Raw genomic sequence first — 55,962 nt, 5'->3', positions numbered from 1 at the left:
TCGGGAGGGGTCGATCCGGAACCGACTGTCCAGCAATTCTGCGAGTGACTTGTGGCGCGAAAAGTCGTCGATACGAACTTTTAGCGAATCGTCTGGTGTATGAATATTCAAGCAAGTCAGTGCTTTTCTGGATACGGCCAAGTAGGTCGGCTGCAGCTCACTGTATTTCTTGACACCTTTTACGAGACGTTTCGCAATTTCAAATGGCAAGAAGCAATCTCGCGCAAAGAAGAGGACTTTTTTGCAGTCTTGCTTCAGCGCGTTGTCAAGAATCCACTTGGTGAACTCGTAAAGAACTGGGCCAATCGCTAAAAATCCGAACTCTCCAGGCGTGGAGAAAACGTCTCGGCGTTCCTTGGCGCTATCAAGTGGCTTGTCTCCGGGCGCGAGCAGTGCGTCAAAATATTCTTCTGCGTACAGATTGGCGGCTGTCCGTAAGTAAAAGCTATCATCAAAGACTGCCGCGTCTAGTCCGCGATTGCGGAAGGACTGGTTGACGCGTTCACGGGTGGAAAAAATTTTAGTTGGATAGATGCTTGAGTCTAGCGCTCGTAGGAAGTCGCCAGTCGAGTTGTCGCCGATGTGAATGATGGTTGAAGGGTCGAGATTAAGGTCATTCAAAACGTAACGGAAAAGACTGCCGGAGTGTTTCTTTAGGCCGATCTCCGAAGAAACATACAGTTTTTCATGTGCGGTATATCCAGCATTAATCAACGCATTGCTGACGAAGCTTTCGGTATGGGTGAAATCAGATATCAGAATGACCCGTTTGCCTTTGGAAATGGCGTGATCATAAAGGGCCCGGCCAAGCGAGCGAGCTTCCAGTAGCGCAAGCTCTACGGTCTGCTCGATTAGCAACAGTTGATCAGCGAGCTTGGCGTCTTGGCCAAATGCCAGCAGCATGCGCTCGTAAATTGCTTTGGTATAAAATTCTTCGTGAGGTGCTAGCTCAGTATTTTCGACATGATGCAGCGCGTCGTGCTCTTTCCTTAATTGCCGCTCAAAGCCGATCCGGAGTTCTGGGAAGCGTTTAAGCAACGGGGCAGGCAAAAGCGGGGGCTGCTGAGCTTCCAATTTTTTCTGGATTAACAGGAACGCATCTTCCGGTTTAAAGACGGTTCTGCGGAGCAAGGTGTCGAAGATATCAAACGACACAACGTCGAATTTTTCAATGCGATCGAGCAAACCTCGCAGCGAGTTTTTTTTGCTCGTTACCACGCCACCCATCTTCTTTACTTGGTTGTCAGCCGCGTTGAATGGAGATCGGGTGAGATATTCTTTGAAAAGTGCATGGGGTTTTGGGAATGCAGACAGCACGTCAAGCGCGGAGTCGCTTTTTCGTGTGTCTAACCCATTCAAGATTGCAGTAAAGTATTTTGTATCGCTCAGGAAACTGTCAACCAGGACATTTTGGCGCGTGAGCAACGATGCCACGAATGCTTCGCTATGATTTGTACTGATCGGAGTTTTTATGGAGTCAACGTAGGACAAGTGGGATGTTGATGGCGATGCCAGTTTCTTTCCGTGTAGCAGTGCCTGGAACCCCAGCGTGCTGGAAACGGTCACCACGGTGTCTACCCAAGGCACGATGTATTGTGAAATATTATCGAGCTTTTCGAGTTCAGTGCTGTAGAGGAAATTTGGGTAAAGATTTCTGAGGTAACCCAGGTTTCGATTGTTTAGTGTCTTTTCGGATATCAGGCTGCCGATATATTGAGTGGCGATTACGCCAACGTTTTCCGGCGCGTTCGCCAAGACGTCCGTCAAAAATTCGAACTGATCTTTGTATTTGCAGTTTTCATAAAAGCCGAAATACCCCGAAATCTGCATTGGCACAAGCCAATAAGTATCGAACTTACGGCTTGGGTCAACGAGATCCAGGATGATGTTTTTCACATCGGTATCATTGTTAAAGTAAGTCGAGTATAAATCTCTGATTTTCAAAAAATCACTGGTGTCGTCCAATGCTTCGAAGCGCTGGCTATCATCAAGATTTTTGAGGAACGAGTTTTCGTACAAGCCAACAGGGTCAATGCTGATTGTCTTTGGGTACGGCGGCCGCATGTAAGCACCGGGCATAATGTCCAGTACCAGGGCGTTGGGGAATATGTTTCTGAAAAGTGTGGTTGGGAACTCCCAACAGAATATTACGTCCGGTTCCCAGTCCCCGAAAAGACTTCTGAAGTAGTCCATATACGCGCTTTCGTTTTCATTGAAGGCGTTGTTGTAGCTGTCAAGAATAAACTTGTCGCCAAGCCCGAAAACTTTTGCATATTCAGAGTTTTGTACAACGAAGCTGTTTTCTTCGTTTATTTCCGTGATCTTGTGTTTGCGAGACAACAGGTCAAGTGTGTGTGAGCCAAGCAAGAATTTGCTTTCGCCGCCTGTCGCAGCCTCGAACGTTTTGCTGAAAGGGAGCAGGTAGGTTGCGTAAGAGCCTACGCGGAATTCCGGAAGGCCCATGTCGACCCCGAAATTTGACATGAATAGAGCTTTTTGGAAGCGCATGTTTCGTCCTGAAGACTTGTCCGAGACCTTGATTCTCGGTTCAGCCACGAATGCGGCGCTCTCAAGGTCTGGATTGAATATTTTAAAAAATTCGAGGCGCCGTCAGGCGCCTCGAAAGCAGTCCCGAAGTCTAACTGCACTCCGGTCTAAGTTACTTTATTTATAGGCGCCGACAGTGCGGCCCAGCACCATGGTTTGGACGACCGGTGTAATAACCTTTTGCCACTCGTAAACCGCAGCATTGGTCACGTAAATGGTGTCATCCGGTTTAATAATGATTTGGCGCGCGTAGAAGATCGCCGCCGGATCACGCATGTCCAAACGAAGTACGGTTGGCTTGGCGCGGGCATCGTCACTCATGCGGAAGATGAATACGCCTTCAGGGTTGGCACTGGCTTCACGCAGGCCGCCTACCGAGCCAAGCGCGTCCAGCAGGCTGGTGTTCTGTGCAGGGAGGTCTTTCAGCCCTGGCTCCGACACTGCGCCCATGGCGACGAAGCGCTGGCGGGCGCGATCGACGATAACTTCGGAGCTTGGGCGCAGCACGGCGTTTTTGCCGCCCAGCACATCTTCGTAGCTAAGCTGTTGGACCTGGCTGCCGTTGCGCACGGTAATGTTCACCAGGTGCGGTTCCAGAACCGGGCCACCGGCCTGGTTGATAGCGTCCAGCAGCGTCAGGGGGCCGGCCAAGGTAGAGAATCGTCCTGGTGTCTTCACCGCACCGGCTACCAGCACGGAGCCCGACAGGTCACCCACCAGCTCGACGTGCGTCTGCACGTCGGTGGTGATGCCTTTCAGCTGCTTGCGAATCATGTTCTCAACGTCGTTGATGGTCATGCCCGCAACAAACTGGCGGCCAACGTACGGCAGGGAAATCATGCCTTGGTCGTCGATGCGCGCCTTGAGTTGCGTGCCACCGGTGGCGAGCGAGGCGAACAGTGCCGAACCTTCCGGTGCAGTGTCTGCAATCAGAATGCTCAGGGTGTCACCGGACATCAGGCGGGCAGACGGCCCCACCGGTTTGGTAACACTGGCAACCAACGGGCGCTCGGCGCCTTTCATGTATGGCGCGATGGTGTTGGCGTTGATTTCGACCAGGTTGTAAAGGTCGGTCTTGGCTTCGATGTTGCCCTTGTAGGGGCCAGCACCCGACAGAGTGCCGCCGCAACCGGCCAGGCTCAGGACGGCCACAGCCACGGCAGCGAGGTTCAGGGTGCGCTTGTTGGAAACAACTAGGGATTTAATCACGATGATCCTCGATCGAAGCAAGAATGAAGCGGGTGATGCCGTACAGCATGAGCAGGCCCAGCAGGACGGTCGCCAAGTTGTACAAACGCTCTGGGTAGAGGGCGAGTTGCGGTGTGTTCGGGCTGACTACGGTTACCAGGGTGCGAATCTTTTTGCTGGCTTCAATGCGCGCGGTGTCCAAGGCGGCTACGGCAGTCTTGTAGCTGTCTTCGGCGATGCCGGCGTCCAGGGTCAGTTGCTGGTAGCGCGAAGCGACAACGTTCAGCTGATCGCCATCAGGTGCGGACACCAGCAGGCGTTTTTCCTTGGCCAGTTGCTGGGCAATGGCGGTGACCTTCTGCTTCTGCTGCAACACCTGAGGTGCGTTGGGGCGCAGTTTGAAGCTCATCTCGGTAGCGGTTGCCTGTTCCTTGGTGTACTGGCTCTCCAGGTCGGCGATGATGGTGGCGCGGTTCTGTGCCGAGCTGCCGCCGTCCAGTACGTTGTTCTTGTTCTGGAAGGACATAAGCGCAGTTTTGCGCTCGGCATAGTTTTCACGGGCCTTGACCAGTTCGCCTTGGGCGAAGCCCATTTGTTCACGCGCAATGCTGTGGCTCACTTCGTTGACGAAGTGCTCGCTGGCTTCAAGGATGGTGCGCAGCATCAGCTCGGACATTTGTGGGGTGAAGGCCTGGACCTCTACGCGCAGCAAGCCCGTAGTCTCGTCATACGAGGCGCCGACCATGCGCTGGTAATACTTGAGCAGGTCTTCGCGCTGGGCATCCTTGGGCAGAGAGAAGAAGATGTCGCTGCGCTGTTCGGAGTATTTCTCCACCCAGTGCAGGCGGTCTTCCAGCAGCAGCATCATGTCGGTGGACATGATGTATTCGCGCAGGTACAGGGTTTCTTCCCGGGACGCGGGGTTGTTGCCGGTCAGCAGGGTAGCCAGGCCAGGCAGTTGGGCGCCCTGGTTGCTACCTTCCTGGCGCACGACCACTTGGGCCGAGCTGACGAAACGGTCCACGGCGAATATGCCGAAATACAGTGCCGCCACGGTCAGCGGTAGTACCACCAGCCCGATTGCCAGGCGCCAGCCCTTGAATTTACCCGTACTGCTCATAAGTGATGCATCCTTGAAAATGGAACGGTGTTGCAATGAAAGGGGGAGGAATCAGCTGTTGTAGGCCTTGATGCCTTCGGCGACGTCTTCGTACACCTGGATGCCGCCGTCGCGGACCAGCAGCACGATGTCGCAGAGTTTTTCGATTTCCGGCATGGAGTGGGAAACCAGCACGACCTTCGAGCGTTGCAGCTTCTGCTCGAAGACTTCGGCGCACTTGCGCTTGAACTGGGCGTCACCCACCGACATCACTTCGTCAATCAGGTAGTAGTCGAAATCGAACGCCATGCTCAGGCCAAAGGCCAGGCGTGAGCGCATGCCCGATGAGTAGGTCTTGATGGGTTCGTCGATCCAGTCGCCGATTTCGGCGAACTCCTGCACGTAGCGAATCTTTTCGCGCATGGCTTCGCCTTGGGCACCGTAGATGCGGCAGACGAACTTGATGTTCTCGCGGCCGGTCATGCTGCCCTGGAAGCCGCCTGACAGGCCCACCGGCCAGGAGATGCTCTGGTCGGTGGCAATGGTGCCGGAGTCGGGGATGTCGGCACCGCCCAGCAGGCGCATGAGAGTCGACTTGCCGGCGCCGTTGCGGCCGATCAGGCCGATGTTCTTGCCCGGGGGAATGGCCAGGGACAGGTCGCGGAACACATAGCGGCGGCCCTTGGGGGTCAGGTACGACTTGGTAACGTTTCTAAGCTCGAACACGTGGGGCCTGTAATCAACCGTTTTTCGTGGAAATGAGATGCAGTCGGCGGGCCCGGTACGTGCCCAGGGCAACGAACAGCAACACCAGGGTGACGGCGATCACGTAATTCGCGGACACACCGGCCACCGGCGCGTAGTGCGGCAGGGCTTCGGCGCGGATCAGCTCGACGATGTGCAGGAAAGGGTTGAGCAACAACATCGGCAGCATTGCCTGCGGCAGATAGGACGCAGGCATCAGCACGCCGGAGATGAAGTACAGGGGGAAGAACGCCATGCGGAAGACGATCTTGGCACCTGGAATGGCATGGGTAATCAGGGCAATTACCATGCCCAGGCTGAACGCGAACAGCAGGCCCAGTGCCAGTGTGGCAACCCACTGAAGCGGGTGCCCCACGGCCATGTCAAAGCCGAACCAGGCGAAACCGAATACCAGGATCACGTACACCGTGGCGCTGATGCAGGCTTCTACCAGCACCCGGGCGAGGTAGGTATCCAGCGGCTTGATTTGCTTGTAGGCGAATAGCGAACGGTTTTCCCGCAGGCTGTCCATCAACCGCATGGCGGTGTTGCGGTACAGCAGGAAGGGTGCCATGCCGACAAGCACGAACACTGGGTATTCGATGCCGGTGAGGGTGCGGCCACGCAGCAGCGCGAATAACAGGCTGAAGATCAGCAGGTGACAGATCGGTTCGATCAGGGTCCAGGCGGCCCCCATCCGGCGGGTACCGAAGCGCGAGCGAGCCTCGCGAAGAATCAGGGCGAAAATGACGGATTTCTGAATCTGGAACGAGGAGCGAGGCTTCAAGAGTGATTACCGCACAGCGTTGCCGCCTGATCGTTATCGGGCGGCTGGAATTCATTTTCAGATAACGAATCTGCCGATATGGGGGTGGCAGACTGCTTCCATGTGGCGCGGGAGGTTAAACGCGGGCCTGACAAGCGTCAAGTAAGATGGTTCCTAAAACGCAAATGACGTTTTTGATAGGAAGGGGGCATTTCCTGAAGCGGCTAGCCGCGTCCGTTAAGGGTTTCAGCCCTTTTTCATTGGGCATTCGCCGTTCATTTACCGATGAAATGTAAAAGCAATTACAGGTGAAAACCGACCAGTGGTATTGGGCTCGGGCGGATGGTTTTTGCCTCGGGATTCGGTCGAACGCCAGCCACAAAAAAGCCGCTCGAAAGCGGCTTTTTCTGACAACAACCCAATCAGTGCTTGCTGCTGTCCTGCAACGACATCGCCAGCAGTTGCTTCTCCTGGTTCCAGTCGAACGGCTCTTCGTTTTCTTCCGCTTCAAAGCGGCGCTCTTCCAGTGCCTGGTACAGGTCGATTTCTTCGTCGGGCATGTAGTGCAGGCAATCGCCGCCGAAGAACCACAGCAGGTCGCGGGGGATCAGGTGGGCGATTTGCGGGTAGCGCTGGATGATCTGGCACATCAGGTCCTGGCCCAGGTAGGCGCTGGCGACCGGGTCGATGGGCAGTTCCATGCGCAGTTCGTCGTAGCGCTCCAGGAACAGGGCGTGGCTCTCGTCGGGTACCTGTTCGGCTTCACCCAGGGCGACCAGGATGCCGCGCAGGTGATCGAGCAGCACAAGCTGGTGGTCAATGTATGGGGTGGCCATGTTGAAGGTCCTCTTGAGCAAAACGGGCGCGGGAGTATACGCGCCCGGGAGGAAGTGTGTCATCGGACGCGGCCTTCGCTGGGCGTGAGTTCGGCTTTGTCGAAGTCGTCCACGTCAATTACCTTGCGCCGGGCGGCTTCGGCCTGGCGCAGGGTTTCTGCTTCGCCGGCCTGCAGCACGCCGGCTTCCAGGGCAGCGTCTATCAGGGTTGCTTCTGCGGCCGGGGTGAACTGGCCGGCCTTGTAAGCGGTGTGCAGTTTTTTCTGCAACGGGTGGCTGGCCGCCAGCAGGTCGCAGGCGGTTTGCAGGGCGGCCACCGGGTCGCCTTCGGCGGTGGGGCGGTAGCAGCCGGCCAGCAGTTCTTCCAGGGCCGGGTCGCCCTTGGCGCGGCCGATGACGGCGGCCACTTCGGCGTCCAGGCGGTCGGACGGGCCGGTGTGGCGGCGGCCGAACGGGAACACCACCACGCGCAGCAGGCAGCCGAGGACGCGGCTTGGGAAGTTTTTCAACAGTTCGTCCAGCGCGCGCTCGGCCTGGCCCAGGCTTTCTTCCATGGCCCAGTGCAGCAGCGGTTGCAGGTACTCGGGTGAGCCCTGGTCGTGGTAGCGCTTGAGCGCGGCCGAGCCCAGGTAAAGGTTGCTGAGCACGTCACCCAGGCGCGCCGACAGGCGTTCGCGGCGTTTGAGTTCGCCGCCCAGCAGCATCATGCTCAGGTCGGCCAGCAGCGCGAAGGCGGCCGCCTGGCGGTTCAGGGCGCGGAAGTAGCCCTGGCTGATGGCGTCGCCGGGGGCGTGTTCGAAATGCCCCAGGCCCAGGTTGAGGACGAAGGTGCTGGCGGCGTTGCCGATGGCGAAGCCGATGTGCTTGAGCAGCAGGGCGTCGAACTCCACCAGCGCCTGGGCCTTGTCTTCGCGGGCGGCCAGGGCCATTTCCTTGAGGACGAAGGGGTGGCAGCGAATGGCGCCCTGGCCGAAGATCATCAGGTTGCGCGAAAGGATGTTGGCGCCTTCCACGGTGATGAAGATGGGCGCCCCTTGCCAGTTGCGGCCCAGGTAGTTGTTGGGCCCCATGATGATGCCCTTGCCGCCGTGCACGTCCATGGCGTGGCTGATGCATTCGCGGCCACGCTCGGTGAGGTGGTACTTGAGGATCGCCGACAATACCGAGGGTTTTTCCCCAAGATCCACGGCGTTCGCCGTGAGCATGCGTGCCGCGTCCATCAGCCAGGCGTTGCCGCCGATGCGCGCCATGGCAGCCTGGATACCCTCGAAAGCAGCCAGCGGCACGTTGAACTGTTCGCGCACCTGGGTGTACTGGCCGGTGACCAGGCTGGTGTACTTGGCCGCACCGGTGCCCACCGCCGGCAGCGAAATGGAACGGCCCACGGACAGGCAGTTCATCAGCATCATCCAGCCCTTGCCGAGCATGGCCTGGCCGCCGATCAGGTAGTCCAGCGGCACGAACACGTCCTTGCCGGCGTTGGGGCCGTTCATGAAGGCGGCGCCCAGCGGCAGGTGGCGGCGGCCGATGGTGACGCCGGGCGTGTCGGTGGGAATCAACGCCAGGGTGATGCCCAGGTCCGTCTCTTCACCCAGCAGGTGGTCGGGGTCGTGGGCCTTGAAGGCCAGGCCCAGCAGGGTCGCGACCGGCCCCAAGGTGATGTAGCGCTTCTCCCAGTTCAGGCGCAGGCCGATGACTTCCTCGCCCTGCCATTGCCCTTTGCAGATGACCCCGGTGTCAGGCATGGCGCCGGCGTCGGAGCCGGCCAGCGGGCCGGTGAGGGCGAAGCAGGGGATGTCGTCACCGCGGGCCAGGCGCGGCAGGTAATGGTTGCGTTGTTCGTCGGTGCCGTAGTGCAGCAGCAGTTCGGCCGGGCCCAGGGAGTTGGGGACCATGACCGTGGACGCCAGGTCGCCGCTGCGGGTGGCCAGTTTCATCGCCACCTGGGAGTGGGCGTAGGCGGAGAAGCCCTTGCCGCCGTACTCCTTGGGAATGATCAGGGCGAAGAAGCCGTGTTCCTTTATATGCGCCCAGGCTTCGGGCGGCAGGTCGAGGTCCTGGCCGATCTGCCAGTCGCTGACCATGGCACACAGCGCTTCGGTAGGGCCGTCGATGAACGCCTGTTCCTCGGCGGTCAGTTGCGCCTTGGGGTAGCCCAGCAGGGTATGCCAGTCGGGGCGTCCGCTGAACAGCTGGCCGTCCCACCACACGGTGCCGGCGTCGATGGCTTCGCGCTCGGTCTGCGACATGGGCGGCAGCGTGCGCTGGAACCAGTTGAACAGCGGGGCGGTGAACAGCTTGCGGCGCAGGTCGGGCAACAGCAGGGGCAGGGCACTGGCAATCAGCAACACCCAGAATATCGCCAGCAGCCAGCCCGGCGCGTGGCTGAACATGCCCATGGCCAGCAGGTACACGGCAATGATGCCCAAGGCGGGCAGGGGCGCCACGCGCCGATGGAACAGCCAGGCCTTGCCGACGACCAGTACCACGATCCACAACAACAGCATATTCAGTCCTCCATGATGACGGGGCGGCGCACTGAGGAAGCGTAGACCGCTTGCCAGACTAGTGACCCCCGCATTGCCGGGGAGTTCGTTGCCAGCTGTTGCCGCCACGGGGTGGAAAAAATCATGGGGGGCGTTCGCCGACCGGTAGTAGACTCCTCGGACTATTCAGCCGGGAGACACAGAATGCTCAAGGTGTGGGGACGCAAGAACTCGTCCAACGTGCGCAAGGTGCTGTGGTGCGCAGAAGAATTGCAGCTGCCGTACCAGGCCATCGATGCCGGCGGTGCGTTCGGCCTGGTCAACGAGGCGCAGTACCGCAGCAAGAACCCCAACGGCCGGGTGCCGATGATCGAGGACGGCGAGCTGGTGCTGTGGGAGTCCAACGCCATCGTTCGCTACCTGTGCGCGCAATATGGCGGTGAATCACCGTGGTTCAACGCCGATGCCGCCGCGCGCGCCAGCGCCGACAAATGGATGGACTGGACCACCTCGACCCTGGCCGACCCCTTCAAGCCGCTGTTCTGGGGCGTGCTGCGCACCCCTGCCGAGCAGCAGGACTGGGTGCAGATCAACGCCGCGTTCAAGGCCGTGGTCGAGGTGCTGGCCGTGGCGAACGAGGCGCTGGCGCAGCAGCCCTACCTGTCGGGCAACGAAGTGGGCATGGGCGACATTCCCCTGGGCTGCTTCATCTATGCCTGGTTCGAGATGCCCATCGAACGGCCGCCCATGCCGCACCTGGAAGCCTGGTACGAGCGCCTGAAACAGCGCCCGGCCTATCGCAAGGCGGTCATGACCGCGTTGACCTGATAAGTATTATCGATGTTGATCACTGTACATGTGCGCCGCGTGCTAGCACCATTGGTCATGCCCGCCGCACCTTGTGAAGGTGATCGGCGTCTTTATTAAGGTTTATCGACCCTTCCTTTCTTTTTTCGGTGCATGGTTCAACTATGAGTTCTGCTCTGTCCATCCGGCAGCTGACCAAGACCTACGGCAACGGTTTCCAGGCCCTCAAGGGCATTGACCTGGACGTTGCCGAAGGCGACTTCTTCGCCTTGCTGGGGCCCAACGGCGCTGGCAAGTCCACCACCATCGGCATTCTCTCCACCCTGGTGAACAAGACCAGTGGCACGGTGAATATCTTCGGCCACGACCTGGATCGCGACCCGGCGGCGCTCAAGCGCAGCATCGGCGTGGTGCCCCAGGAGTTCAACTTCAACCAGTTCGAGAAGACCTTCGACATCGTCGTGACCCAGGCGGGCTACTACGGCATCCCGCCGCGCATCGCCAAGGAACGCTCGGAGCAATACCTGACCCAGCTGGGCCTGTGGGACAAGCGCGACGTGCCCTCGCGGTCGCTGTCGGGCGGCATGAAGCGGCGGCTGATGATCGCCCGCGCACTCATCCACAACCCGCGCCTGCTGATTCTCGACGAGCCCACCGCGGGCGTGGACATCGAGCTGCGCCGGTCGATGTGGAGCTTCCTCACCGAGCTGAACCAGCAGGGCACCACCATCATCCTCACCACGCATTACCTGGAAGAGGCCGAGCAGCTGTGCCGCAACATCGGCATCATCGACCACGGCACCATCGTCGAGAACACCAGCATGCGCAACCTGCTGGGCAAGCTGCACGTGGAGACCTTCCTGCTGGACCTCAAGGCCGACCTGGCCGAGGCGCCCGTGCTCGAGGGTTACCCTTGCCGGTTGATTGACCCGCACACCCTGGAGGTGCAGGTGGACAAGGAAGTGGGCATTACCGCGCTGTTCGGCCAGCTGGCCTTGAAACACATCGAGGTGCTGAGCCTGCGCAACAAAACCAACCGGCTGGAGGAGCTGTTCGTGTCCCTGGTGGAGAAAAACCTGGCGAAGGTGGCCGTATGAGTTTCGAAGTCAAAGCCAACTGGGTCGCGCTGAACACCATCGTCTACCGCGAGGTGCGCCGTTTCATGCGCATCTGGCCGCAGACCCTGCTGCCCCCGGCCATCACCATGGTCCTGTATTTCGTGATCTTCGGTAACCTGATCGGCCGACAGATCGGCGGCATGGGTGGCTTCACCTACATGGAGTACATCGTGCCGGGGCTGATCATGATGTCGGTGATCACCAACTCCTATGGCAACGTGGTGTCGAGCTTCTTCGGCAGCAAGTTCCAGCGCTCCATCGAGGAACTGATGGTGTCGCCGGTGTCGCCGCACATCATTCTGACCGGCTACGTGATCGGTGGCGTGCTGCGCGGCTTGATGGTGGGCATCATCGTCACGCTGCTGTCGCTGTTCTTCACCCACCTGCAGGTGCACCACCTGGGTATCACCCTGCTGGTGGTGATCCTGACGGCGACGATTTTCTCGCTGCTGGGCTTCATCAACGCGGTGTTTGCGCGCAACTTCGATGATATCTCCATCATCCCGACCTTCGTGCTGACGCCGCTGACCTACCTGGGCGGGGTGTTCTACTCCATTACCCTGCTGCCGCCGTTCTGGCAGACCGTGTCGCTGGTGAACCCGGTGTTGCACATGGTCAACGCCTTCCGCTACGGCATTCTGGGCGTGTCGGACATCCGCATCAGCATCGCGGTGGCGTTCATGCTGGTGGCCACGGTGGTGCTGTACATCGGCTGTGCGCGCCTGCTGGTCAGCGGCCGCGGCATGCGCAGTTAAGCACCGCTCCCCCGTAGCAGCGGCCAAAGGCCGCGTCCCCCGGCGCCGCGCATCATCTGGCGCCGCGCCGACCCCGGACGCCGCCTGCGGCAGCTGCTACGGGGTGGTGTGGCGGCGGCGCCATTGGCGGGCCACCCACCAGCGCCAGTAGCCCTGGGTGGCCACGTATCCCAGGGCGCCCATCACCAGCCCCGTCACCACCGACCCCAGCACGAACGGCTGCCACAAGGTGGCCAGCTGGCTGCTCACCCATTCCCAGCTCAGGTCGTCCGGCAGGCTGCGCGGCGGCGTGCCCATCAGCCATGCCCCCACCTGGTAGGTGACGAAGAACACCGGCGCCATGGTCAGCGGGTTGGTCAGCCATACCAGGCTCACCGCAATGGCCAGGTTGCCACGCACCAGCGCCGCCAGCGCGGCCGCCACCAGCATCTGCAAGGGGATGGGCAGGAAGGCGGCGAACAGCCCCACCGCCATGGCCCGGGACACCCCCCGGCGGTTCAGGTGCCACAGGTTCGGGTCATGCAACAGGCGCCCGAGAAAGCGTAGCGACTTGTTGCCGCGCAAGCGCTCGGGGTCGGGCATGTAGCGTTTGAACAGGCGGCGTGGCATCCAGGTTCTCGCGGCGCGGGCAGGGAGGGTGGCCCTCAGTATGCCCGGCTTTGCTGACAGCTCCGTTCAGACTTTGTGACAAATATTGAGCAGCGCTTCCCCGGGTTTGCGCGGATGCTGGTCGCCCTGCTGCTCAAGGATGAGTGTATGCGTACTGCGATGCTGGCACTGGCCACGGGCCTGGTGGCGCTGCGTTTTCTCCCGGTGCTGCCAGGCACCCCGCTGTTGCTGGGGCTCGTGGCGCTGGGCATGGCGCTGTGCTGGTGGCGTTGGGCGCGCCTGGGGCTGCTGGTGCTGGGCCTGGCCTGGGCGGCCTGGCAAGGGCAGCGTGCGCTGGATGACCGTCTGTCGCCCGCCTTGGATGGCCAGACCCTGTGGCTGGAGGGGCGAGTCAGCGGGCTGCCGGACAACCAGGGCGCCTCCGTGCGTTTCGAGGTGAGCGACCCGCAGGCGCGGCGCCATGCCCTGCCAGCCACGGTGCGCCTGTCGTGGTTCAACGGGCCGCTGGTCAATGCCGGTGAGCGCTGGCGCCTGGCGGTGACGTTGAAGCGGCCGCGGGGGCTGGTCAACCCGGCGGGCCTGGATGCCGAAGCCTGGATGCTGGCCCGGCGCATCGGCGCCACCGGCAGCGTCAAGGATGGCCAGCTGCAGGCCCCGGCGCAAGGAGCCTGGCGCGACGGCCTGCGCCAACGCCTGCTGGCGGTGGATGCCCAGGGCTACCAGGGCGTGCTGGTGGCGCTGGTGATGGGCGACGGTTCGGGCATCAGTCGCGAGCAATGGAACGTGCTGCAAGCCACTGGCACCGTGCACCTGCTGGTGATTTCCGGCACGCACATCGGCCTGCTGGCCGGCCTGGTCTACGGCCTCGTGGCAGCGCTGGCGCGTTTCGGGCTGTGGCCGCGGGCGCTGCCCTGGCTGCCCTGGGCGTGTGGCCTGGCCTTCGCCGCGGCGCTGGGCTACGGGCTGCTGGCCGGGTTCCAGGTGCCGGTGCGACGGGCGTGCATCATGCTCGGGCTGGTGCTGTTGTGGCGCCTGCGCTTCCGCCATCTGGGGGTGTGGCTGCCGCTGCTGGTGGCGTTGAACGCGGTGTTGCTGAGCGACCCACTGGTGAGCCTGCTGCCTGGGTTCTGGCTGTCGTTCGCGGCGGTGGCGGTGTTGATGCTGGTGTTTTCCGGCAGGCTGGGTGCATGGCCGTGGTGGCGCGCCTGGACCCGCGCGCAGTGGCTGATGGCCGTGGGTTTGCTGCCGGCGATGCTGGCGCTGGGGTTGCCCGTGAGCCTCGGCGGCCCGCTGGCCAATCTGCTGGCGGTGCCGTGGGTGAGCCTGGCGGTGTTGCCCACGGCGCTGCTGGGCGCCCTGTTGCTGCCGCTGCCGTGGGTGGGGGAAGGGCTGCTGTGGCTGGCGGGCGGCCTGCTGGCCGTGTTGTTCGACGCCCTGAGCTGGTTGGCGGCGCGGGTGCCGGCGTGGTTGCCGCCGGCGTTGCCCCTGGGCGTGTGGCTGCTGGTGGTGGCCGGCACGTTGCTGCTGTTGCTGCCAGCTGGCATGCCCTTGCGTCCGCTGGGCTGGCCGCTGGTGCTGCTGGCGGCGCTGCCGCCCCAGGCGTCAGTGCCCCATGGCCAGGCCCAGGTGACCCAGCTGGACGTGGGGCAAGGCCTGGCGGTGCTGGTGCGTACGCGCAATCACGCACTGTTGTACGACACCGGCCCGCGCACGCCGGGGCAGGACGCCGGTGAGCGGGTGGTGTTGCCCAACCTGCATGGCCTGGGCGTGCGGCGCCTGGACCTGATGCTGATCAGTCACGCGCACATGGACCACGCCGGTGGCGCCCCGGCGGTGATGCGCGGGGTGCCGGTGGCCGCAGTGTGGAGCGGCGAGGCTGGGCAATTGCCGGCGCAGCTGGGCGCCCAGCCCTGCGAGGCCGGGCACCAGTGGCAGTGGGATGGGGTGCAGTTCACCGTGTGGCGCTGGGCGGCGGCGCGGGAGAGCAATCCGTCGTCCTGCGTGCTGCTGGTGGAGGCGAATGGCGAGAAGCTGCTGTTGGGTGGGGATATCGACGCCGCTGCCGAGCGTGCGTTGGTGGCCAGTGGCCTGGACCTGGCCGGGCACTGGTTGCAGTCGCCCCACCACGGCAGCCGCACCTCGTCATCGCAATTGCTGCTGACGGCCATGAAACCGCGCGGCGCGCTGATTTCCCGCGGCCATAACAACTCGTTCGGGCATCCGCACCCGCTGGTGGTCGAGCGTTACCGCGCCAACGGCATCGAAGTCCACGACAACGCCGTGCAGGGTGCGCTGCACCTGCGTCTGGGGCGCTTCGACGGGGTGCGTGGCGAGCGCGAGCGGCGGCGCTTCTGGCGTGACCCGACATGACGGTCTACGACCCTCGGCCCCCCTATGTTAGAGTGGCGAACTTTTTCGAGGGGGTCCTTACTGTGTGGGAATTGGTCAAATCCGGCGGCTGGATGATGTTGCCGATCATTCTGAGTTCCATCGCCGCGCTGGGCATCACCGCCGAGCGCCTGTGGACCTTGCGTGCCAGCCGCGTGACCCCGCCGCACCTGCTGGGTCAGGTCTGGCGCTGGATCCGCGACAAGCAGCTGGACAAGGAAAAGCTCAAGGAGCTGCGCGCCGATTCGCCGCTGGGTGAAATTCTCGCCGCGGGCCTGGCCAACTCGCGCCATGGCCGCGAAATCATGAAGGAATGCATCGAAGAGGCCGCGGCCCGCGTCATTCACGAAATGGAACGCTACATCAGCACCCTGGGCACCATCGCCGCCATGGCGCCGCTGCTGGGCCTGCTGGGTACCGTGCTGGGCATGATCGAAATCTTCAGCTCGTTCATGGGCACCAACATGGCCACTAACCCGGCGGTGCTGGCCGGTGGTATCTCCAAGGCGCTGGTGACCACCGCCTCGGGCCTGATGGTGGGTATCCCGGCGGTGTTCTTCCACCGTTTCCTGCAACGCCGCATCGACGAGCTGGTGGTGGGCATGGAGCAGGAAGCGATCAAGCTGGTGGAAATGGTGCAGGGTGACCGCGAGGTCGATCTGGCCGAGGACAAAGCGTGAAGTTCCGCCGCAAGCAACGAGAGCAGATCGACATCAACCTGGTGTCGCTGATCGACGTGGTGTTCGTGTTGCTGCTGTTCTTCGTGGTCACCACCACCTTCACCAAGCAGACGCAGCTGCGCGTGGACCTGCCCGAAGCTGTCAGCGGCAGCCCCGAGCAGGACGCCGGCAAGACCCTGGACATCGCCATCAGCGCCGACGGCGTCTACTCGGTGAACAACAAGCTGCTGCCCAAGAGTGACCTGAACACCCTGATGGATGCCTTGCAGGCAGAGTCTGGCGGCGACAGCAAGTTGCCGCTGTCGATCAGCGCCGACGGCAAGACCCCGCACCAGGCGGTGATCACCGCCATGGACGCCGCCGGCAAGCTGGGCTTCAGCCACCTGAGCATGACCACGGTCGAGGCGCAGGCGAACAACTGATGGCCTTTTCCGATCGCATGTTGGCGGCCTGGTATAACGGTCACCCGGCGCTGGCGCTGCTGCGACCGCTGGAGTGCCTGTACCGCCGCGTCGTGGCTGGCAAGCGCCAGCGCTTCCTGCGCGGCGAGGGCACTATCTACCGTTCTCCGGTGCCGGTGCTGGTGGTGGGTAATGTCACTGTCGGTGGCACCGGCAAGACGCCGATGATTCTCTGGCTGATCGAGCACTGCCGGCGCCAGGGCCTCAAGGTCGGCGTGGTCAGCCGTGGCTACGGTGCCAAGCCGCCGCAGCTGCCGTGGCGCGTTGGCGCCAGCGACAACGCGGCGATGGCCGGTGACGAGCCGCTGCTCATCGTGCAGCGCAGCGGCGTGCCCCTGATGATCGACCCCGACCGCAGCCGTGCCGTGCAGGCGCTGACGGCGGCCGAGCCGCTGGACCTGATTCTCTCCGACGACGGCCTGCAGCATTACCGCCTGGCCCGTGACCTGGAGCTGGTGCTGATCGATGCCGCCCGCGGCCTGGGCAACCAGCGCTGCCTGCCCGCCGGCCCACTGCGCGAACCCGTCGAGCGCTTGCAGACGGTGGATGCCGTGCTGTTCAACGGCGCCGAGCGGGACCGCGACCAGGGGTTCGCCTTCACCCTGCAACCTATCGCGCTGGTCAACGTGCTGACCGGCGAGCGCCGCGGCCTCGACCTGTTCGCCCCCGGCCAGGCCGTGCATGCGGTAGCCGGCATCGGCAACCCGCAACGTTTCTTCAATACCCTGCAGGCGCTACACTGGCGGCCACAGGCCCACGCATTCGCCGACCACGCCGAATACAGCCTGGCGGCGCTGACGTTCAGCCCGTCGCTGCCGCTGGTCATGACCGAGAAGGACGCCGTCAAATGCCGCGCCTTCGCCCGGGACGACTGGTGGTACCTGGCCGTCGACGCACAGCCCTCGCCGGGCTTCGTCGCCTGGTTCGACGCCCGCCTGCCCAGCCTGCTGGCGCGTACCTGACCCTTTTCGCTTCACGCTTGCTCTTTTGCCAAGGACCTAACATGGACACCAAACTGCTCGACATCCTCGCCTGCCCGATCTGCAAGGGCCCGCTGAAACTCAGCGCCGACAAGACCGAGCTGATCAGCAAGGGCGCTGGCCTGGCCTACCCGATCCGCGACGGCATCCCGGTGATGCTGGAAAGCGAAGCACGCACCCTGACCGACGAAGAGCGCCTGGATAAATGAGCCAGGCGTTCACGGTTGTCATTCCGGCGCGTTTCTCTTCGACGCGCCTGCCGGGCAAGCCACTGCAGCTGATCGCCGGCAAGCCGATGGTCCAGCACGTCTGGGAACAGGCGCGCAAGAGTGCGGCCCAGCGCGTGGTGGTTGCCACTGACGATGCACGCATCGTCGAGGCCTGCCAGGCCTTCGGCGCCGAAGTGCTGCTGACCCGCGCCGACCATGAGTCGGGCACCGACCGCCTGGCCGAAGTGGCCCAGGCCCTGGGCCTGGCTGCCGATGCCATCGTGGTCAACGTACAGGGCGACGAGCCGCTGATTCCACCGGCGGTGATCGACCAGGTGGCCGCCAACCTGGCCGCCCACGCCGAAGCGGGCATGGCCACCCTGGCCGAGCCCATCGAGGACGTCGAATCGCTGTTCAACCCCAACGTGGTGAAAGTGGTCGCCGACCTCAATGGCCTGGCGCTGACCTTCAGCCGCGCCACGCTGCCGTGGGCCCGCGACCAGTTCGCCAACGACCGTGACAGCCTGCCTGCCGGCGTGCCGTTCCGTCGCCACATTGGCATCTACGCCTACCGCGCCGGCTTCCTGCAGGACTTCGTGGCCTGGGGCCCCTGCTGGCTGGAAGAGACCGAGCGCCTGGAGCAACTGCGTGCCCTGTGGCACGGCGTGCGCATCCACGTCGCCGACGCCGTCGAAGCACCGCCTGCCGGTGTCGACACCCCGCAGGACCTGGAGCGCGTACGGCGCCTGCTGGAGGCGTGATGCGCGTCCTGTTCGTGTGCCTGGGCAATATCTGCCGCTCGCCCACCGCCGAAGGCGTGCTGCGCCATCAGTTGCGCGCGGCCGGCCTGGCCGAGCAGGTGCAGGTGGCGTCGGCCGGCACCGGCGACTGGCACGTGGGCAAGCCGCCGGACAGCCGCAGCCGTGCCGCGGCCCTGCGCCGCGGCTACGACCTGTCGGCCCAGCGCGCCCAGCAGGTCAGTGCTACCGATTTCGGCCGCTATGATCTGATCCTGGCGATGGACCACAGCAACCTGGGCAACCTCAAGCGCCTGCAGCCGGCCAACGGCCGTGCCGAACTGGACCTGTTCCTGCGCCGTTACGACGGCGCGGTGGACGAGGTGCCCGACCCGTATTACGGCGGCGAGCAGGGCTTCGAGCAGGTATTGGACCTGATCGAGCTGGCGTGCGCCGGCCTGGTCAATGAATTGAAGGGGCGGCTATGAGCCTGCAGATCCGTGAGCAGGTATCGCTCAAGCCGTTCAACACCTTTGGCATCGACGTCAAGGCACGCTGGTTCGTCGAGGTCGACAGCGACGACCAGGTGCGCCAGGCGCTGGCCTGGGCCCAGGAGTGCCAAGTGCCGGTGCTGCCCATTGGTGGGGGCAGCAACCTGCTGCTGACCGCCGACGTGCAGCAGTTGGTGATGCGCATGGCCAGCACCGGCGTGCGCGTGCTGGCCGATGATGGCCAGCAGCTGGTGATCGAGGCCGAGGCCGGTGAGCCGTGGCACCCGTTTGTCCTGCAAACCCTGGCCATGGGCCTGGCCGGGCTGGAGAACCTCAGCCTGATCCCCGGCACCGTAGGCGCGGCACCCATGCAGAACATCGGCGCCTATGGCGTCGAGATCAAGGACGTGTTCCACGGCCTCACCGCCCTGGACCGCCACACCGGCGCGCTGCGTGACTTCAGCCTGGCCGAGTGCGCCTTTGGCTACCGTGACAGCCTGTTCAAGCGCGAGCCTGGGCGTTGGCTGATCCTGCGCGTGCGCTTCACCCTGGCCCGCGCGGCGCAGCTGCACCTGGACTACGGCCCGGTGCGCCAGCGCCTGGCCGAGCAAGGCATCGAGGCGCCGACGCCCACTGATGTGAGCGCGGCGATCTGCAGCATTCGTCGGGAGAAGCTGCCTGATCCTGCCGAGCTGGGCAATGCCGGCAGTTTCTTCAAGAACCCGGTGGTGCCGGCAGCGCTGGCCGAACGGATCAAGGCCGAGCACCCTGACCTGGTGGGCTATCCCCAGGCCGATGGCCAGGTCAAGCTGGCCGCGGGTTGGCTGATCGAGCGCGCAGGCTGGAAAGGCTTCCGCGACGGTGATGCCGGCGTGCATCGCCTGCAATCGCTGGTGCTGGTCAACTACGGCGCGGCCACCGGGCAGCAACTGCATGGCCTGGCCATGCGTATCCAGGCCGATATCCTCCAGCGCTTCGGTGTGGCGCTGGAGATGGAGCCTAACCTCTACTGAAGCCAACCTGGAGGCGCCAGCGTGACACCGTGCATCGTGGTACTGGCAGCGGGGCAGGGCGCGCGCTTCCAGGCGCAGGCGCAGGCGGGGCAGAGCAAGCTGCTGGCGCCATGCCCTGGCCTGGACGGGGTCGAGCGCCCCGTGCTGGCGCAGACCCTGCGCAGCCTCGATGGGCTGCCCGGCGAGCGGGTGCTGGTCACGCGCCCGGATCGTCCGGAAATCGCCGAGCTGGGTCGCCTGCATGGCTTCCAGGTCATCCTTGTTCCCTCTCCCGGCATGGGTGACAGCCTGGCAGCTGCCGTCGCGGCGGCGCCATTGGCGGCTGGCTGGCTAGTGGTGCTGGGCGACATGCCGTTCATTCGGCCCGATACCTACCGACAGGTGTCGATGGCTGTTCACGATCAAATCATCTGTGTGCCGGTGGCAGGGCAGGGCTATGGGCATCCAGTGGCCTTTGGCAGCGCTTTTGCGGCTGGCTTGATGGGCCTGAGTGGCGACCAGGGGGCGCGGCGGTTGTTTGCGGGGGCGACGGTCGTCGAGATCGCGGTTGCCGACCCTGGCATCTATCGCGATATCGACCTGCCTTCTGACCTTTTGCGGCCCCTGTGACGCTACAGGTGGGCGCGCCCGTAGCAGCTGCCGCCAGGCGGCGTCTGCTTCATGCGGTGAACCAGGCACACCGCAGGATCCATGACGCGGCCTGCGGCCGCTGCTACAGGTGGGCGCGCCCCGTAGCAGCTGCCGCCAGGCGGCGTCTGGTTCATGCGGTGAACCAGGCACACCGCGGGGTCCATGACGCGGCCTGCGGCCGCTGCTACGGGGCGGGGTGTAATCGATAGGCGAAAAAAAGCCCCCGGTGCATTGCTGCAGCGGGGGCTTTTTAACGCTTCAAGGTCAGACGAACGGCTTGTGCTCGTGCTGCTCTTCTACTGCGTGTGGCGCGTGGGCAGCTTCGGCGGCCTGGGCGGCAGCGGCGGCTGCAGCGGCGGCGGCTTCGGCTTCACGCTTGCGGCGACGCACTTCACGTGGGTCGTTCGGCGCGCGGCCGTTGCTGGCCAGCACTACGGCCGGGGCTTCCACTACAGGCTCGGCAACCACTTCGGGCTGGGCTTCGACAACCGGCTCAACCGCAGCTTCAACCACAGGGGCAGCTTCGACCACTGGCGCAGGGGCGGCTTCCACCACCTCGGCAACCGGCTCAGGCTGGATGTCGACCACAGGGGCGGCAGCTTCTTCGACGGTCTTCGGCGCTGGCGCCTCGAACACGAAGGAAGGCTGCTCAACCACCGGGGCGGCGAACGCTTCAGGCTCAGGCTTGGCTTCGACTACCGGGGCAGCTTCAACCACTGGGGTGACTTCAACCGGTGCTTCGCTGGCTGGGGTCTCGACCACTGGGGTCACTTCGACCGGCTGGTCGGCAACCACTTCGGCGTGAACCACCGGAGCAGCAGCTTCTTCAGCGGCTTCGACAACCGGGGCCGGGGCCTCGATCACTTCAGGGGCAGCTTGCACAGCCAATTCAGCAGGGGCTTCAACAGGCGCCTCAACAGCAGCTGGCTCTTCTACCGCAGCAGTGGCGCGCTCGGCTTGAACGGCGGCTTCGGCTTCGGCCGGGGCGCTGATCTCGCTGTGGGCGACGGCTTCGGTCACGGCCAGGCCGGCAGCCAGTTCGGCGCCCGATGGCTCGGTGCCTTCTTCCTGGCCTTCTTCGCTGCCTTCAACCACGTTGCCGTTGGCGTCACGCTGGCGCTCACGACGGTTGCTGCGGCGACGCTGGCCACGGGAGCGGCGGCGAGGGCGTTCGCCGTCGGTGCCTTCCTGGTTCTCGTCCTGCAGCAGCTCTTCGTTGCTCGGCAGTGCCTCGTCGGCTTCGGCTGCAGCCACGGTAGCGGCAACGGCGGCCACGGCTACGGCTTCACCTTCAACCTGCTCGGGACGCAGCACGCGCTCGCGCGGGGCACGTTCTTCACGTGGCGCACGCTCTTCGCGTGGGGCGCGTTCTTCGCGTGGGGCACGCTCTTCACGTGGGGCACGTTCTTCGCGTGGAGCACGCTCTTCGCGAGGGGCGCGCTCTTCACGTGGCGCACGTTCCTCACGCGGGGCGCGTTCTTCACGCGGTGCACGCTCTTCGCGTGGGGCGCGTTCTTCACGTGGCGCGCGCTCAGGGCGCTCTTCGCGTACGGCCGGGGCTACGGCGTCCAGCGGCTCGCGCAGTTCGCGGACCGGGCGGTCTTCACGGCTGCGACGGTCTTCACGCGGTGCACGCGGCTCGCGCGGCTGGCGTGGAGCACGTTCTTCACGGGCGGCCGGGGCGTCCTCGCGGGCTTCGCGCGGTGCACGTTCTTCACGTGGCGCACGCTCTTCGCGCGGCTTGCGGTCTTCGTCGCGGCGGCCATTACGGCTGCGGCTCTGCTGACGGCCGTTGCGGCGCTCTTCGTTGCGCTGTGGGCGCTCTGGAGCGGCTGGTTTTTCAACCACGACCGGGGCAGCAGGCTCTTCCTTGGTGGCGAACAGGCTGACCAGCGACTTCACCAGGCCCTTGAACAGGCTTGGCTCGGGCACGACTGGCGCCGGCGCAACCGGGGCGGCAGGTGCAACCGGGGCTTCAACCGGCACCGGCGCGGAAGTGCGCGGCGGGGCGGTCTTGACCGCGGCTTCCTGGCGTACCAGGGTGCGGGTGGCGGCTACTGGCTGGGCTTCTTCGACTTCGGCGGCAGCGATCTCGTAGCTCGACTGGGCGCTCTGGGCTTCCGGGCTGTCGTCGCGCAGGCGCTGCACTTCGAAATGCGGGGTTTCCAGGTGGTCGTTCGGCAGGATCACGATGCGGGCGCGGGTGCGCAGTTCGATCTTGGTGATCGAGTTGCGCTTTTCGTTCAGCAGGAACGCGGCGACCGGGATCGGCACCTGGGCGCGGACCTCGGCGGTGCGGTCCTTCAGGGCTTCTTCTTCGATCAGGCGCAGGATGGCCAGCGACAGCGATTCGACGTCACGGATGATGCCGGTGCCGTTGCAGCGTGGGCAGACGATGCCGCTGCTTTCGCCCAGGGATGGACGCAGGCGCTGACGGGACATTTCCAGCAGGCCGAAGCGCGAGATGCGGCCGATCTGCACGCGGGCGCGGTCGGCTTCCAGGCATTCGCGGACTTTTTCTTCCACGGCGCGCTGGTTCTTGGCCGGGGTCATGTCGATGAAGTCGATCACGATCAGGCCGCCGATGTCACGCAGGCGCAGCTGGCGAGCGATCTCTTCGGCTGCTTCCAGGTTGGTCTGCAGGGCGGTTTCTTCGATGTCGCTGCCTTTGGTGGCACGCGCCGAGTTGATGTCGATGGACACCAGGGCTTCGGTCGGGTCGATCACGATCGAGCCGCCCGACGGCAGTTCGACCACGCGCTGGAAGGCGGTCTCGATCTGGCTTTCGATCTGGAAACGGTTGAACAGCGGCACGCTGTCTTCGTACAGCTTGATCTTGCTGGCGTACTGCGGCATCACCTGGCGGATGAAGGTCAGGGCTTCTTCCTGGGCCTCGACGCTGTCGATCAGCACTTCGCCGATGTCCTGGCGCAGGTAGTCGCGGATGGCGCGGATGATGACGTTGCTTTCCTGGTAGATCAGGAAAGGCGCGGAACGGTCCAGGGAAGCTTCCTTGATCGCGGTCCACAGTTGCAGCAGGTAGTCCAGGTCCCACTGCATCTCTTCGCTGCTGCGGCCCAGGCCGGCAGTGCGCACGATCAGGCCCATGTCGGCCGGGGCTACCAGGCCGTTCAGCGCTTCGCGCAGTTCGTTGCGCTCTTCGCCTTCGATGCGGCGCGAGATGCCGCCGGCACGTGGGTTGTTGGGCATCAGCACCAGGTAACGACCGGCCAGGCTGATGAAGGTGGTCAGGGCGGCGCCCTTGTTGCCACGTTCTTCTTTTTCGACCTGGACGATGACTTCCTGGCCTTCGCTCAGGACGTCCTTGATGTTGACGCGGCCTTCAGGGGATTTCTTGAAGTATTCGCGGGAGATTTCTTTGAGTGGCAGGAAGCCGTGACGCTCGGAGCCGAAGTCGACGAAGGCGGCTTCCAGGCTCGGTTCGATGCGAGTGATCCGGCCCTTGTAGATGTTGGCCTTCTTCTGCTCGCGGGCGCCGGACTCAATGTCCAGGTCGTAGAGGCGCTGGCCGTCTACCAGTGCAACGCGCAACTCTTCAGGTTGGGTTGCGTTAATCAGCATTCTTTTCATGTAGTACCGTCGGTTTCCGGGCTGCCGGAAACGGCGTTCGGCACACACGACTTCTCACGGTCGGTGTCAGGTGCGTCAGCAGGGGCGAGGCCACTGCAGTGTCCAGCGAGGTTCATCCAACGGGGATGAAGTCGCGACGACGCGTCCTGCTTGCTGTGGTGTCAAAAGCACTCAGTCAGGAGGAGGAATCAATTGTCCTGCGTGGACGCCGGTAGGCGTCTGAATCAAGCCCGGGTCGTGTCGTGAGGCGCCTGTGGCAGTACTCGACATGACGCGGTGCTACACGGTCCGACGATTGTGCATCTCCACCCTACACGTATCCCTGATAATTCGGGTGCTGCCGCGCGCTGAATCCGCAACGGGTTGGCATTTATCGCAAGCACCGATGGGGTGCTGGCGCATTTATGGCTAAGGCTTTGTGTTTCCGAAGCATTCGCCGTTACCGGATGACAACGACCGCGTGGGATGAGAGTGGCATCGAAAAAAAACTGAAAATGAGTGCAAAAACACCGCTCTTTTTGGCTTTCTCTCGGTCTTCTCACATCTGCGCCGGTTACGTTGCGTACCACCCCGTAATCAAGCAAAAACCCCGTCGGACGGCCTCGCGTCCTCATGAATTGCGTTGGCAAGGGCCGGTCTACTACCGCATATCCGCTTGCCCGCCACTTTTGGCGGCGTTCGCGACTATAGCAGCAATCATTAAGTGCTTCAAATCCATAAAAAATTGTTATTATGGAGGAATGACGACTACAACCCCTCCAACCTCCGGCGTCCAGCTGCTCGAGGTTGCGCCGGAATATGCCGGCCAAAGAATCGACAATTTCCTCATCACTGCACTCAAGGGCGTGCCCAAAACCTTGGTCTACCGCATCCTTCGCAAAGGCGAAGTGCGGGTGAACAAGGGGCGCATCAAGCCCGAATACAAGTTGCAGGCCGGGGACATTATCCGTATTCCACCTGTGCGCCTGCCCGAGCGCGACGAGCCCGTGCCGCTGGCCCAGGGCCTGCTGCAGCGCCTGGAAGCCTCGATCGTGTACGAGGACAAGGGCCTGCTGGTGATCAACAAGCCGGCCGGCATTGCCGTACACGGCGGCAGCGGCCTGAACTACGGGGTGATCGAAGCCTTCCGTCAGTTGCGCCCTGATACCAAGGAGCTGGAGCTGGTGCACCGCCTGGACCGCGACACCTCCGGGCTGCTGATGATCGCCAAGAAGCGCAGCATGTTGCGCCACCTGCACGCCGCCCTGCGTGGCGATGGCGTCGACAAGCGCTACATGGCGCTGGTGCGCGGCCGCTGGGATTCGGCGCGCAAGCAGGTCAACGCGCCGCTACAGAAGAGCAACCTGCGTTCGGGCGAACGCATGGTCGAGATCGACGAAGAGGGCAAAGAAGCCCTGACCCTGTTCAAGGTGCTGCGCCGCTTCGGCGACTTCGCCACCATGGTCGAGGCCCGGCCGATCACCGGTCGCACCCACCAGATTCGCGTGCACGCCCTGCATGCCGGTCACAGCATTGCGGGTGACAGCAAGTACGGCGACGAGGAGTTCAGCAAGGAAATCCGCGACCTGGGCGGCAAACGCCTGTTCCTGCATGCCTACGCCCTGACCGTGCCGCTGCCCGATGGCGGCGCGCTGAAGCTCGAGGCGCCGGTGGACGAAATGTGGGCCAAGACCGTGGAGCGTCTCGCCAGTGCGCCGTGACTATGACCTGCTGATCTTCGACTGGGACGGCACTCTGTCCGATTCCATTGGTCGGATTGTCGAGGCTATGAAAGTGGCGGCGCGCGCCGCGGGTTATGCCGAGCGCAGCGACGAAGCGATCAAGGGCATCATCGGCCTGGCGTTGCCAGAGGCAATTCTTACGCTGTATCCGGAAATGGATGACAGCCAGGTCGTAGCTTTTCGTCAACACTATGCCGATTGCTACATGGCCATGGATGCCGAGCCTTCGGCGCTGTTCCCTGGCGTGCCGGAGGCGCTGGAAGCCTTCCGTGCCCAGGGTTACCGCCTGGCGGTGGCCACGGGCAAGGCGCGTCGCGGCCTGGATCGGGTGCTCAAGGCGCACGGCTGGGAAGCGTACTTCGACATTACCCGGGCCGCCGATGAAACCCGCAGCAAGCCGCACCCGCTGATGCTGGAAGAAATCCTCGCCCACTGCCAGGTGCCGCGCGAACGCGCGCTGATGGTGGGGGATGCGGCGTTCGACCTGCTGATGGCGCGCAACGCGGGCATGGATGCCGTGGCCGTGGGTTACGGGGCGATGCCGCTGGAGGCGCTGCTGGTGCACGAGCCGGTGCTGGCCATCGAGCGTTTCAGCCAATTGCATGAGTGGTTGGCCAGTTCGACGAATTGAATTTTTCCCGAGGGAGCTGAACGATGTCTGATGAATGGAAAGCGCCCGACGCCGAAAAGCGCGGTGATGACAAGAGCTGGCAATTGCTGGAAAGGACGTTGCAAGCCAATGTCATCGAGCACCGGCGGACCCGGCGCTGGGGGATTTTCTTCAAGCTGCTGACCTTCGTTTACCTGTTCCTGGCCTTCGCTGCGTTCACGCCGCTGCTGGACATGGAAAAGAGTGCCACGCGCGGCTCCCATTACACCGCGTTGATCGAGGTGCGCGGGGTGATCGCCGATCAGGAGGCAGCCAGCGCCGACAACATCATCGGCAGCCTGCGCGCCGCCTTCGAAGACCCCAAGGTCAAGGCCGTGGTGCTGCGCATCAACAGCCCTGGCGGCAGCCCGGTGCAGGCCGGCTACGTGGTCGACGAGATTCACCGGCTGCGCAAGGAACACCCGGACACCAAGCTGTACGCGGTGATCAGTGACCTGGGGGCCTCGGGCGCCTACTACATCGCCAGCGCCGCCGACCAGATCTACGCCGACAAGGCCAGCCTGGTGGGTTCCATTGGCGTGACGGCGGCCGGCTACGGCTTCGTCGGCACCATGGAGAAGCTGGGCGTGGAGCGTCGCGCCTACACCTCGGGTGAGCACAAGTCGTTCCTTGACCCGTTCCAGCCGGCCAAGCCGGATGAGACCAAGTTCTGGCAGGGTGTGCTGGATACCACGCACAACCAGTTCATCTCGGTGGTGAAGCAGGGGCGTGGCGACCGCCTGAAGGATAAGGAGCATCCGGAGATGTTCTCCGGCCTGATCTGGTCGGGCGAGCAGGCGCTGCCGCTGGGGCTGATCGACGGCCTGGGCAACGCCAGCTACGTGGCGCGCGAGGTGGTGGGCGAGAAGGAGTTGGTCGACTTCACCGTCGAGGATTCGGCCCTGGACCGCTTCTCCAAGAAGCTGGGCGCCAGCGTGGCGGAGAAGCTGGCGCTGTACATGGGCTTCAGCGGTCCTTCGTTGCGTTGAAGCGGTGGTGCCTGTGACGCGGCCTGCGGCCGCTGCTACGGGCGATCTATGGCACCTGCACCCCTTCCTGCAACAACATATCCACCAGCCGGATCAGCGGCAGCCCCACCAGGCTGGTCGCGTCCGGCCCGTGGGTGCGCTTGAACAAACTCACCCCCAGCCCTTCGGCCTTGAAGCTGCCCGCGCAATCGTAGGGTTGCTCGGCCCGCAGGTAGCGCTGGATGGTCGCCAGGTCCAGCTCGCGCATCTCCACGGTAAACGGCACGCAATCCACCTGGCAGTGCCCTGTGGCGCTGTTGAGCAGCGCCAGGCCGGTGAGGAAGGTGACGCTGGTGCCGCTGGCTTCCAGCAGTTGCGCGCAGGCGCGGTCGAAATCGTGGGGCTTGCCCAGGATCTGCTCGCCCAGCACCGCCACCTGGTCGGAGCCGATGATCAGGTGGCCGGGGTGGCTGGCCGCCAGGGCGCGAGCTTTTTGTTCGGCCAGGCGCTTGACCAGGGCTTCGGCGGGCTCGTCCGTCAGGCGGCTCTCGTCGATATCAGGGCTGGCGCAGGTGAAGGGCAGGCGCAGGCGGCCCAGCAATTCCCGGCGGTAAGGCGAGCTCGAGGCGAGTAACAAGGGCAGCATGGCGGTCTCCTGTGGATGAATGGTCATTCTATCATTGGGTTAGGGCCTAATTTCCTTTGACAGGGGAGGGGGTCGTCCCTAGAATGCTGCGCCTATGTTGAATGACCCGATTCCACCTCACGTTGACCCGCGCAAATTGGCCGATCGTGGCGTAACCCTTGAAGGTTCGCTGCCATTATCCGATTTGGAGAGACTCTGCGACCCGCTTTCCGACAATGTCGGTACGGTGCAGGCTAAATTCGTTTTCGAACGAGACGAGCGAAAGGCCGTGGTTATCCACAGCCATCTCGACGTCGAAGTCAAGATGGTATGCCAGCGTTGTCTTGAGCTGGTCACCCTGCCGATCCACAGCGAATGCAGTTATGCTGTGGTGAAGGAGGGTGCAAATACCCAGTCGTTACCGAAAGGTTATGACGTGCTGGAACTGGGCGAAGATCCTTTGGATCTGCAGGCATTGATCGAGGAGGAGCTTCTGCTCGCCTTGCCCATTGTGCCTGCTCATCATCCGGAAGAATGCCAGCAGCCGGCGGGCGCAGATGAGCCCGAGCCGAGCGAGGACGAGGTAACGCGGTCCAACCCGTTCAGTGTATTGGCGCAGTTAAAGCGTGACCCAAACGTTTAGGAGTTAATCAATTATGGCTGTTCAGCAGAACAAAAAATCCCGCTCTGCCCGTGACATGCGCCGTTCGCACGACGCCCTGTCGGCTAGCACCCTGTCGGTCGAGAAGACCACTGGCGAAGTACACCTGCGCCACCACGTTTCGCCAGAAGGCGTATACCGTGGCCGTAAAGTGATCGACAAGGGCGCTGACGAGTAATCCTTGTCCGCTCAAGTCATCGCGATTGACGCAATGGGCGGGGACTTCGGTCCCCGCAACATTGTCCAGGCCAGCCTTGCCTGCCTGTCTGCTACCCCCTCGCTGTACCTGACCCTCGTCGGTCACCCCCTACTCCTTGAAGAACTGATCGCCAGCCAACCCGGTGTGGATCGCGCGCGCCTGCAGATTGCTCCAGCCAGCGAAGTCATCGGCATGGACGAGCGGCCGTCCCAGGCCTTGCGTGGCAAGCCGGACTCTTCGATGCGGGTGGCGCTGGAGTTGCTGCGTGACGGCAAGGTGCAGGCGTGCGTGAGTGCGGGCAACACCGGTGCGCTGATGGCCTTGTCGCGCCACGTGCTCAAGACCTTGCCCGGCGTCGATCGCCCGGCGATGGTGGCCGCCATTCCCACGCAAACCGGCTCGTGCCAGTTGCTGGACCTGGGCGCCAACGTCGATTGCAGCGCCGAACACCTGTTCCAGTTCGCCGTGATGGGCTCGGTGGCCGCCGAGGCGCTGGGCGTGGTGCGCCCGCGGGTGGCGCTGCTCAACGTCGGCACCGAGGACATCAAGGGCAACCAGCAGGTGAAGCTGGCTGCGAGCCTGTTGCAGGGCGCGCGCGGGTTGAACTACATCGGCTTCATCGAGGGCGATGGCGTGTACCGCGGCGAGGCGGACGTGGTGGTGTGCGACGGTTTTGTCGGCAACGTGCTGCTCAAGTCCAGCGAAGGCCTGGCGACCATGATCAGCGGGCGCATCGAGGCATTGTTTCGACACAATTTGCTGTCGCGGGCCGTCGGTGCCCTGGCCATGCCGCTGCTCAAGCGCTTGCAGGCCGACCTGGCGCCCGCGCGGCACAACGGCGCGAGCTTCCTGGGCCTGCAGGGCATCGTGGTGAAAAGTCACGGTTCGGCCGGTGTGCAGGGCTTCCAGAGTGCGATTTCGCGGGCGTTGGCCGAAATTCAGGAAAATCTTCCCCAGCGCCTGCACGGGCAGCTGGAAAATCTGTTGCTTTAGGCATATCCGCCAAGGAGTGCTTAAATGTGACCACCCGGTTCTCTCTGTCATCCAACTGTCAGTTTCTTGCGTTCAACTCCGGTTGCACGTCAATTCTCCGACGACAAGATCAATAAGGGCTTGTTAAATGTCTGCATCCCTCGCATTTGTCTTTCCAGGGCAAGGTTCCCAGTCCCTGGGCATGCTCGCCGAGCTGGGCGCCCAGTACCCGCTGGTGCTGGAAACGTTCAAGGAAGCTTCCGACGCGCTGGGTTACGACCTGTGGGCGTTGATCCAGGAAGGTCCGGTAGAAAGCCTCAACCAGACTGACAAGACCCAGCCTGCCATCCTGGCAGCCTCGGTGGCCTTGTGGCGCCTGTGGCTGGCCGAAGGTGGCGAGCGCCCGGCATTCGTTGCTGGCCACAGCCTGGGCGAATACAGCGCCCTGGTGGCCGCTGGCTGCCTGAGCCTGGCTGACGCGGTCAAGCTGGTGGAGCGCCGTGGCCAACTGATGCAAGAAGCCGTGCCCGCTGGGCAGGGCGCCATGGCTGCCATCCTGGGCCTGGACGACGCCGTAGTGGTCAACGCCTGCGCCGAAGCGGCCCAGGGCGAGGTGGTCAGCGCGGTGAACTTCAACTCCCCGGGCCAGGTGGTGATTGCCGGCTCGGCGGCTGCCGTGGAGCGTGCCATCGAGCTGCTCAAGGCAGCCGGTGCCAAGCGCGCTCTGCCGCTGCCGGTCAGCGTGCCGTCGCACTGCGCGCTGATGAAGCCTGCTGCCGAACGCTTCGCCGAGTCGATCAACGCCATCGACTGGCAGGCCCCGCAGATCCCGGTGGTGCAGAACGTCAGCGCCGCGGTGCCGGCAGACCTGGACACCCTCAAGCGCGACCTGCTGGAGCAGCTGTACAAGCCGGTCCGCTGGGTCGAGTCGGTGCAGTACCTGGCTGCCAACGGCGCCCCGCGCCTGGTCGAATGCGGCCCGGGCAAGGTCCTGGCTGGCCTGAACAAGCGCTGCGCCGATGGCGTCAGCACTGAAAACCTGAATACCCCAGACGCGTTCGTTGCCGCTGTTGCGGCGGCGAAGGCCTGAAATAGGAGAAGCCTGCATGAGCCTGCAAGGTAAAGTTGCACTGGTTACCGGCGCCAGCCGTGGCATTGGCCAGGCTATCGCCCTGGAACTGGGCCGTATGGGCGCTACCGTCATCGGTACCGCCACGTCGGCCTCGGGCGCCGAGCGCATCGCCGCCACCCTCAAGGAAAACGGCGTGCAGGGCACCGGCCTCGAGCTGAACGTGACCAGCGACGAATCCGTCGCCGCCGTACTGGCGACCATCACTGAACAGTTCGGTGCACCCACCATCCTGGTCAACAACGCCGGCATCACCCGCGACAATTTGATGCTGCGCATGAAGGATGATGAGTGGCATGATGTCATCGATACCAACCTCAACAGCCTGTACCGGCTGTCCAAGGGCGTGCTGCGCGGCATGACCAAGGCGCGCTGGGGTCGTATCATCAGCATTGGTTCGGTCGTCGGTGCCATGGGCAACGTCGGCCAGGTGAACTACGCTGCTGCCAAGGCGGGCCTCGAGGGCTTCAGCCGCGCGCTGGCCCGTGAAGTGGGCTCGCGTGCAATCACGGTCAACTCGGTGGCCCCTGGTTTCATCGACACCGACATGACCCGTGAGCTGCCTGAAGCGCAGCGTGAAGCCTTGCAGACCCAGATCCCTCTGGGTCGCCTGGGCCAGGCCGAAGAAATCGCGAAAGTGGTGGCTTTCCTGGCCTCGGAAGGTGCAGCCTATGTGACCGGTGCTACTATCCCGGTCAACGGCGGCATGTACATGTAAGTGAAATGTGACGGATTGCTTCAAAAAAATGTCATACGTGTCGTTCAAAATCCGTTATAAAGCTGCATCCAAATTCTAGGTGGCGGGTGAGTGTGATCGGGAACCGACGCTTTCAGCTTGAAATGCCGAAGCCTTCCTATAAACTTGCACACTGGCCAGCTGCCTGACTTATGTCCATTAGGAGTGAAAACAAGGTATGAGCACCATCGAAGAACGCGTCAAGAAAATCGTCGCCGAGCAACTGGGCGTTAAAGAAGAAGAAGTCGTGAACACTGCTTCCTTCGTAGAAGATCTGGGTGCCGATTCCCTTGACACCGTTGAGCTGGTGATGGCTCTGGAAGAGGAATTCGAGACCGAAATCCCTGACGAAGAAGCTGAGAAGATCACTACTGTTCAAGCCGCTATCGATTACGTCACCAGCCACCAGGCTTAAGACTTTGTAATCGCAGCTTCTTGTCATGGAAAAACCGCACTGCCTTTGCTGGCGTGCGGTTTTTTCTTTAGATGAGATGTAAAGGTTGTTCCTAGAATAAGGAGAGCGCTGTGTCGCGTAGACGCGTCGTGGTCACCGGTATGGGTATGCTGTCGCCACTGGGCACGGATGTGCCGAGCACCTGGCAGGGCATTCTGGCTGGCCGCAGTGGCATTGGTCTGATCGAGCATACCGACCTTTCTGCCTACTCCACCCGTTTTGGCGGCTCGGTCAAAGGCTTCAACGTCGAGGAGTACCTGTCGGTCAAGGAAGCCCGCAAGCTCGACCTGTTCATTCAGTACGGCCTGGCGGCCGGTTTCCAGGCAGTGCGTAACGCCGGCCTGGAAGTGACCGATGCCAACCGTGAGCGCATTGGCGTGGCCATGGGCTCGGGTATCGGTGGCCTGACCAACATCGAGGAAACCTGCAAGATCCTGCACGCCTCCGGGCCGCGTCGGATTTCGCCGTTCTTCGTGCCGGGTTCGATCATCAACATGATTTCCGGTTTCCTGTCCATCCACCTGGGCGTGCAGGGGCCCAACTACGCCATCGCCACGGCGTGTACCACCGGTACGCACTGCATCGGCATGGCGGCGCGCAACATCGCCTACGGCGAAGCCGACGTGATGATTGCCGGTGGCGCCGAAATGGCTGCCTGTGGCCTGGGCATGGGCGGCTTCGGTGCCTCCCGCGCGCTGTCCACCCGCAACGACGAGCCAACCCGGGCCAGCCGCCCGTGGGACAAGGGCCGTGATGGCTTCGTGCTGTCCGACGGCGCCGGTGCCCTGGTGCTCGAAGAGCTGGAGCACGCCAAGGCGCGTGGCGCCACCATCTACGCCGAGCTCGTGGGCTTTGGCATGAGCGGTGACGCCTACCACATGACCTCGCCGCCCGAAGACGGCGCGGGTGCCGCCCGCTGCATGGCCAACGCCCTGCGCGACGCTGGCGTGAACGGCAGCGATGTGCAGTACATCAACGCCCACGGTACCTCCACCTCGGCGGGTGACCTGGCGGAAGCCTCGGCCATCAAGTCGGTGTTCGGCGACCACGCCTACAAGCTCGCGGTCAGCTCGACCAAGTCCATGACCGGTCACCTGCTGGGTGCCGCGGGCGCGGTGGAAGCGATCTTCAGCGTCCTGGCCATCAACAGCCAGGTGGCGCCGCCCACCATCAACCTGGACGAGCCTGACGAAGGCTGCGACCTGGACTTCGTCCCGCATCAGGCGCGCAACATGCCGATCGACGTGGTGCTGTCCAACTCGTTCGGCTTTGGTGGCACCAACGGCTCGCTGGTGTTCCGCCGGTTCAACGGCTGATGCTCAGTTGGGTCGACGGCGTGCCGGCGGACACGCTGGCGCTGAAGAACCGCGGCCTGGCCTATGGCGATGGGCTGTTCGAGACCATCGCCGTCAAGGCCGGCCAGCCGCTGTTGCTGGCGCGCCACCTGCAGCGCCTGCTGCAGGGTTGCCAGCGCCTGGCAATCAGCCTTGACGCGGCCCTGGTCGAGGCTGAACTGGCGGCCTGTGCCGCGCAGCTGGGCGAAGGTGTGCTCAAGCTCATCGTCACCCGTGGCGACAGCCAGCGCGGCTACGCCGCCGACCCCCTGGCGCCGGCCCGGCGCCTGGTCCAGGGCAACCCGCCCGCCGCTTACCCCGCTGCCCATGCCGAGCAAGGCGTGCGCCTGTTCGACTGCGCCACGCGCCTGGCCGAACAGCCGCTGCTGGCGGGCCTCAAGCACCTCAACCGCCTGGAGCAGGTGCTGGCGCGCGCCGAATGGTCCGGCCCGGACTTTGCCGAAGGTTTGATGCGGGATATGTCCGGGCGCCTGGTCGAAGGCGTGTTCAGCAACCTGTTCCTGGTGCGTGACGGTCAGTTGCTGACCGCTGATCTGGTGCGCTGTGGCGTCGCTGGGGTCATGCGCGCCGAGCTGTTGGCCCAGGCGGCTGCCCTGGGCATTCCCGTGCAGGTCCGCGACCTGTGGCCTGAAGACCTGTGGCAGGCCGACGAAGTGTTCGTCTGCAACAGCGTGTATGGCATCTGGCCCGTTCGCGCTTTCGCGTCACTGAACTGGTCGCCGGGGCCGCTCACCCGTAAACTGCAGAGCCTTGCCCGCGCACTATTGGATGTGTGATTCGTGAGACGTAAATTCTTGGTGCTGCTGGAGACCCTGGTTATCCTGGCAGGCCTGACGCTGGGCGTTGCCGCCTGGAAAGTGCACAGCGCACTGGACCAAACCCTTAATGTCGCCCAGGAAGACCTCCTGGACGTGCCCAATGGCTCCACGCCCACCGGCACCTTCATGCGCATGCAGGCCAAGGGCACGCTGCGCGATGCCTTCTGGCTGCGCCTGTACTGGCGCTTCAATCTGGCCGGCACGCCGCTGCACAGCGGCGAGTACCGCCTGACCCCGGGCATGACCCTCAAGGACCTGCTGGGCGTGTGGCAGCGCGGTGAGGTGGTGCAGTACAACCTGACCCTGGTGGAAGGCTGGAACTTCCGCCAGGTGCGCGCTGCCCTCGACAAGCAGGAGAAGCTCAAGCACACCCTGGCCGGGCTGAGCGACGCCGAGGTCATGACCCGCCTGGGCCATGAAGGCGTGTTCCCCGAAGGCCGGTTCTTCCCCGACACCTACAAGTACGTGCGCGGCATGACCGACGCCGAGCTGCTGGGCCAGGCCTACAGCCGCCTGGACGAGGTGCTGGCCAAGGAGTGGACCGACCGTGCCCCTGATGCGCCGTATGACCAGCCCTACCAGGCGCTGATCATGGCTTCGCTGGTGGAGAAGGAAACCGGCGTGCCCCAGGAGCGCTCGCAGATCGCCGGCGTGTTCGTGCGCCGCCTGGCCACCGGCATGCTGCTGCAGACCGACCCCACGGTGATCTACGGCATGGGCGAGCGCTACACCGGCAAGCTGACCCGCGCCGACCTGCACGAGCCAACGCCGTACAACACCTACACCAACGCCGGCCTGCCGCCCACGCCGATCGCCATGGTCGGCCGCGAGGCGCTGCATGCCGCGCTGAACCCGGCCAGCGGCACCAGCCTGTATTTCGTCGCCCGCGGCGACGGCAGCCATGTGTTCTCCGACGACCTCGACGAGCACAACAACGCCGTGCGCGAGTTCCAGCTCAAGCGCCGCGCCGACTACCGGTCCAGCCCTGCGCCCGCCCCGGTGCCGGCACCCGCGCCGGGCCAGGACGCGGCCACGCAGCCGCCGACGGTACCGGCGGCAAGCCCCGACACGGCCACCGACAGCAAAGCCGGTGCGCCCCAAGACACTCAGAAGGACAGCCAGTGAGCGGTTTATTCATTACCCTTGAAGGCCCCGAAGGCGCGGGCAAGAGCACCAATCGCGAGTACCTGGCCGAGCGCCTGCGCGCTGCCGGCCTGGACGTGGTGCTGACCCGCGAACCGGGCGGCACGCCGCTGGCCGAGGGCATCCGCGAACTGCTGCTGGCCCCCAGCGACGAAGCCATGCACGCCGACACCGAGCTACTGTTGGTGTTCGCCGCCCGCGCCCAGCACCTGAGCGAAGTAATTCGCCCGGCGCTGGCCCGTGGCGCGGTGGTGCTGTGCGATCGCTTCACCGATGCCACCTACGCCTACCAGGGCGGCGGCCGCGGCCTCAGCCACGCGCGCATCGCCAGCCTGGAAGCCTTCGTCCAGGGTGATCTGCGCCCCGACCTGACCCTGGTGTTCGACCTGCCGGTGGAAGTGGGCCTGGCCCGCGCCACCGCGCGTGGCCGCCTGGACCGCTTCGAGCAGGAAGGCCGGGCCTTCTTCGACGCGGTGCGCAACACCTACCTGCAACGGGCCGCCGCGGCGCCCGAGCGCTACACCCTGGTCAACGCCGCCCTGACCCTGGGCGAGGTGCAGCAGCAACTCGACAGCCTGCTGCCTGGCATCGAGGCGCGCGCCCGTGGCTGAGGGCTACCCGTGGCAGGACAGCCTCTGGCAGCACCTGGCCGGCCGTAGCCAGCACGCCCACGCGTACCTGCTGTATGGCCCCCAGGGCATCGGCAAGCGTGCCCTGGCCGAGCGCCTGATGGCCTTGCTGTTGTGCCAGCAGCCCCAGGGGCTGGCCGCCTGCGGGCAGTGCAAGTCCTGCCACCTGCTGGCAGCAGGCAGCCACCCGGACAACTACATCCTGGAACCCGAGGAGGCCGACAAGGCCATCAAGGTCGACCAGGTGCGCGACCTGGTCAGCTTCGTGGTGCAGACCGCCCAGTTGGGCGGGCGCAAGGTGGTGCTGATCGAGCCGGTGGAGGCCATGAACATCAACGCCGCCAACGCCTTGCTCAAAAGCCTTGAGGAACCCTCGGGCAACACCGTGCTGCTGCTGGTCAGCCACCAGCCCAGCCGCCTGCTGCCCACCATCAAGAGCCGTTGCGTGCAGCAGGCCTGCCCGCTGCCCAGGCAGGCCATGAGCCTGGACTGGCTGGCCGGCGCCTTGCCCGAGTGCACGCCCGAGCAGCGCGAAGAGCTGCTGACCCTGGCCGCTGGCTCGCCGCTGGTGGCGGTGCGCCTGCAGGCCCAGGGCGTGGTCGAACAGCGCGCGCTGGTGGTGGACGGGGTGAAGAAGCTGCTCAAGCAGCAGGCCTCGCCCACGCAGCTGGCGGAAAGCTGGAACGCCATCCCGTTGCTGCTGCTGTTCGACTGGTTCTGCGACTGGTCCAACCTGATCCTGCGCTACCAGTTGACGCAGGACGAGGAGGGGTTAGGCTTGGGGGACATGCGCAAGGTGGTGCAGTACCTGGCGCAGAAGAGCGGGCAGGGCAAGGTCCTGGCCGCGCAGGACTGGATCCTGGCGCAGCGCCAGAAGGTGCTGGCCAAGGCCAACCTCAACCGGGTGTTGTTGCTCGAAGCGTTGCTGGTGTCCTGGGCAGGCTTGCCCGGCCAGGCTTGAAGAGCGTAGCGGGGCCCACCGGGGTGGGCCCTCAGTAGTTGGCGCAATCGAGGAATTTCAATGAATCAGCCAGTCAATCCCGGCCCGCGCAACGGCATCCTGTCCCTGACCATCAAGGACAAGTCGGTGCTCTACGCCGCCTACATGCCGTTCATCAAGAACGGCGGGCTGTTCATCCCCACCAGCAAGAGCTACAAGCTGGGCGATGAGCTGTTCATGCTGCTGAACCTGATGGACGAGCCGGAGAAGATCCCGGTCGCCGGCCGTGTCGCCTGGATCACCCCCAAGGGCGCCCAGGGCAACCGCGCCGCCGGTGTCGGCGTGCAGTTCAACGACGGTGACAACACCGCCCGTAACAAGATCGAAACCTACCTGGCCGGCGCCATCAAGTCCGACCGCCCCACTCATACGATGTAAGTTGCCCCAATGCCCATGCTTGTCGATTCCCACTGCCACCTCGATCGTCTGGACCTGGCCCAGCACGACGGTTCCCTCGATGCCGCCCTGCAGGCGGCCCGTGACCGCGGGGTAGGGCACTTCCTGTGCATCGGCGTCAGCGCCGACAACGCCGGCGCGGTCAAGGCCGTGGCCGAGCAATACGCCGACGTCGACTGTTCGGTGGGCATCCACCCGCTGGACCTCAAGCCCGGTGAAGCGCCAGCCCTGAAGTGGCTGCTCGAAGAGCTGGACCACCCGCGCGTGGTGGCCATCGGCGAGACGGGCCTGGACTACCACTACGAGCCCGAGGCCGCCGAGCTGCAGCAGGCCTCGTTCCGCCTGCACCTGGAAGCGGCCAGCATCACCGGCAAGCCGGTGATCATCCACACCCGCGGCGCCCGCGCCGACACCCTCGACCTGTTGCGCGAGGCCAAACTGCCCCAGGCTGGCGTGCTGCACTGCTTCACCGAGGACTGGGACATGGCCAAGGCGGCGCTGGACATGGGCTATTACATCTCCCTGTCGGGCATCGTCACCTTCCGCAACGCCGACGCCCTGCGCGACGTCGCCCGCCAGGTGCCGGCCGACCGCCTGCTGGTGGAGACCGACTCGCCGTACCTGGCGCCCATCCCGCACCGCGGCAAGCCCAACCTGCCGCAGTACGTGCGCGAAGTCGCCGAATTCCTGGCGCTGGTGCGTGGCGAAAGCTACGAGCAACTGGCCGAGCAGACCACCGCCAACTTCAAGCGGCTGTTCCCGCTGGCCCACGTCGCCGGCTGAGGCAAATCCGGGGCAAAAAAAACCCGGGTTCTGGGGGGTGAATCCGGGTTAAGACCATTAGGAGTAAAACAAAGGCGTGCGATCCATTGACACCTTTATCGGCGTCTCACTTGGGGGGTATGAGCACGTCGACACTTCAAGTATTGGCTAGCCTGCGCACTATGCCACCGGCGATTGAGCGTTTTTTAAACAGATTTGGAATACGTCCGCGTCCATTGAGTGCTCTTGGCTTGGTTGGGCCCTGAAAGCGTCAAAAAACAGGTGGTAAAATTGTACCGGCACGTGTCGGCAACCGCTGTCATGGTTGGAACTTCCGTGCAATTTGCTGCAAGTTAGGCATAATACCGGCCTTCGATTTTGATCCAGTCCTTCTTATGCAGAAAGAACCTCGTAAGGTCCGTGAGTTTCGTCGCCGGGAGCAAGAGATCCTCGACACCGCGCTCAAACTGTTCCTGGAACAGGGTGAAGACAGCGTCACCGTCGAGATGATCGCGGATGCCGTGGGCATCGGCAAAGGCACGATTTACAAGCACTTCAAGTCCAAGGCGGAGATCTACCTGCGCCTGATGCTCGACTACGAGCGCGACTTGAACGAACTGCTGCATTCGGCGGACGTCGACCGCGACAAGGAAGCCCTGTCGCGCGCCTACTTCGAATTCCGCATGCGTGACCCGCAGCGCTACCGCCTGTTCGACCGCCTGGAAGAGAAGGTGGTGAAGGGCAACCAGGTGCCGGAGATGGTCGAGGAGCTGCACAAGATCCGCGCCTCCAACTTCGACCGCCTGACGCTGCTGATCAAGGGCCGCATCACCGAGGGCAAGCTCGAGGACGTGCCGCCGTACTTCCACTACTGCGCCTCCTGGGCCCTGGTGCACGGCGCCGTGGCGCTGTACCACTCGCCGTTCTGGAGCAACGTGCTGGAAGACCAGGAAGGCTTCTTCCAGTTCCTGATGGACATCGGCGTGCGCATGGGCAACAAGCGCAAGCGCGACAGCGAACCGTCCGCCTAACCCCTGTGGGAGCTGGCTTGCCAGCGAGCTTTTGATTGCGGCAAGCTCGCTGGCAAGCCAACCCCCATGGCGCGGTCCATACTCAAGTATGTGTGGGGCTTGCAAAAACCTGACTTTTCGGTCAGATTTTCGCAGTCCGCTTCCCCCATGCCGGAGTCATCATGATCGTCGATCGTCAAGGCAGGTCCTTTCGCAACCTGCGCGTCAGCCTGACGGCGGCCTGCAACTACGCCTGCACCTACTGCGTGCCCGATGGCAAGCGCCTGGTGGCCGCGCAGGACGAGCTGTCCGCCGCCGCCCTGGTGCGCGGCGTGCAGTACCTGATCGAAGCCGCCGGCATCGAGCGGCTGCGCATCACCGGCGGCGAACCGCTGGTCAGCCCACGCCTTGAAGAGTTCCTGCACGGCGTCGCGCCGCTGGGCCTTGCGGACATCAGCCTCACCACCAACGGCCAGCTGCTGTCGCGCAAGCTGCCGCTGCTGCTGGACACCGGCATCCGCCGCCTCAATGTCTCCCTCGACACCCTGGACCCCGACGCCTTCCGCGCCATCGCCCGTGGCGGCGACCTGCGCACTGTGCTCGACGGCCTGGAGCGGGCGCGGGCGGCGGGCTTGCGCATCAAGGTCAATATGGTGCCGCTGCGCGGGCGCAACGTCGACCAGGTGCTGCCGCTGCTGGACTATTGCCTGGACCGCGGCTTCGAGCTGCGTTTCATCGAACTGATGCGCATGGGCCACCTGGCCCGCGACAGCGCCGGCTTTCACGCCCAGTTCATCGGCCTTGACGCCCTGCTGGCGCTGATCGGCGAACACTACGAGTACCAGCAAGCCAGCGCACCGGTGGACGCCACCGCGTTGCGCTACGAGGTGCCAGGGCGTGGTTATTTTGGCGTGATCGCCAACGAGAGCGTGCCGTTCTGCCGGACCTGCTCGCGCTTGCGCCTGTCGTCCACCGGGTGGCTGCACGGCTGCCTGTCCTCCAGCAACCGCCACTACGTCGGCGACCTGCTGGAACTGCCCCGCGAACAGGCGCTGCCGGCCCTGCAGGGCCTGCTGCAGAAGGCCCTGGGCGACAAGCAGGAGGTGGCGTTTTCGGGCGGCGCCACGGTGATGAAGATCATCGGCGGTTAAACCTTGCGGGGCGGATACGCAGACTGGCGCAAAAGCTGCATCACGCGGCTATTCGCCGGTTTTCCGTCACCGGCCTCTGGAGGAAAGATGCGTAGCCTGGTCTTGCTGCTCGCGCTGTTGGCGTTGGGCGGCTGCATGAGTGTGAGCGATATGGGTGAAGCCACCCGCGAACAATTGAGCGACGCCGGTGTGCTGAACCACAGCAACACCCGCCGCCTGAACAACTTCCGCCTGCAGCCGGATTCGTTCATCTACATCGGCCAGGGCGCCTTCGCCCCGCCGGGCAGCGCCTACCCCAAGCCTAACGTGGTGGCCGAGGCGGCGTTCAACGGCTTCATCGACTACTTCCCCATGGTCCGCCGCGCCCGCGCGCCCCTGGGCCTGGAGCAAGCTCTGGGCGAGGCTCGCAGCGCCGGCGCCAGCTACCTGCTGTACACCCGCTTCGCCAACGCCGATGACCGTATCGGCAACGCCGACGAGTGGGCCGACCAGGAAGCCGTCGACCGCCTGGGCGTGGACAACGGCACCATCCAGGTGATGCTGATCGAAACCAACACCCGCTACCTGATCGACAGCGCCACCATCCGCATGCGCGGTGGCCTGCTGAGCATCCACAACCAGAAGCCGGAAGATTTGCTAGAGCCGCCGCTGGAGGATTACGCTCGTATCCTGTTGGGCATGAGTCGCCCGTAAAGCGGTTACAGGAGCAAGGCATGAGTGGTGCAGGCAAGGCGAACGATCTGTTGGCGCAGATCCCCAGCAGCGGCAAGGGCCTGCCGCCCGTGCACCTGTGGAACCCCGATTTCTGCGGCCACATCGACATGCGCATCGCCCGGGACGGTACCTGGTACTACCTGGGCACGCCCATCGGCCGCAAGCCCATGGTGCGCCTGTTCTCCACCATCCTGCGCCGCGATGGCGACGACTACGTGCTGGTGACCCCGGTGGAGAAGGTCGGCATCACCGTCGACGACGCGCCCTTCGTCGCCGTGACCCTGGACGTGGAGGGGCAGGGCGAAGCCCAGGTGCTGCGCTTCACCACCAACGTCGACGATGGCGTGGTGGCCGACGCCGACCACCCCCTGTGGGTGGAGACCGACCCTGCCACCCAGGAACCGGCGCCATACCTGCTGGTGCGCAGCAACCTCGAGGCACTGGTGCACCGCAACGTCTTCTACCAACTGGTCGAACTGGCCAGCGTGCGCGAAATCGACGGCCAGCGCTGGCTGGGCGTGTGGAGCAGTGGGCAGTTCTTCCCCATAGGTCTCGAGCCCTGACAGTGCAGGACGCCGCCTTCGGCAGCTGCTACGGGGGCTGCGTAGCAGCGGCCGCAGGCCGCGTCCGGCACCATTGGCCACCCCCTTTTCCACTCCATTGGCGCTTTAACGCCACGGCGGCTGGGCCTATCTTCACCTCATCCCCCCAAAAAAAGAGGCCACGAAGATGAACCTGCGCATTCTGCTCGCCACCGCCCTGCTGTCCACCAGCGCCTTCGCCCACGACAACGTCAAGATCCTGCAACAGCAGAGCCCACCCAACGCCCCGGGCCAGCAGGCCATCATGCTCACCGTCGACTACGCCCCCGGCCAGGCCTCCGACGCCCACAGCCACCCCGGCTCGGTGATGGCCTACGTGCTCGAAGGCAGCGTGGTGTCGCAGCTCAAGGGCCAGGCGCCGGTGACCTACAAGCAGGGGCAGTACTGGTACGAGCCGGCCGGCACCGTGCACCTGGTGTCGCGCAATGCCAGCAAGACTCAGCCGGCGAAGTTGTTGGTGTGGGTGTTGAAAGGGCAGGACCAGCAGGTGCTGGAGCCGTACGGCCAGTAACCCATCCTGTAGCAGCGGCCGCCAGGCCGCGTCCCGGGCGCCGCTACGCATTTTCAAGCCCCAGAAACGACAAAGCCCCTCTAAAAGAGGGGCTTCGTTATGTTTTGGCTCCACGACCTGGACTCGAACCAGGGACCCAATGATTAACAGTCATTTGCTCTACCAACTGAGCTATCGCGGAATCTGGTGCCTATGTTACTGATTCAAAAGGAGAAGTCAACACCTTTTGTTAACTTCTCCCGCTGAACGGCATCACAGCACGGCAACGATCGCCTTGATCACGCGGTCGATGTTGCTCTGGTTCAGGGCTGCCACGCAGATGCGGCCGGTGTCCAGGGCGTAGATGCCGAAGTCGCTGCGCAGGCGCTGGGCCTGGGCGGCGGTCAGGCCCGAGTAGGAGAACATGCCGCGCTGCAGGCCGACGAAACCGAAGTCGCGGTTGGCGCCGGCGGCGGCCAGGCCTTCGACCATCTGGTTGCGCATGCCACGGATGCGCAGGCGCATTTCGGCCAGTTCGGCTTCCCACATGGCGCGCAGCTCAGGGCTGTTCAGCACGGTGGCGACGATCATGGCGCCGTGGGTAGGCGGGTTGGAGTAGTTGGTGCGGATCACGCGCTTGACCTGGGACAGCACGCGGGTGCTTTCTTCCTTGGACTCGGTGACGATCGACAGCGCGCCAACGCGTTCGCCGTACAGCGAGAACGACTTGGAGAACGAGCTGGAGACAAAGAAGGTCAGGCCCGACTCGGCGAACAGGCGCACGGCGGCGGCGTCTTCGTCGATGCCGTCGCCAAAGCCCTGGTAGGCCATGTCCAGGAACGGCACATGGCCCTTGGCCTTGACGGTTTCCAGCACTTGCTTCCAGTCTTCGGGGGTCAGGTCGACGCCGGTCGGGTTGTGGCAGCAGGCGTGCAGCACGACGATGGAGCCGTTGGGCAGGGCGTTCAGATCTTCGAACAGGCCGGCACGGTTGACGCCATTGGTGGCGGCGTCGTAGTAGCGGTAGTTCTGCACCGGGAAGCCGGCGGTTTCGAACAGGGCGCGGTGGTTTTCCCAGCTTGGGTCGCTGATGGCGACGACGGCGTTGGGCGAGAGCTGCTTGAGGAAGTCGGCACCGATTTTCAGTGCGCCGGTGCCGCCAACGGCCTGCACGGTGACCACGCGGCCTTCGGCCAACAGTGGCGACTGGGCGCCGAACAGCAGTTTCTGCACGGCCTGGTCGTAGGCGGCGATGCCGTCGATCGGCAGGTAGCCGCGGGCGGCGTGCTGGGCAACACGTGCGGTCTCGGCTTCGACGACGGCACGCAGCAAGGGGATTCGCCCTTGTTCGTCGCTGTACACGCCTACGCCCAAGTTGATCTTGTCGGTGCGGGTGTCAGCGTTGAACGCTTCGTTCAGGCCCAGGATAGGATCGCGGGGTGCCAATTCGACAGCAGAAAACAGGCTCATTTTTACCGTAGCTCTGATTGGAGGGTAATGGGGGTACACCGCTCCAAAAATGCACTAGAGCGGTGCACAAACGGGGAGTCAGTATAGAGATCCTTGCTTGCACCTGCGACAGCTTGATGCAGGTTTTCCGGCCCAATTTCGCTTTTTTTTTACACCGTTAGTCATTTCGATGTGGGCGCGGTCCAATAACCTTGTAGGCCTTATCTTGAAACTGACACCGCAAAACACCACTTGGGGTATAAGATACTGTCTATAAATACAGGCGTCGGTTGCCGCCCGTGATCGTTTTCGTCTGCAGGGCGCGTCCTGCCGATGACCAAGAGGTTCGCCATGTCCGAGTTCCAGCTCGTCACCCGTTTCCAGCCCGCCGGCGACCAGCCCGAGGCCATCCGCCTGATGGTGGAGGGCATCGAAGCCGGCCTTGCGCACCAGACCCTGCTCGGCGTGACGGGCTCGGGCAAGACCTTCAGCATCGCCAACGTGATCTCCCAGGTGCAGCGGCCGACCCTGGTGCTGGCGCCGAACAAGACCCTGGCGGCGCAGCTGTACGGCGAGTTCAAGGCGTTCTTCCCCAACAACGCCGTGGAGTATTTCGTTTCCTACTACGACTACTACCAGCCGGAGGCCTACGTGCCGTCGTCCGACACCTTCATCGAGAAGGACTCGTCGATCAACGACCACATCGAGCAGATGCGCCTGTCGGCCACCAAGGCGCTGCTGGAGCGCAAGGACGCCATCATCGTCACCACGGTGTCGTGCATCTACGGCCTGGGCAGCCCCGAGACCTACCTGAAAATGGTGCTGCACGTGGACCGCGGCGACAAGCTCGACCAGCGCGCGCTGCTGCGCCGCCTGGCCGACCTGCAGTACACCCGCAACGAGATGGATTTTGCCCGCGCCACCTTCCGGGTGCGCGGCGACGTGATTGACGTGTACCCGGCGGAGTCGGACCTGGAAGCCATCCGTATCGAGCTGTTCGACGACGAGGTGGAGAGCCTGTCGGCGTTCGACCCGCTTACCGGCGAGGTCATCCGCAAGCTGCCGCGCTTCACCTTCTACCCCAAGAGCCACTACGTGACCCCGCGCGAGACCTTGCTCGAGGCCATCGAAGGCATCAAGGAAGAGCTCAAGGAGCGCCTGGACTATTTGCGCGACACCAACAAGCTGGTGGAGGCCCAGCGCCTGGAGCAGCGCACCCGTTTCGACCTGGAAATGATGCTGGAGCTGGGCTACTGCAACGGCATCGAAAACTACTCGCGCTACCTGTCGGGCCGCCCGGCGGGCGCGCCGCCGCCCACTTTGTACGATTACCTGCCGCCTGATGCGCTGCTGGTGATCGACGAATCCCACGTCAGCGTTCCCCAGGTGGGGGCGATGTACAAGGGCGATCGTTCGCGCAAGGAAACCCTGGTGGAGTACGGCTTCCGCCTGCCGTCGGCGCTGGACAACCGGCCCATGCGCTTCGACGAGTGGGAAGGGGTGAGCCCGCAGACCATTTTCGTTTCGGCCACGCCGGGCAAGTATGAAGAAGAGCACGCCGGCCGGGTGATCGAGCAGGTGGTGCGCCCCACCGGCCTCGTGGACCCGCTGGTGGAAGTGCGTCCGGCGCTGACCCAGGTGGACGATTTGCTTTCGGAGATCCGCAAGCAGGTGGCCATCGAGGAGCGGGTGCTGGTGACGGTGCTGACCAAACGCATGGCCGAAGACCTCACCGATTACCTGGCCGACCACGATGTGAAGGTGCGCTATCTGCACTCGGACATCGACACCGTGGAGCGGGTGGAGATCATTCGCGACCTGCGCCTGGGGACCTTCGATGTGCTGGTGGGTATCAACCTGCTGCGTGAAGGCCTGGACATGCCCGAGGTGTCGCTGGTGGCGATTCTCGACGCCGACAAGGAAGGTTTCCTGCGCTCTGACCGTTCGCTGATCCAGACCATCGGCCGCGCCGCGCGGAACCTCAACGGCCGGGCGATTCTGTACGCCGACCGCATGACCGGTTCCATGGAGCGCGCCATCGGCGAGACCGAGCGCCGGCGCGAGAAGCAGGTGGCCTTCAACGAAGCCAACGGCATTGTCCCCCAGGGGGTGGTCAAGGACGTCGCCGACATCATGGAAGGCGCCACCGTGCCCGGCTCGCGTAGCAAGAAACGCAAGGGCATGGCCAAGGCCGCCGAGGAAAACGCCAAGTACGAGAACGAGTTGCGCTCGCCCAGCGAGATCAACAAGCGTATTCGCCAGCTGGAAGAGAAGATGTACCAGTTGGCCCGCGACCTGGAGTTCGAAGCGGCGGCGCAGATGCGCGACGAGATTGGCAAGTTGCGCGAGCGTTTGCTGAATGTCTGATCTTTAGTGGGAGCTGGCTTGCCAGCGAGTTTTTCGGGCCCCCACAACTCGCTGGCAAGCCAGCTCCCACAAGGGGCGCGTCATGAGGGTGGGGTGATATCGCGCTCCACTGGCGCCGGGCTTGGGTCAAACCCCTGGGGGTACTTGCCCTTCAAGTTCCAGGCGAAGGCGATGATTTCGGCGATGGTGCGGTACAGCGCCTCGGGGATGCTGTCGCCCAGCTCCAGCCGCGCCAGCAGCTTCACCAGCTCGGCGTTCTCGTAGATCGGCACCTCGTATTCCCGGGCGATGGCCAGGATGGCCTCGGCCAGTTCATCGTCGCCCTTGGCGGTGAGGGTCGGGGCCTGTTGGCCGTCGTAGGTCAGGGCAATGGCCTGACGGGGGGCTTTGGCAGTCATGCGGTTTCATCCACCCAGCGTTGTTCCAGTTGCGTGCTCGGGCCCTGGGGCGGCGTGCCCTGGTGGCATTGCAGGTCGCTGACGGCCAGGCCTGCGGCCAGCAGCTGCTGGCGCAGGTTGCCCAGCTCGCTGTCGATCAGCCGTGCGGTGGCAGGCCACTGTGCCCACAGCTGGCCGCTGAGGCTGCCGCGCAACAGCTGCGCCTGGATCTGCAAGGGGCCCAGCGGGTCCAGGTCGAAGGCCAGGTCCACGCGCCACAAGGGGTCTTTACTTTCCCGCCGTTCCTGGGGTTGCGCGGCCTGCTCCTGGGGTTCGTCCTCACGCTGCACGCGCACCTGCAGGGGCACGATGTCCTGCTGGTTGCGCATGGGGATTTCCAACTGCCAGGTGGTCAGCACCTTGCCGTCCTCGCTCATGCCACTCTGGGCCAGGCTCGACAGCTGGTGGCTCTGTAGCCGCGACACCGCCGCCGAGGCCAGGCGCAGCAAATTCTGCAAGTCGTTTTCACCCTCGGCGCCGCCCAGCAACCGCGCGGGCAGGGGGAAGCTGCTGGTGTCGGGCTTGTCGCCGATCTGGCCGAGCGTGCCCAGCGCAGTGCGCACGTAGCCGGGCAGGGCGTTGGCCAGCGCCTTGGCGGCGTCGGCAGGGTTGAACGGGGCATTGCCCGGCAGGTTGGGCAGAATTTGCGCCACCAGGCGCAGCAGGCTGCTTTTCAGGTCGTCGGGCTGGGCGCCGTTCTGCGGGGTCAGCAGTTGCGCTTCCAGGAACAGGCCGCTGGCGTTCAGGGCCTGGGCCACGCCGCGGGCGTCGGTCAGTTGGCGAATGTCCGGCAGGCTGGCCAGCAGGCGGCTGGCGCTGGCGCGCAGGTCGTCACCCACCTCGCTGCTGTCGCTCAGGTTCTGCAGCGCCGCCAGCAGGCCTTCCAGCGAGCCTTGGCGGCTTTGCTGGGTTTGCAGCTGCTGGCTGACCGCCAGCTGCTCCAACCGCCCGCCCAGGGGCAGGAAGCTCAGGCTTTGACTGCCTTGCACCTGCGCGCTGAGCAGGCTGCCCAGCCGCAGCGGCCCGGGGCTGTCGATTTCCAGGGTGCTGCCGGCCATGGCGGTGTTGAGCAGGGTGACCAGCGAGCGGTAATTGGCCGTCTGCGGTTGGAACTGGCTGCTCAGCACCTTGCCCTGCACCAGGGTGCCCACCGGCAATTGTTGGGTATCCAACTGGGTGAGGGTGCTGACGCTGCTGGCCTTGGCCTGCTGCACCGTGACCGCCAGATTGCCCGAGGCCAGCTGCGTGACCGTCACTTGGGCGCCCTGGGCCAGGGGTTGCTGGCTGGTAGCCTGCACCGTGGCCTTGTCGCCGTTGGCAGTGACCAGCGACAGCACCACCTGGAACGGCTGGCCAGCGCCACCCTTGCTCGACAGCACCTGGCCGCTGGCGCTGTCGCCCACGTCCAGCAGGCCGTCGAGCGAGGTCAGCAGCTTCAGCACGTCGCCGCTACTGACGCTGGCGCGCAACGCGCTGGCCGACGGCAGTTGGGTGGGAAGGCTGGTGATATCAGTCATGGAGGCCTGGCCTGCGGAAATTGCCATGATGGCAGTGGGGGGCGATATGTATAATGCGGCACCAACTTTTTCGAAGCTTGTATACAGTGCACGTCGAACGCTTGCAAAAAGTACGCCGATGCCAGTTTAACGGCAACGGCGGCGCGCACTTGAACGGCGCCTGTACCCTTTATCCGATTGATAAGGTCTTCGTTTGATTCCTCATCTCCAAGCCCAGGCCCTGGCGTGCGAGCGTGACTGGCGGATGCTGTTCGAGCAGCTGGAGCTGGCCGTCGGCCCCGGCGACATGCTGCAGGTCAGCGGCCCCAACGGCAGCGGCAAGACCAGCCTGCTGCGCCTGCTTGCCGGTTTGATGCAACCTACTGCCGGCCAGGTGCTGCTGGGCGGCAAGCCATTGGCCGGGCAGGGCGCGGCGCTGGCGCGGATGCTGCTGTGGATCGGCCACGCCGCCGGCATCAAGGACGTGCTCAGCGCCGAGGAAAACCTCACCTGGCTGTGCGCGCTGCACCAGCCGGCCTCCCGCGCCGCCATCTGGGAAGCCCTGGCGGCAGTGGGCCTGCACGGTTTCGAGGACGTGCCGTGCCAGACCCTGTCGGCCGGCCAGCAGCGCCGCGTGGCCCTGGCGCGCCTGTACCTGCCGGCGCCGCCGCTGTGGATCCTCGACGAGCCCTTCACCGCCCTCGACAAGCACGGCGTGGCCCAGCTGGAGGCGCACCTGGCCGCCCACTGTGACAACGGCGGCATAGTCATCCTCACCACCCACCACACCCTGACGGTGATGCCGGCCGGCTACCGCGAGCTGGACCTGGGGCGGTGGGCAGCATGAGCGGCGTATTCCTGCAACTGCTCAAGCGCGAAGCGCGGCTGCTGGTGCGCCGGCCTGCCGAACTGATCAATCCGCTGGTATTCTTCGCCATAGTGATCGCCCTGTTTCCCCTGGCGGTAGGCCCGGAGGCGCAATTGTTGCGCACGCTGTCACCGGGGCTAGTCTGGGTAGCAGCGCTGTTGTCGGTGCTGCTCTCGCTCGATGGCCTGTTCCGCAGTGATTTCGAAGATGGCTCCCTGGAGCAGTGGGTGCTGTCGCCGCACCCGCTGCCGTTGCTGGTGCTGGCCAAGGTGCTGGCCCATTGGGCGTTCTCCGGGCTGTCGCTGGTGTTGCTGTCACCCCTGCTGGCGCTGATGCTGGGCCTGCCGGTGGCGTGCCTGCCGGTGCTGCTGGCCTCGCTGCTGCTGGGCACCCCGGTGCTCAGCCTGCTGGGCGCGGTGGGCGCGGCGCTGACGGTGGGGCTCAAGCGCGGCGGCCTGTTGCTGGCGCTGGTGATCCTGCCTTTATACATACCGGTACTGATTCTCGGCAGTGGCGCCCTGCAGGCGGCCCTGCAAGGCATGCCGACCGCCGGCTACCTGCTTTGGCTGGGTAGCCTGACAGCCCTCGCTGTCACCCTCACACCCTTTGCGATAGCCGCTGGCCTGAAGATCAGCGTCGGCGAATAATGATGCCAGCCCCCATGAGGGCTGGCGAAGATTCAGGATGCACCGTGATGAATAGCAGCGTGATCAGTTGGACTTGGTTTCACAAACTCGGCTCGCCCAAATGGTTCTACGGGATCAGCGGGCGCCTGCTGCCGTGGTTGAGCATCGCCGCGGCGTTGCTGTTGGCCATTGGCGTAGTCTGGGGCCTGGCCTTCGCGCCGCCGGACTACCAGCAGGGCAACAGCTTCCGCATCATCTATATCCACGTGCCGGCGGCCATGCTGGCGCAGTCCTGCTACGTGATGATCGCCGTCGCCGGCCTGGTGGGGCTGGTGTGGAAGATGAAGATCGCCGACATCGCCCTGCAGTGCGGCGCACGCATCGGCGCCTGGATGACCGCCCTGGCGCTGCTCACCGGCTCCATCTGGGGCAAGCCCACCTGGGGCACGTTCTGGGTGTGGGACGCGCGCCTCACGTCGATGCTGATCCTGCTGTTCCTCTACGTCGGGCTGATCGCCCTGGGCCATGCCATTACTAACCGCGACAGCGCCGCCAAGGCCTGCGCGGTGCTGGCGCTGGTGGGCGTGGTGAACATCCCGATCATCAAGTACTCGGTGCAGTGGTGGAGCACCCTGCACCAGGGCGCCACCTTCAGCCTGACAGAAAAGCCGGCCATGCCCGCGGAAATGTGGCTGCCGCTGCTGTTCACGGCACTGGGCTTCTACTGCTTCTTCGGCGCCGTGTTGCTGATGCGCATGCGCCTGGAAGTGCTCAAGCGCGAGGCGCGCAGCAGCTGGGCCAAGGCCGAAGTGGCGCAGGCGCTGGAGGGTCGCGTATGAATTTCGCTTCATTCGGCGATTTCCTCGCCATGGGCCATCATGGTGCCTATGTGTGGTCGGCCTACGGCATCTGCCTGGTGGTGCTGGCCAACAACGTCGCCGCGCCGCTGCTGGCGCGCCGTCGCTATTTGCAGGAAGAGGCGCGCCGTTTGCGCCGGGAGAAAGGCAAGTGAATCCGCTGCGCAAGAAACGTCTGTTGATCATCGTCGGCCTGCTGGTGGGACTCGGCGTGGCCGTGGCCCTGGCCCTGAGCGCGCTGCAACAGAACATCAACCTGTTCTACACCCCCACCCAGATCGCCAACGGCGAAGCGCCGGTGGACACCCGCATCCGCGCCGGCGGCATGGTGGAGAAGGGCTCGCTGGTGCGTTCGGCGGACTCGCTGGACGTGCGCTTCGTGGTCACCGACTTCAACAAGCACGTCACCATCACCTACCGCGGCATCCTGCCGGACCTGTTCCGCGAAGGGCAGGGCATCGTCGCCCTGGGCAAGCTGGACGCCAATGGCGTGGTGGTGGCCGACCAGATCCTGGCCAAGCACGACGAGAAATACATGCCGCCGGAAGTCACCAAGGCGTTGAAGGACAGCGGCCAGTCCGCTGCCGGCGCCCCGGCGCAGCCCGGCAAGGAAGGTTGAGACCATGATTCCCGAACTCGGCCACCTGGCCATGATTTTGGCCCTGTGCTTTGCCCTGGTGCAGGCCACCGTCCCCCTGTTTGGCGCCTGGCGCGGCGACCGCCAATGGATGGGCCTGGCCCAGCCGGCGGCCTGGGGGCAATTCTTCTTCCTGGCCTTTGCCTTTGGCAGCCTGACCTACAGCTTCATGACCGACGACTTTTCCGTCGGCTACGTGGCCAATAACTCCAACAGCGCCTTGCCCTGGTACTACAAGTTCAGCGCCGTGTGGGGCGCCCATGAAGGCTCGCTGCTGCTATGGGCGCTGATCCTCGGAGGCTGGACCTTCGCGGTGTCGGTGTTCTCGCGCCAGTTGCCACAGGTGATGCTGGCGCGGGTGCTGGCGGTGATGGGCATGATCAGCACCGGCTTCCTGCTGTTCCTGATCCTGACCTCCGACCCGTTCGCGCGCATCCTGCCGCAGGTGCCGGCCAACGGCGCCGACCTCAACCCGCTGCTGCAGGACCCCGGCCTGATCATCCACCCGCCCATGCTGTACATGGGCTACGTGGGCTTCTCGGTGGCCTTCGCCTTCGCCATCGCCGCCTTGCTTGGCGGGCGCCTGGACGCCGCCTGGGCGCGCTGGTCGCGGCCCTGGACCATCGTTGCCTGGAGCTTCCTGGGCTTCGGCATCACCCTGGGCTCCTGGTGGGCCTACTACGAATTGGGCTGGGGCGGCTGGTGGTTCTGGGACCCGGTGGAAAACGCCTCGTTCATGCCGTGGCTGGTGGGCACCGCGCTGATTCACTCGCTGGCGGTCACCGAGAAGCGCGGGGTGTTCAAGAGCTGGACCGTGCTGCTGGCCATCGCCGCGTTCTCGCTGAGCCTGCTGGGGACCTTCCTGGTGCGTTCCGGCGTGCTGACCTCGGTGCATGCCTTCGCCTCGGACCCGGCGCGCGGGGTGTTCATCCTGATCTTCCTGCTGTGCGTGGTCGGCGGCTCGCTGACCCTGTTCGCCGTGCGTGCGCCGGTGGTCAAGAGCCACGTGGGCTTTGGCCTGTGGTCGCGCGAGACGCTGCTGCTGGGCAACAACCTGGTGCTGGTGGTGGCGGCCTCGATGATTTTGCTGGGCACCCTGTACCCGCTGGTGCTCGACGCCATCAGCGGCGCCAAGCTGTCGGTGGGCCCGCCGTACTTCAACGCGCTGTTCGTGCCGCTGATGGCCATCCTCATGGTGGTGATGGCGGTGGGCGTGCTGGTGCGCTGGAAGGACACGCCGCTGCAGTGGCTGCGCGGCATGCTCACCCCGGTGCTGATCGGCGCCGTGGTGCTGGCGCCGATCGGCGGCCTGCTGGTGGACAACTTCGACTGGGCCATTCTCACCGTGTTTGCCCTGGCCGCCTGGGTGCTGCTGGCCGGCGTGCGTGACCTGCTCGACAAGACCCGCCACAAGGGCCTGCTCAACGGCGCCCGCAGCCTGACCCGCAGCTACTGGGGCATGCACGTGGCGCACCTGGGCATTGCCGTGTGCGCCTTGGGCGTGGTGCTGTCCAGCAGCCACAGCGCCCAGCGCGACCTGCGCATGGCGCCCGGCGACGCCGTGGACCTGGCCGGTTACCACTTCATTTTCGACGGCGCGCAACACTATCGTGGCCCGAACTTCACCTCTGACCGCGGCACCCTGCGCGTCAGCAAGGACGGCAAGGACGTGACCGTGCTGTACCCGGAAAAACGCCTGTACACCGTGCAGCAGTCGATGATGACCGAAGCCGGCATCGACGCAGGGTTCACCCGTGACCTCTACGTGGCCTTGGGCGAACCGCTGGAAAATGGCGCCTGGGCGGTGCGGGTGCACGTCAAGCCGTTCGTGCGCTGGATCTGGTTCGGCGGCCTGCTGACCGCCCTGGGTGGCGCGCTGGCAGCCATGGACCGGCGGTATCGGGTGAAAGTGCGCGCCAAGGTGCGTGATGTATTGGGTCTGGATGGAGCGGCCGCATGAAGCGCTGGATGTTGTTGGTGCCCCTGGCACTGTTTCTCGTGGTGGCGGTGTTCCTCTACCGCGGCCTGTACCTGGACCCCTCGGAGTTGCCGTCGGCCATGATCGGCAAGCCGTTCCCGGCGTTCGCGCTGCCATCGGTACAGGATGGCAAGCCGCTGACCGAGGCTGACCTGAAAGGCAAGCCGGCACTGGTCAACGTCTGGGGCACCTGGTGCATTTCCTGCCGTGTCGAGCACCCGGTGCTGACCAAGCTGGCCCAGCAGGGCGTGGTGATCTACGGGGTCAACTACAAGGATGACAACGCCGCCGCGCTGAAGTGGCTGCAGGACTTCCACAACCCCTACCAGATCAACATCAACGACGAGCAGGGCGGCCTGGGCCTGAACCTGGGCGTGTACGGCGCGCCGGAGACCTTCCTCATCGACGCGAAGGGCGTGATCCGTTACAAGCACGTGGGCGTGATCGACGACACCGTGTGGCGCGAGCAGCTGGCCAGCCAGTACCAGGGCCTGGTCGACGAGGCCCGGCCATGAAGCGCTGGCTGGCCGCCGCCGGCCTGGCACTGGGCCTGGCCGGCGTGGCCCAGGCGGCCATCGACACTTACCAGTTCGCCAACGACGCCGAGCGTGACCGTTACCGCGAGTTGACCCAGGAACTGCGCTGCCCCAAGTGCCAGAACCAGGACATCGCCGACTCCAACGCGCCCATCGCCGCCGATCTGCGCCGGGAGATCTTCCGCATGCTGGGCGAGGGCAAGGACAACCAGCAGATCATCGACTTCATGGTCGACCGCTACGGCGAGTTCGTGCGCTACAAGCCGGCGCTCACCGCCCGCACCTGGCTGCTGTGGTTCGGCCCCGGCGTGTTGCTGGTGGGTGGCGTGGGCGTGATCCTGCTGATCGTCCGCCGCCGCCGTGCCACCGGCACCGACGCTGAACCCGAATTGTCCCCCGAAGAGCGCGCGCGCCTCGCCACCTTGTTGGATAAAGAACACCCATGATTGATTTCTGGCTTGCCGTGGGCCTGCTGTTGCTGGTGGCCCTGGGCTTTTTGCTGATCCCCGTGGTGCGCGGCCGTCGCGCCCAGCAGGAAGAAGACCGTACCGCCCTGAACGTGGCCCTGTACCAGGAGCGCATCGCTGAACTTTCGGCGCAACAGGTCGAGGGCGTGCTCACTGCCGAACAGCTGGAGGCCGGCCGCGCCGAGGCCGCCCGCGAGCTGCTGGCCGACACCGAGGGGGCCGACGGCGCCCGCGTGTCGCGCCTGGGCCGGCCGCTGCCGCTGCTGGCAGCGCTGCTGGTGCCGGCGTTGGGCCTGGGCCTGTACCTGCATTTTGGCTCCAGCGACAAGGTGGAGCTGACCCGCGAGTTCGCCACGCCGCCCACGTCCATGGAGCAGATGACCCAGCGCCTGGAGCGTGCGGTGGCTGCGCAGCCGGATTCAGCCCAGGGGCTGTTCTTCCTCGGCCGTACCTACATGTCGCAGAACCGTCCTGCGGACGCGGCGCGGCTGTTCCAGCGCACCCTGGCGGTGGCCGGGCGCGAGCCCGAAGTGCTGGGCCAGTTGGCCCAGGCCGAGTATTTCGCCAGCAACAAGAAGTGGTCGCCGGAGATCCAGGCGCTGACCGACGAAGCGCTGAAGGCCGACCCCAAGGAAGTCACCAGCCTGGGCCTGCGCGGCATCGCCGCCTTCGAGGGCCAGCGTTACCAGGAAGCCGTGGACTACTGGCAACGCCTGCTGGTGCTGCTGCCGGCGGACGATCCGTCCCGCGCCGCCCTGCAGGGTGGCATCCAGCGCGCCGCCGGCAAGATCACCGCCGGCGGTGGCAGCGTGGCGGCGGCCCCGGCGGAGAAGGCCGCGGCGCTGCTCAAGGTGCACGTCGACCTGGGCGCCGAGCTGAAGGCCAAGGTGCAGCCGGGCGACAGCGTGTTCATCTTCGCCCGCGCCGCCTCCGGGCCGCCGATGCCGCTGGCGGTTAAGCGCCTCACCGTGGCCGACTTGCCGGCCAGCGTCGAGCTTACTGATGGCGATGCAATGATGCCGCAGCTGAAACTGTCGAACTTTCCCGAGGTCCAACTTGTCGCGCGCATCTCCCGTGCCGGCCAGCCGACCAAAGGCGAGTGGGTCGGCCGCAGCCAGCCCCTGGCCAGCAGCACCACCGCGCCGCAAAACCTGACCATCGACAGCCCGGATCTCTGATCATGCACGCCATTGCCCGTGTTTCCCTGTTAACCCTGATTGCGGGCCTGAGCGCCTGTGCGGTGCAACACCCGCAGCCGCAGCCCAGCGCCCCGACCATCCCGTCGCTGCCCCAGACCCGCCCGGCGCCGCAGCCTGGCCGGCCTCTGCCCGTGACCCCTGGCAACCCGGCCAGCAAGCCTGCGCCGCGCACCTCGGCCAGCTTCGCGCCGCCACCGGGCGGGGCCAGCCACTGGGAGCCGAAACTGGGCGTGTACGTGCTCGAAGGGCAGGCTGACACCTACTACCGCCAGCGCACCTACTACCGCTGGAACGGCGGCTGGACCTGGGCCACCAGCCTCGATGGCCCCTGGCAGGCCACCGACACCGGCGGCGTGCCACCCGGCCTGGGCCGCCTGCACGGCCAATAACACGCCGCATTGGGCATACCCCTTCCCGTAGCAGCGGCCAAAGGCTCCGCGTTCTTCCAACCACCCCGCGTTGGCCCCGGACGCCGCCTGCGGCAGCTGCTACGCAGCCCCCCGTAGCAGCGGCCAAAGGCCGCGTCCCCAGGCACCGCGTTCTTCCAGCCACACCGCATTGGCCCCGGACGCCGCCTGGCGGCAGCTGCTACGCAGACCCCCCGTAGCAGCGGCCGAAGGCCGCGTCCCCAGGCACCGCGTTCTTCCAACCACACCGCGTTGGCCCCGGACGCCGCCTGCGGCAGCTGCTACGCAGCCCCCCCGTAGCAGCGGCCAAAGGCCGCGT

57 protein-coding genes and 1 tRNA gene (1 of these 58 only partly in view) are annotated in these 55,962 nt (G+C 64.5%); 44 read left to right on the top strand and 14 right to left on the bottom strand.

What is annotated here, in order from left to right:
* The 7 genes from ACWKWX_RS06630 to ACWKWX_RS06600 all read right to left on the bottom strand — a co-directional run.
* Positions 1-2,508: the 5' portion of a hypothetical protein gene (locus ACWKWX_RS06630; protein WP_483827263.1), read on the bottom strand. It extends 1,167 nt beyond the left edge of the window; the window shows 2,508 of its 3,675 coding nt (coding positions 1-2,508); the start codon lies at positions 2,506-2,508; its stop codon lies beyond the left edge, outside the window.
* 156 nt (positions 2,509-2,664) lie between these two features.
* Positions 2,665-3,756, bottom strand: coding sequence for a polysaccharide biosynthesis/export family protein (locus ACWKWX_RS06625; protein ID WP_483827262.1), 1,092 nt, complete (start codon positions 3,754-3,756; stop codon positions 2,665-2,667).
* Positions 3,749-4,855 (bottom strand): KpsE/RkpR family capsule polysaccharide export protein, encoded by a 1,107-nt coding sequence (locus ACWKWX_RS06620; RefSeq protein WP_483827261.1) that lies wholly within the window; start codon positions 4,853-4,855, stop codon positions 3,749-3,751. Before ACWKWX_RS06620 ends, ACWKWX_RS06625 begins: the two co-directional genes overlap by 8 nt.
* Before the next feature lie 51 nt (positions 4,856-4,906).
* On the bottom strand, positions 4,907-5,560 hold the full coding sequence (locus ACWKWX_RS06615; protein WP_483827260.1) for an ABC transporter ATP-binding protein: 654 nt from the start codon (positions 5,558-5,560) through the stop codon (positions 4,907-4,909).
* Between the two features lie 13 nt (positions 5,561-5,573).
* Positions 5,574-6,365, bottom strand: a complete 792-nt coding sequence (locus tag ACWKWX_RS06610; RefSeq protein ID WP_475505735.1) for an ABC transporter permease — start codon at positions 6,363-6,365, stop codon at positions 5,574-5,576.
* Positions 6,366-6,766: 401 nt separating this feature from the next.
* Positions 6,767-7,180: a PA2817 family protein gene (locus ACWKWX_RS06605; protein WP_475505734.1), complete on the bottom strand. Its 414-nt coding sequence runs from the start codon at positions 7,178-7,180 to the stop codon at positions 6,767-6,769.
* A gap of 59 nt (positions 7,181-7,239) precedes the next feature.
* Positions 7,240-9,687, bottom strand: a complete 2,448-nt coding sequence (locus tag ACWKWX_RS06600) for an acyl-CoA dehydrogenase (protein ID WP_483827259.1) — start codon at positions 9,685-9,687, stop codon at positions 7,240-7,242.
* 183 nt (positions 9,688-9,870) lie between these two features.
* On the opposite strand from ACWKWX_RS06600, the gene ACWKWX_RS06595 reads away from it, so the two are divergent.
* The 3 genes from ACWKWX_RS06595 to ACWKWX_RS06585 all read left to right on the top strand — a co-directional run bounded on the left by ACWKWX_RS06595 (position 9,871) and on the right by ACWKWX_RS06585 (position 12,346).
* Positions 9,871-10,494 carry a glutathione S-transferase gene (locus ACWKWX_RS06595; protein WP_473005835.1) on the top strand — a complete coding sequence of 208 codons (624 nt, stop codon included), beginning with the start codon at positions 9,871-9,873 and terminating at the stop codon, positions 10,492-10,494.
* 143 nt (positions 10,495-10,637) lie between these two features.
* Positions 10,638-11,570, top strand: a complete 933-nt coding sequence (locus ACWKWX_RS06590) for an ABC transporter ATP-binding protein (RefSeq protein ID WP_416423128.1) — start codon at positions 10,638-10,640, stop codon at positions 11,568-11,570.
* A complete protein-coding gene (locus tag ACWKWX_RS06585; protein ID WP_416423129.1) occupies positions 11,567-12,346 on the top strand; it encodes an ABC transporter permease in 780 nt (259 codons plus the stop codon). Before ACWKWX_RS06590 ends, ACWKWX_RS06585 begins: the two co-directional genes overlap by 4 nt.
* A 96-nt stretch (positions 12,347-12,442) precedes the next feature.
* Here the strand turns inward: ACWKWX_RS06585 and ACWKWX_RS06580 are convergent, their stop codons facing one another.
* Complete coding sequence (locus ACWKWX_RS06580; RefSeq protein ID WP_483827258.1) at positions 12,443-12,955, bottom strand: DUF2062 domain-containing protein; 513 nt, start codon at positions 12,953-12,955, stop codon at positions 12,443-12,445.
* A gap of 147 nt (positions 12,956-13,102) precedes the next feature.
* Here ACWKWX_RS06580 and ACWKWX_RS06575 point away from each other — a divergent pair, with 147 nt between their 5' ends.
* The 9 genes from ACWKWX_RS06575 (at position 13,103) to ACWKWX_RS06535 (ending at position 20,523) form a co-directional block, all read left to right on the top strand.
* Positions 13,103-15,325 (top strand): DNA internalization-related competence protein ComEC/Rec2, encoded by a 2,223-nt coding sequence (locus tag ACWKWX_RS06575; RefSeq protein WP_483827257.1) that lies wholly within the window; start codon positions 13,103-13,105, stop codon positions 15,323-15,325.
* A 62-nt stretch (positions 15,326-15,387) separates the two neighbouring features.
* Positions 15,388-16,023 carry a MotA/TolQ/ExbB proton channel family protein gene (locus tag ACWKWX_RS06570; protein ID WP_473005840.1) on the top strand — a complete coding sequence of 212 codons (636 nt, stop codon included), beginning with the start codon at positions 15,388-15,390 and terminating at the stop codon, positions 16,021-16,023.
* Positions 16,020-16,445 (top strand): ExbD/TolR family protein, encoded by a 426-nt coding sequence (locus ACWKWX_RS06565; protein ID WP_416423133.1) that lies wholly within the window; start codon positions 16,020-16,022, stop codon positions 16,443-16,445. The genes ACWKWX_RS06570 and ACWKWX_RS06565 overlap by 4 nt, the downstream gene beginning before the upstream one ends.
* Positions 16,445-17,446, top strand: a complete 1,002-nt coding sequence (gene lpxK / locus ACWKWX_RS06560; protein WP_483827256.1) for a tetraacyldisaccharide 4'-kinase — start codon at positions 16,445-16,447, stop codon at positions 17,444-17,446. The genes ACWKWX_RS06565 and lpxK overlap by 1 nt, the downstream gene beginning before the upstream one ends.
* Before the next feature lie 41 nt (positions 17,447-17,487).
* A complete protein-coding gene (locus ACWKWX_RS06555) occupies positions 17,488-17,673 on the top strand; it encodes a Trm112 family protein (RefSeq protein ID WP_027977460.1) in 186 nt (61 codons plus the stop codon).
* A complete protein-coding gene (gene kdsB / locus ACWKWX_RS06550) occupies positions 17,670-18,434 on the top strand; it encodes a 3-deoxy-manno-octulosonate cytidylyltransferase (RefSeq protein ID WP_416423135.1) in 765 nt (254 codons plus the stop codon). Before ACWKWX_RS06555 ends, kdsB begins: the two co-directional genes overlap by 4 nt.
* A complete protein-coding gene (locus ACWKWX_RS06545) occupies positions 18,434-18,898 on the top strand; it encodes a low molecular weight protein-tyrosine-phosphatase (RefSeq protein ID WP_416423136.1) in 465 nt (154 codons plus the stop codon). Before kdsB ends, ACWKWX_RS06545 begins: the two co-directional genes overlap by 1 nt.
* A complete protein-coding gene (gene murB / locus ACWKWX_RS06540) occupies positions 18,895-19,914 on the top strand; it encodes a UDP-N-acetylmuramate dehydrogenase (protein ID WP_416423137.1) in 1,020 nt (339 codons plus the stop codon). Before ACWKWX_RS06545 ends, murB begins: the two co-directional genes overlap by 4 nt.
* 21 nt (positions 19,915-19,935) lie before the next feature.
* Positions 19,936-20,523, top strand: a complete 588-nt coding sequence (locus ACWKWX_RS06535; RefSeq protein ID WP_483827255.1) for a nucleotidyltransferase family protein — start codon at positions 19,936-19,938, stop codon at positions 20,521-20,523.
* 285 nt (positions 20,524-20,808) lie between these two features.
* Here ACWKWX_RS06535 and rne read toward each other — a convergent pair whose 3' ends face one another.
* On the bottom strand, positions 20,809-24,135 hold the full coding sequence (rne, locus tag ACWKWX_RS06530; protein ID WP_483827254.1) for a ribonuclease E: 3,327 nt from the start codon (positions 24,133-24,135) through the stop codon (positions 20,809-20,811).
* A gap of 740 nt (positions 24,136-24,875) precedes the next feature.
* Between rne and rluC the strand changes: the two genes are divergently transcribed.
* Genes rluC through ACWKWX_RS06515 form a run of 3 tightly spaced genes read left to right on the top strand, consistent with a single transcriptional unit; the run spans position 24,876 to position 27,494 of the window.
* On the top strand, positions 24,876-25,835 hold the full coding sequence (gene rluC, locus ACWKWX_RS06525; protein WP_416423140.1) for a 23S rRNA pseudouridine(955/2504/2580) synthase RluC: 960 nt from the start codon (positions 24,876-24,878) through the stop codon (positions 25,833-25,835).
* Positions 25,825-26,487, top strand: a complete 663-nt coding sequence (locus tag ACWKWX_RS06520) for an HAD-IA family hydrolase (RefSeq protein ID WP_476297000.1) — start codon at positions 25,825-25,827, stop codon at positions 26,485-26,487. Before rluC ends, ACWKWX_RS06520 begins: the two co-directional genes overlap by 11 nt.
* A 23-nt stretch (positions 26,488-26,510) precedes the next feature.
* A complete protein-coding gene (locus ACWKWX_RS06515) occupies positions 26,511-27,494 on the top strand; it encodes a S49 family peptidase (protein WP_416423142.1) in 984 nt (327 codons plus the stop codon).
* Between the two features lie 46 nt (positions 27,495-27,540).
* Here ACWKWX_RS06515 and ACWKWX_RS06510 read toward each other — a convergent pair whose 3' ends face one another.
* Positions 27,541-28,119 carry a Maf family protein gene (locus ACWKWX_RS06510; RefSeq protein WP_483827253.1) on the bottom strand — a complete coding sequence of 193 codons (579 nt, stop codon included), beginning with the start codon at positions 28,117-28,119 and terminating at the stop codon, positions 27,541-27,543.
* Between the two features lie 94 nt (positions 28,120-28,213).
* Here ACWKWX_RS06510 and ACWKWX_RS06505 point away from each other — a divergent pair, with 94 nt between their 5' ends.
* The 18 genes from ACWKWX_RS06505 to ACWKWX_RS06420 all read left to right on the top strand — a co-directional run bounded on the left by ACWKWX_RS06505 (position 28,214) and on the right by ACWKWX_RS06420 (position 42,340).
* Entirely contained in the window at positions 28,214-28,741 is a 528-nt protein-coding gene (locus ACWKWX_RS06505; protein WP_158155984.1) for a YceD family protein, read from the top strand.
* A gap of 13 nt (positions 28,742-28,754) precedes the next feature.
* Positions 28,755-28,937, top strand: coding sequence for a 50S ribosomal protein L32 (gene rpmF, locus ACWKWX_RS06500; protein WP_008375086.1), 183 nt, complete (start codon positions 28,755-28,757; stop codon positions 28,935-28,937).
* A 3-nt stretch (positions 28,938-28,940) separates the two neighbouring features.
* A complete protein-coding gene (gene plsX / locus ACWKWX_RS06495) occupies positions 28,941-29,951 on the top strand; it encodes a phosphate acyltransferase PlsX (protein WP_483827252.1) in 1,011 nt (336 codons plus the stop codon).
* A gap of 127 nt (positions 29,952-30,078) precedes the next feature.
* The gene (fabD, locus tag ACWKWX_RS06490; RefSeq protein WP_483827251.1) at positions 30,079-31,020 is read left to right on the top strand and encodes an ACP S-malonyltransferase; all 942 of its coding nucleotides are present in this window, start codon (positions 30,079-30,081) and stop codon (positions 31,018-31,020) included.
* A gap of 16 nt (positions 31,021-31,036) precedes the next feature.
* A complete protein-coding gene (gene fabG / locus ACWKWX_RS06485) occupies positions 31,037-31,777 on the top strand; it encodes a 3-oxoacyl-ACP reductase FabG (protein WP_416423146.1) in 741 nt (246 codons plus the stop codon).
* A 196-nt stretch (positions 31,778-31,973) separates the two neighbouring features.
* The gene (gene acpP / locus ACWKWX_RS06480) at positions 31,974-32,210 is read left to right on the top strand and encodes an acyl carrier protein (protein ID WP_003175607.1); all 237 of its coding nucleotides are present in this window, start codon (positions 31,974-31,976) and stop codon (positions 32,208-32,210) included.
* A 110-nt stretch (positions 32,211-32,320) separates the two neighbouring features.
* Entirely contained in the window at positions 32,321-33,565 is a 1,245-nt protein-coding gene (gene fabF / locus ACWKWX_RS06475) for a beta-ketoacyl-ACP synthase II (protein ID WP_416423147.1), read from the top strand.
* Positions 33,565-34,380, top strand: a complete 816-nt coding sequence (gene pabC / locus ACWKWX_RS06470) for an aminodeoxychorismate lyase (RefSeq protein WP_416423148.1) — start codon at positions 33,565-33,567, stop codon at positions 34,378-34,380. The genes fabF and pabC overlap by 1 nt, the downstream gene beginning before the upstream one ends.
* Positions 34,381-34,383: 3 nt before the next feature.
* Positions 34,384-35,547, top strand: a complete 1,164-nt coding sequence (gene mltG, locus ACWKWX_RS06465; RefSeq protein WP_483827250.1) for an endolytic transglycosylase MltG — start codon at positions 34,384-34,386, stop codon at positions 35,545-35,547.
* Entirely contained in the window at positions 35,544-36,176 is a 633-nt protein-coding gene (gene tmk, locus ACWKWX_RS06460; RefSeq protein WP_416423150.1) for a dTMP kinase, read from the top strand. The genes mltG and tmk overlap by 4 nt, the downstream gene beginning before the upstream one ends.
* Positions 36,169-37,155, top strand: coding sequence for a DNA polymerase III subunit delta' (locus ACWKWX_RS06455; protein ID WP_483827249.1), 987 nt, complete (start codon positions 36,169-36,171; stop codon positions 37,153-37,155). Before tmk ends, ACWKWX_RS06455 begins: the two co-directional genes overlap by 8 nt.
* Before the next feature lie 60 nt (positions 37,156-37,215).
* Positions 37,216-37,572 carry a PilZ domain-containing protein gene (locus ACWKWX_RS06450; RefSeq protein WP_416423152.1) on the top strand — a complete coding sequence of 119 codons (357 nt, stop codon included), beginning with the start codon at positions 37,216-37,218 and terminating at the stop codon, positions 37,570-37,572.
* 15 nt (positions 37,573-37,587) lie between these two features.
* A complete protein-coding gene (locus ACWKWX_RS06445) occupies positions 37,588-38,373 on the top strand; it encodes a TatD family hydrolase (protein WP_473005853.1) in 786 nt (261 codons plus the stop codon).
* A gap of 374 nt (positions 38,374-38,747) precedes the next feature.
* Positions 38,748-39,383 (top strand): TetR/AcrR family transcriptional regulator, encoded by a 636-nt coding sequence (locus tag ACWKWX_RS06440; protein WP_416423154.1) that lies wholly within the window; start codon positions 38,748-38,750, stop codon positions 39,381-39,383.
* A 161-nt stretch (positions 39,384-39,544) separates the two neighbouring features.
* Positions 39,545-40,513 carry a GTP 3',8-cyclase MoaA gene (locus ACWKWX_RS06435; protein ID WP_483827248.1) on the top strand — a complete coding sequence of 323 codons (969 nt, stop codon included), beginning with the start codon at positions 39,545-39,547 and terminating at the stop codon, positions 40,511-40,513.
* Positions 40,514-40,600: 87 nt separating this feature from the next.
* Positions 40,601-41,206, top strand: coding sequence for a DUF4823 domain-containing protein (locus ACWKWX_RS06430; protein ID WP_416423156.1), 606 nt, complete (start codon positions 40,601-40,603; stop codon positions 41,204-41,206).
* Positions 41,207-41,226: 20 nt separating this feature from the next.
* Complete coding sequence (locus ACWKWX_RS06425) at positions 41,227-41,790, top strand: DUF1285 domain-containing protein (RefSeq protein WP_483827247.1); 564 nt, start codon at positions 41,227-41,229, stop codon at positions 41,788-41,790.
* 166 nt (positions 41,791-41,956) lie between these two features.
* Positions 41,957-42,340 (top strand): cupin domain-containing protein, encoded by a 384-nt coding sequence (locus ACWKWX_RS06420; RefSeq protein WP_483827246.1) that lies wholly within the window; start codon positions 41,957-41,959, stop codon positions 42,338-42,340.
* A gap of 105 nt (positions 42,341-42,445) precedes the next feature.
* Here ACWKWX_RS06420 and ACWKWX_RS06415 read toward each other — a convergent pair.
* Both ACWKWX_RS06415 and ACWKWX_RS06410 read right to left on the bottom strand, forming a co-directional pair.
* Positions 42,446-42,521 (bottom strand) — tRNA-Asn (locus tag ACWKWX_RS06415).
* Positions 42,522-42,592: 71 nt separating this feature from the next.
* Positions 42,593-43,789, bottom strand: a complete 1,197-nt coding sequence (locus ACWKWX_RS06410) for an amino acid aminotransferase (RefSeq protein WP_416423163.1) — start codon at positions 43,787-43,789, stop codon at positions 42,593-42,595.
* Between the two features lie 330 nt (positions 43,790-44,119).
* Between ACWKWX_RS06410 and uvrB the strand changes: the two genes are divergently transcribed.
* A complete protein-coding gene (uvrB, locus tag ACWKWX_RS06405) occupies positions 44,120-46,135 on the top strand; it encodes an excinuclease ABC subunit UvrB (protein WP_416423164.1) in 2,016 nt (671 codons plus the stop codon).
* Between the two features lie 80 nt (positions 46,136-46,215).
* Here uvrB and ACWKWX_RS06400 read toward each other — a convergent pair whose 3' ends face one another.
* Positions 46,216-46,533 carry an EscU/YscU/HrcU family type III secretion system export apparatus switch protein gene (locus ACWKWX_RS06400; RefSeq protein WP_483827245.1) on the bottom strand — a complete coding sequence of 106 codons (318 nt, stop codon included), beginning with the start codon at positions 46,531-46,533 and terminating at the stop codon, positions 46,216-46,218.
* On the bottom strand, positions 46,530-48,089 hold the full coding sequence (fliK, locus tag ACWKWX_RS06395; protein ID WP_483827244.1) for a flagellar hook-length control protein FliK: 1,560 nt from the start codon (positions 48,087-48,089) through the stop codon (positions 46,530-46,532). Before fliK ends, ACWKWX_RS06400 begins: the two co-directional genes overlap by 4 nt.
* 193 nt (positions 48,090-48,282) lie before the next feature.
* Between fliK and ccmA the strand changes: the two genes are divergently transcribed.
* From ccmA to ACWKWX_RS06345, 10 genes are read left to right on the top strand one after another with little or no spacing between them, the layout of a single operon-like run.
* Entirely contained in the window at positions 48,283-48,915 is a 633-nt protein-coding gene (gene ccmA / locus ACWKWX_RS06390) for a cytochrome c biogenesis heme-transporting ATPase CcmA (protein WP_483827243.1), read from the top strand.
* On the top strand, positions 48,912-49,583 hold the full coding sequence (gene ccmB, locus ACWKWX_RS06385) for a heme exporter protein CcmB (RefSeq protein WP_416423168.1): 672 nt from the start codon (positions 48,912-48,914) through the stop codon (positions 49,581-49,583). Before ccmA ends, ccmB begins: the two co-directional genes overlap by 4 nt.
* Positions 49,584-49,642: 59 nt before the next feature.
* Positions 49,643-50,401, top strand: a complete 759-nt coding sequence (locus ACWKWX_RS06380; protein WP_416423169.1) for a heme ABC transporter permease — start codon at positions 49,643-49,645, stop codon at positions 50,399-50,401.
* Positions 50,398-50,574, top strand: coding sequence for a heme exporter protein CcmD (gene ccmD / locus ACWKWX_RS06375; protein ID WP_416423170.1), 177 nt, complete (start codon positions 50,398-50,400; stop codon positions 50,572-50,574). The genes ACWKWX_RS06380 and ccmD overlap by 4 nt, the downstream gene beginning before the upstream one ends.
* Complete coding sequence (gene ccmE / locus ACWKWX_RS06370; protein WP_483827242.1) at positions 50,571-51,038, top strand: cytochrome c maturation protein CcmE; 468 nt, start codon at positions 50,571-50,573, stop codon at positions 51,036-51,038. Before ccmD ends, ccmE begins: the two co-directional genes overlap by 4 nt.
* 4 nt (positions 51,039-51,042) lie before the next feature.
* A complete protein-coding gene (locus tag ACWKWX_RS06365; protein WP_483827241.1) occupies positions 51,043-53,016 on the top strand; it encodes a heme lyase CcmF/NrfE family subunit in 1,974 nt (657 codons plus the stop codon).
* The gene (locus ACWKWX_RS06360) at positions 53,013-53,549 is read left to right on the top strand and encodes a DsbE family thiol:disulfide interchange protein (protein WP_416423173.1); all 537 of its coding nucleotides are present in this window, start codon (positions 53,013-53,015) and stop codon (positions 53,547-53,549) included. Before ACWKWX_RS06365 ends, ACWKWX_RS06360 begins: the two co-directional genes overlap by 4 nt.
* Positions 53,546-54,016 carry a cytochrome c-type biogenesis protein gene (locus ACWKWX_RS06355; protein WP_476296970.1) on the top strand — a complete coding sequence of 157 codons (471 nt, stop codon included), beginning with the start codon at positions 53,546-53,548 and terminating at the stop codon, positions 54,014-54,016. Before ACWKWX_RS06360 ends, ACWKWX_RS06355 begins: the two co-directional genes overlap by 4 nt.
* A complete protein-coding gene (ccmI, locus tag ACWKWX_RS06350; protein WP_416423175.1) occupies positions 54,013-55,215 on the top strand; it encodes a c-type cytochrome biogenesis protein CcmI in 1,203 nt (400 codons plus the stop codon). The genes ACWKWX_RS06355 and ccmI overlap by 4 nt, the downstream gene beginning before the upstream one ends.
* A 2-nt stretch (positions 55,216-55,217) precedes the next feature.
* On the top strand, positions 55,218-55,625 hold the full coding sequence (locus ACWKWX_RS06345; RefSeq protein ID WP_416423176.1) for a hypothetical protein: 408 nt from the start codon (positions 55,218-55,220) through the stop codon (positions 55,623-55,625).
* Positions 55,626-55,962 lie beyond the last annotated feature (337 nt).

Source organism: Pseudomonas imperatae, assembly GCF_057128625.1.
Note: the sequence above shows the minus strand (reverse complement) of the source record. Positions and strands in the feature narration are given on the sequence as shown.

Excerpts from the sequence above, each read along its gene's own strand:
- ACWKWX_RS06365 (WP_483827241.1), top strand. The coding sequence starts at position 51,043 with ATGATTCCCGAACTCGGCCACCTGGCCATGATTTTGGCCCTGTGCTTT.
- ACWKWX_RS06575 (WP_483827257.1), top strand. The coding sequence starts at position 13,103 with ATGCGTACTGCGATGCTGGCACTGGCCACGGGCCTGGTGGCGCTGCGT.
- ccmB (WP_416423168.1), top strand. The coding sequence starts at position 48,912 with ATGAGCGGCGTATTCCTGCAACTGCTCAAGCGCGAAGCGCGGCTGCTG.
- ACWKWX_RS06600 (WP_483827259.1), bottom strand. The coding sequence starts at position 9,687 with ATGCTGTTGTTGTGGATCGTGGTACTGGTCGTCGGCAAGGCCTGGCTG.
- uvrB (WP_416423164.1), top strand. The coding sequence starts at position 44,120 with ATGTCCGAGTTCCAGCTCGTCACCCGTTTCCAGCCCGCCGGCGACCAG.
- ACWKWX_RS06410 (WP_416423163.1), bottom strand. The coding sequence starts at position 43,789 with ATGAGCCTGTTTTCTGCTGTCGAATTGGCACCCCGCGATCCTATCCTG.
- ACWKWX_RS06620 (WP_483827261.1), bottom strand. The coding sequence starts at position 4,855 with ATGAGCAGTACGGGTAAATTCAAGGGCTGGCGCCTGGCAATCGGGCTG.
- ACWKWX_RS06580 (WP_483827258.1), bottom strand. The coding sequence starts at position 12,955 with ATGCCACGCCGCCTGTTCAAACGCTACATGCCCGACCCCGAGCGCTTG.
- acpP (WP_003175607.1), top strand. The coding sequence starts at position 31,974 with ATGAGCACCATCGAAGAACGCGTCAAGAAAATCGTCGCCGAGCAACTG.
- ACWKWX_RS06515 (WP_416423142.1), top strand. The coding sequence starts at position 26,511 with ATGTCTGATGAATGGAAAGCGCCCGACGCCGAAAAGCGCGGTGATGAC.
- ACWKWX_RS06605 (WP_475505734.1), bottom strand. The coding sequence starts at position 7,180 with ATGGCCACCCCATACATTGACCACCAGCTTGTGCTGCTCGATCACCTG.
- fabG (WP_416423146.1), top strand. The coding sequence starts at position 31,037 with ATGAGCCTGCAAGGTAAAGTTGCACTGGTTACCGGCGCCAGCCGTGGC.
- pabC (WP_416423148.1), top strand. The coding sequence starts at position 33,565 with ATGCTCAGTTGGGTCGACGGCGTGCCGGCGGACACGCTGGCGCTGAAG.
- ACWKWX_RS06450 (WP_416423152.1), top strand. The coding sequence starts at position 37,216 with ATGAATCAGCCAGTCAATCCCGGCCCGCGCAACGGCATCCTGTCCCTG.
- ACWKWX_RS06420 (WP_483827246.1), top strand. The coding sequence starts at position 41,957 with ATGAACCTGCGCATTCTGCTCGCCACCGCCCTGCTGTCCACCAGCGCC.
- rne (WP_483827254.1), bottom strand. The coding sequence starts at position 24,135 with ATGAAAAGAATGCTGATTAACGCAACCCAACCTGAAGAGTTGCGCGTT.
- kdsB (WP_416423135.1), top strand. The coding sequence starts at position 17,670 with ATGAGCCAGGCGTTCACGGTTGTCATTCCGGCGCGTTTCTCTTCGACG.
- rluC (WP_416423140.1), top strand. The coding sequence starts at position 24,876 with ATGACGACTACAACCCCTCCAACCTCCGGCGTCCAGCTGCTCGAGGTT.
- ACWKWX_RS06440 (WP_416423154.1), top strand. The coding sequence starts at position 38,748 with ATGCAGAAAGAACCTCGTAAGGTCCGTGAGTTTCGTCGCCGGGAGCAA.
- ACWKWX_RS06360 (WP_416423173.1), top strand. The coding sequence starts at position 53,013 with ATGAAGCGCTGGATGTTGTTGGTGCCCCTGGCACTGTTTCTCGTGGTG.
- ACWKWX_RS06425 (WP_483827247.1), top strand. The coding sequence starts at position 41,227 with ATGAGTGGTGCAGGCAAGGCGAACGATCTGTTGGCGCAGATCCCCAGC.
- rpmF (WP_008375086.1), top strand. The coding sequence starts at position 28,755 with ATGGCTGTTCAGCAGAACAAAAAATCCCGCTCTGCCCGTGACATGCGC.
- ACWKWX_RS06590 (WP_416423128.1), top strand. The coding sequence starts at position 10,638 with ATGAGTTCTGCTCTGTCCATCCGGCAGCTGACCAAGACCTACGGCAAC.
- ACWKWX_RS06435 (WP_483827248.1), top strand. The coding sequence starts at position 39,545 with ATGATCGTCGATCGTCAAGGCAGGTCCTTTCGCAACCTGCGCGTCAGC.
- ACWKWX_RS06430 (WP_416423156.1), top strand. The coding sequence starts at position 40,601 with ATGCGTAGCCTGGTCTTGCTGCTCGCGCTGTTGGCGTTGGGCGGCTGC.
- ACWKWX_RS06345 (WP_416423176.1), top strand. The coding sequence starts at position 55,218 with ATGCACGCCATTGCCCGTGTTTCCCTGTTAACCCTGATTGCGGGCCTG.
- murB (WP_416423137.1), top strand. The coding sequence starts at position 18,895 with ATGAGCCTGCAGATCCGTGAGCAGGTATCGCTCAAGCCGTTCAACACC.
- ccmI (WP_416423175.1), top strand. The coding sequence starts at position 54,013 with ATGATTGATTTCTGGCTTGCCGTGGGCCTGCTGTTGCTGGTGGCCCTG.
- ACWKWX_RS06595 (WP_473005835.1), top strand. The coding sequence starts at position 9,871 with ATGCTCAAGGTGTGGGGACGCAAGAACTCGTCCAACGTGCGCAAGGTG.
- ACWKWX_RS06585 (WP_416423129.1), top strand. The coding sequence starts at position 11,567 with ATGAGTTTCGAAGTCAAAGCCAACTGGGTCGCGCTGAACACCATCGTC.
- ACWKWX_RS06505 (WP_158155984.1), top strand. The coding sequence starts at position 28,214 with ATGTTGAATGACCCGATTCCACCTCACGTTGACCCGCGCAAATTGGCC.
- ccmD (WP_416423170.1), top strand. The coding sequence starts at position 50,398 with ATGAATTTCGCTTCATTCGGCGATTTCCTCGCCATGGGCCATCATGGT.
- ACWKWX_RS06555 (WP_027977460.1), top strand. The coding sequence starts at position 17,488 with ATGGACACCAAACTGCTCGACATCCTCGCCTGCCCGATCTGCAAGGGC.
- fliK (WP_483827244.1), bottom strand. The coding sequence starts at position 48,089 with ATGACTGATATCACCAGCCTTCCCACCCAACTGCCGTCGGCCAGCGCG.
- ACWKWX_RS06445 (WP_473005853.1), top strand. The coding sequence starts at position 37,588 with ATGCTTGTCGATTCCCACTGCCACCTCGATCGTCTGGACCTGGCCCAG.
- lpxK (WP_483827256.1), top strand. The coding sequence starts at position 16,445 with ATGGCCTTTTCCGATCGCATGTTGGCGGCCTGGTATAACGGTCACCCG.
- ACWKWX_RS06400 (WP_483827245.1), bottom strand. The coding sequence starts at position 46,533 with ATGACTGCCAAAGCCCCCCGTCAGGCCATTGCCCTGACCTACGACGGC.
- ACWKWX_RS06545 (WP_416423136.1), top strand. The coding sequence starts at position 18,434 with ATGCGCGTCCTGTTCGTGTGCCTGGGCAATATCTGCCGCTCGCCCACC.
- ACWKWX_RS06355 (WP_476296970.1), top strand. The coding sequence starts at position 53,546 with ATGAAGCGCTGGCTGGCCGCCGCCGGCCTGGCACTGGGCCTGGCCGGC.
- fabD (WP_483827251.1), top strand. The coding sequence starts at position 30,079 with ATGTCTGCATCCCTCGCATTTGTCTTTCCAGGGCAAGGTTCCCAGTCC.
- ACWKWX_RS06510 (WP_483827253.1), bottom strand. The coding sequence starts at position 28,119 with ATGCTGCCCTTGTTACTCGCCTCGAGCTCGCCTTACCGCCGGGAATTG.